The sequence below is a fragment of the Streptosporangium sp. NPDC000563 genome (genome assembly GCF_040299985.1).
Lineage (GTDB): Bacteria > Actinomycetota > Actinomycetes > Streptosporangiales > Streptosporangiaceae > Streptosporangium.
On the sequence record NZ_JBEPDA010000036.1, the window covers coordinates 1 to 55934 of the forward strand.

General features: G+C 70.9%; 14 protein-coding genes. 9 read left to right on the plus strand and 5 right to left on the minus strand.

Translation table 11 applies throughout. The features are described from left to right. Positions 1-18 precede the first annotated feature (18 nt). Genes ABT352_RS38335 through ABT352_RS38350 form a run of 4 tightly spaced genes read left to right on the plus strand, consistent with a single transcriptional unit; the run spans position 19 to position 25105 of the window. Positions 19-14361, plus strand: coding sequence for an SDR family NAD(P)-dependent oxidoreductase (locus ABT352_RS38335; RefSeq protein WP_350949959.1), 14343 nt, complete (start codon positions 19-21; stop codon positions 14359-14361). Between the two features lie 38 nt (positions 14362-14399). Next, complete coding sequence (locus tag ABT352_RS38340; RefSeq protein ID WP_350949960.1) at positions 14400-20009, plus strand: type I polyketide synthase; 5610 nt, start codon at positions 14400-14402, stop codon at positions 20007-20009. A gap of 38 nt (positions 20010-20047) precedes the next feature. Then, complete coding sequence (locus ABT352_RS38345) at positions 20048-24091, plus strand: type I polyketide synthase (protein WP_350949961.1); 4044 nt, start codon at positions 20048-20050, stop codon at positions 24089-24091. Between the two features lie 3 nt (positions 24092-24094). Continuing rightward, positions 24095-25105: an enoyl-CoA hydratase/isomerase family protein gene (locus ABT352_RS38350; RefSeq protein WP_350949962.1), complete on the plus strand. Its 1011-nt coding sequence runs from the start codon at positions 24095-24097 to the stop codon at positions 25103-25105. A gap of 126 nt (positions 25106-25231) precedes the next feature. Here ABT352_RS38350 and ABT352_RS38355 read toward each other — a convergent pair whose 3' ends face one another. Continuing rightward, positions 25232-27001 carry an ABC transporter ATP-binding protein gene (locus ABT352_RS38355; RefSeq protein ID WP_350949963.1) on the minus strand — a complete coding sequence of 590 codons (1770 nt, stop codon included), beginning with the start codon at positions 26999-27001 and terminating at the stop codon, positions 25232-25234. A 326-nt stretch (positions 27002-27327) separates the two neighbouring features. Here ABT352_RS38355 and ABT352_RS38360 point away from each other — a divergent pair, with 326 nt between their 5' ends. After that, complete coding sequence (locus tag ABT352_RS38360; RefSeq protein WP_350949965.1) at positions 27328-28080, plus strand: thioesterase II family protein; 753 nt, start codon at positions 27328-27330, stop codon at positions 28078-28080. A gap of 59 nt (positions 28081-28139) precedes the next feature. On the opposite strand, the gene ABT352_RS38365 is transcribed toward ABT352_RS38360, so the two are convergent. Next, positions 28140-29078 carry an NAD-dependent epimerase/dehydratase family protein gene (locus ABT352_RS38365; protein WP_350949966.1) on the minus strand — a complete coding sequence of 313 codons (939 nt, stop codon included), beginning with the start codon at positions 29076-29078 and terminating at the stop codon, positions 28140-28142. Between the two features lie 53 nt (positions 29079-29131). Then, positions 29132-30361, minus strand: a complete 1230-nt coding sequence (locus tag ABT352_RS38370) for a methyltransferase domain-containing protein (RefSeq protein WP_350949967.1) — start codon at positions 30359-30361, stop codon at positions 29132-29134. Between the two features lie 275 nt (positions 30362-30636). On the opposite strand from ABT352_RS38370, the gene rfbB reads away from it, so the two are divergent. Further along, on the plus strand, positions 30637-31602 hold the full coding sequence (rfbB, locus tag ABT352_RS38375; RefSeq protein WP_389779851.1) for a dTDP-glucose 4,6-dehydratase: 966 nt from the start codon (positions 30637-30639) through the stop codon (positions 31600-31602). A gap of 221 nt (positions 31603-31823) precedes the next feature. On the opposite strand, the gene ABT352_RS38380 is transcribed toward rfbB, so the two are convergent. Continuing rightward, positions 31824-33059: a glycosyltransferase gene (locus ABT352_RS38380; RefSeq protein WP_350949969.1), complete on the minus strand. Its 1236-nt coding sequence runs from the start codon at positions 33057-33059 to the stop codon at positions 31824-31826. 636 nt (positions 33060-33695) lie between these two features. Between ABT352_RS38380 and asnB the strand changes: the two genes are divergently transcribed. Both asnB and ABT352_RS38390 read left to right on the plus strand, forming a co-directional pair. Further along, positions 33696-35540, plus strand: coding sequence for an asparagine synthase (glutamine-hydrolyzing) (gene asnB, locus ABT352_RS38385; RefSeq protein WP_350949970.1), 1845 nt, complete (start codon positions 33696-33698; stop codon positions 35538-35540). A gap of 51 nt (positions 35541-35591) precedes the next feature. Continuing rightward, complete coding sequence (locus tag ABT352_RS38390; RefSeq protein WP_350949971.1) at positions 35592-37130, plus strand: ArnT family glycosyltransferase; 1539 nt, start codon at positions 35592-35594, stop codon at positions 37128-37130. 161 nt (positions 37131-37291) lie between these two features. Here ABT352_RS38390 and ABT352_RS38395 read toward each other — a convergent pair whose 3' ends face one another. Beyond that, entirely contained in the window at positions 37292-38317 is a 1026-nt protein-coding gene (locus tag ABT352_RS38395; protein ID WP_350949972.1) for a DegT/DnrJ/EryC1/StrS family aminotransferase, read from the minus strand. A 427-nt stretch (positions 38318-38744) separates the two neighbouring features. On the opposite strand from ABT352_RS38395, the gene ABT352_RS38400 reads away from it, so the two are divergent. Continuing rightward, positions 38745-55934 (plus strand): type I polyketide synthase (locus tag ABT352_RS38400; protein ID WP_502992941.1); only part of this gene is annotated, 17190 nt, incomplete at its 3' end.

The following is a 55934-nucleotide window of genomic DNA, read 5'->3' on the forward strand; positions in this document are numbered from 1 at the left end:
TCGGCGGCGGAGCTGTTCGTGCGTGGTGTGACGGTGGACTGGCAGCAGGTGCTGACCGGTGGCCGCCGGGTGGATCTGCCCACCTACGCCTTCCAACATCAGGGGTTCTGGCCCGAGGGAACGGGATCCGGGGCCGGAAACGTGGCCGCGGCGGGGCTGGCAGCGACGGATCATCCGCTGCTGGGCGCGGCGGTGGGCCTGGCCGACTCGGATGGGGTGCTGCTGACCGGACGGTTGTCGTTGCGTTCACATCCGTGGCTGCTCGATCACGCGGTGGCCGGAATGGTGTTCTTCCCCGGCACCGGTTTCCTTGAGCTGGCGGTGCGGGCCGGTGACCAGGTCGGGTGTGATCTGGTGGAGGAGCTCACCCTGGTCGCACCGTTGGTGCTGGGTGAGAACGACGCCGTCGCGGTGCAGGTGTGGGTGGGTGCGGCTCAGGAGTCGGGTCGCCGGAGTGTGAACGTGTACGCCCGTTCGGCGGACGCGGCCGAGGAGGTGCCGTGGGTGCGGCACGCGACCGGCACGCTCGCCACGGGTGGCCGGGCCGTCGTGCCGTTCGACACGGCGGTGTGGCCGCCGGCCGGTGCGACCGCGATCGGGCTGGACGGTTTCTATGACCGGCTGGCCGAGGGGTTGCTCGCGTACGGCCCGGTGTTCCAAGGGTTGCGGGCGGCCTGGTGGGGCGAGGGGGGCGAGGTGTTCGCCGAGGTCGCCCTGCCCGAGCAGGCGCTGTCGGGTGCGGATGCGTTCGGGGTGCACCCGGCGTTGCTGGACGCGGCGTTGCACGCCTCGACGTTCGCCGGACTGGACGACGAGGTGGGGACGCGGTTGCCGTTCTCCTGGGCAGAGGTGAGCTTGCACGCCACCGGGGCGGCGATGCTGCGCGTGCGGCTGAGCCGGACCGCTGCCGACTCGGTGTCGCTGGTCGCGGTGGACGTTGCCGGGGAGCCGGTGCTGTCGGCGCGCTCGCTGGTGCTGCGCCCGTTCTCGCCCGACCAACTCGCCGCCGCCGATGGCGGGCAGGCGACGGCGGGGAACGGGTTGTTCCGGTTGGACTGGGCTCCGCTGCCGGAGCTTTCCATGGTCCATGTGGTGCCGGTGGCAGTGGTCGGTTTTGCGGGGTGCGAGCCCGACCCGCTGGGCTTTGCCGAAGTACGGAAGTCGGCCGACCAGCCGGTCGCGGTTCACCGTGATCTGTCGGCACTGACCGAGGCGGGGCCGGTGCCCGAGGTGGTGCTGGCCGAGGTCTGGGTCGATCAGGCCGGGGACGAGGCGATCTCGGCGCATGCGGTGACGGCCGGGGTGCTGGGCCTGCTGCAGGGGTGGCTGGCCGATGAGCGGTGTGCCGATTCGCGACTGGTGCTCGTCACGCGGGGCGCCGTGGCCGTGAGCGAGAGCGAGGCGATCACCGACCTGGCGGCCGCGACGGTGTGGGGCCTGATGCGGTCGGCGCAGTCGGAGAATCCGGGCAGGTTCGTGCTGGTCGACCTGGATGATCAGGATTCCTCGCTCGCTGCTTTGCGCGACGTACTGCTCGCGATGCCGACACTGGATGAGCCGCAGGTGGCGGTGCGTGAGGGTGGGGTGCGGGTGCCGAGGTTGGCGTCGCTGACCTCTGGTGCGGGCCTGTTGCCTCCGGCCGGTACGGCGTGGCGGTTGGGCAGCCGGGCCAAGGGCAGCCTGGACGCGTTGGAGTTGCTTCCGTTCCCGCAGGCGAGCGAGCCGCTGGAGGCAGGGCAGGTTCGGATGGCGGTGCGCGCGGCGGGGGTGAACTTCCGTGACCTGCTGGACGGGTTGAACGCGCTGGGGTGGTTCCAGGACAAGGTCGGCCTGATGGGCAGTGAGGTCGCCGGGGTGGTCCTCGAGGTCGGTCCCGGCGTCGAGGACCTGCGTCCGGGGGATCGGGTGATGGGTCTGGCCGATGGCGGGTTCGGACCGGTGGTCGTCGCCGAAGCCGTGATCTTGGTGAAGATTCCCGATCACTGCTCGTTCGAGCAGGCCGCGACGATCCCGGTGGCGTTCCTCACCACCTACTACGGGCTGATGGAACTGGCCGGCCTGCGGGAAGGCGAGCGGCTGCTGGTGCACGCGGGCGCCGGTGGGACCGGGATGGCGGCGATCCAGCTGGCGCAGCGGCTCGGGGTCGAGGTATTCGCCACGGCCAGTCCGGCGAAGTGGGACGTGCTGCGGTCGATGGGCATCCCCGACGATCACATCGCCTCCTCGCGCACCCTGGAGTTCGAGGACCGCTTTCGGGAGGTGTGCGGTGAGCGGGGCGTCGACGTGGTGCTCAACTCGTTGACGGGTGAGTTCATCGACGCCTCGGCGCGACTGCTGCGCCCCGGGGGCCGGTTCATCGAATTGGGCAAACTCGACATCCGCGACCAGGAGAGCTTCCCGGGATTGAAATATCACTGGTTCGACGTGGCGGATGCCGGGCCGGAGCGGCTGCGGCAGATGCTGGGCGAGCTGGTGAAACTGTTCGCGGCGGGTGAGCTGCGGCCGTTGCCGGTGACGACCTGGGACGTGCGCCGGGGCCGGGAGGCGTTCCGGTTCATGAGCCAGGCCAGGCACACCGGCAAGATCGTGCTGACGATGCCCCGGGTCTGGGACCCGGAGGGCACGGTGTTGATCACTGGTGGGACGGGCGGTCTGGGTGCGGAGGTGGCCCGGCATCTGGTGGCCGAGCACGGGATGCGGCATCTGCTGCTGGTCAGCCGCCGGGGTCTGGAGGCTCCGGGTGCGGTGGAGTTGCAGGCGGAGTTGATCGCGCACGGGGTCGAGGTCACCGTCGCCGCGTGCGACATGGCCGACCGGGACGCGGTCGCGGCGCTGCTGGCCGGGGTTCCGGAGGAGCACCCGCTGACGGCGGTGATCCACACCGCCGGTGTGCTGGACGACGGGACGATCACCTCGTTGACATCGGAGCGGCTGGACACCGTGCTGCGGCCGAAGATCGACGCCGCCTGGCATCTGCACGAGCTCACTCAGGGCATGGATCTGGCAGGGTTCGTGGTGTTCTCCTCGTTCGCCGGGGTGATGGGCAACGCGGGTCAGGGTAACTACGCGGCGGCGAACGCCTGGCTGGACGCGTTGATGGCGCGGCGCCGGGCTCAGGGACTGCCGGGGCTCTCGCTGGCCTGGGGTTTGTGGGCGCAGGCCACCGGGATGACCGGGGCCATGTCGCAGGCCGACGTACAGCGAATCACCTCGGCCGGGCTGCCGCTGATCACCACCGAGCAGGGTATGGCGCTGTTGGACGCGGCCCTGGGGTCGGACGCACCGCTGGTGCTTCCGGTCCTGCTGAACCTGCCGGCGATGCCCGCTCAGCTGGTGCCGCCGCTGCTGCGCGGCCTGGTGCGCGGCACCCGCCGTACGGCGGCGGTGGCGCGTGCGGCCGATGAGGGAGCGTTGGTGCGGCAGTTGGCCGGGCTGACGCAGACCGACCGGACCCGGTTCATGACCGACCTGGTCCGCGGTCAGGCCGCTGCGGTCCTCGGACACTCCGACTCCACGGCGGTGGACGTCAGGCGGGAGTTCCGCGAGCTGGGCTTCGACTCGCTGACCGCGATCGAACTGCGCAACCGCCTCAACGTGGCCACCGGGTTGCGGCTGCCCTCCACCCTCGTCTTCGACTACCCCACCCCCGCCGTGCTCGGTGAGTATCTGCTGAGCGAGGTGCTCGGCGCGCACGGCGACGCCATCCTGCCGGTGGCCACGGTCTCGGTCGGGGACGACCCGATCGTCATCGTCTCGATGGCCTGCCGCTACCCCGGAGAGGTGAGCTCTCCGGAGGATCTGTGGCGGCTGGTCGTCGAGGGGCAGGACGTGATGACCCCGCTGCCGGCCGGTCGCGGATGGGAAGGGTTCAGCGCTCTGGGCCTGAAGGGCGGGTTCGTTTCCGACGCCCCCGGGTTCGACGCGGAGTTCTTCCGGATCTCACCGCGTGAGGCGCTCGCGATGGACCCGCAGCAGCGGCTGCTGCTGGAGACGGCCTGGGAGGTCCTCGAACGCGCGGGCATCGACCCGGACTCGTTGCGCGGCAGCGAGACCGGCGTCTTCATCGGCGCCTCCGGCTCGGGCTACACGCCCGGGGAGGAGTCTCTCGGTTACATCATGACCGGCCTGATGGGTAGCGTGGCCTCCGGCCGGATCTCCTACACCTTCGGGCTGGAGGGTCCGGCGGTGACGGTGGACACCGCGTGCTCGTCGTCGCTGGTGACCATCCACATGGCGGCACAGGCCCTGCGCAACGGGGAGTGCTCGCTGGCCCTCGCCGGCGGTGTGACGGTGATGACGACCCTCGCGGCGTTCGCGGAGTTCGGTGAGCAGGGCGGCCTGGCGCAGGATGCCCGCTGCAAGGCGTTCTCCGACTCGGCGGACGGCATCGGATGGTCCGAGGGCGTCGGCCTGGTGATGCTGGAGCGGCTGTCGGACGCCCAGCGCAACGGCCACGAGGTGCTGGCGGTGGTGCGGGGTTCGGCGATCAACCAGGACGGCGCGTCCAACGGTCTGACCGCGCCGAACGGCCCCTCGCAGCGGCGGGTGATCCGTCAGGCGCTTGCCGTCGCCGGGCTGTCTCCCTCCGAGGTGGACGTGGTCGAGGCGCACGGCACGGGGACGACGCTGGGTGACCCGATCGAGGCGCAGGCGCTGCTGGCGACGTACGGCCAGGACCGGCCGGAGGAGCGACCGATCCTGCTGGGGTCGATCAAGTCGAATCTCGGTCACGCGCAGTCGGCGGCGGGTGTGGCGAGCGTGATCAAGATGGTGATGGCTCTCCAGCACGGGGTGCTGCCCAAGACGTTGCACGTGGACGAGCCGTCGTCGCATGTGGACTGGGCCTCGGGTGCGGTGGAGCTGCTGACCGAGACGATGGACTGGCCGGACATGGGTCGTCCGCGTCGGGCGGGGGTGTCGTCGTTCGGGATCAGCGGCACCAACGCACACATGATTTTGGAGCAGGGGCCGCAGGTCGCGGAGCCGGAGGCCGGTGATACCGGTTCGGCCGTGGGTGTGGTGCCGTGGGTGGTGTCGGGCAAGAGCGAGGAGGCACTGCGGGCGCAGGCGGGTCGTCTGGTGTCGTTCGTGGACGCGCGCGACGAGCTGGGCCTGGTGGATACGGCGTTCTCGCTGGTGGGGTCGCGGTCGGTGTTCGAGCACCGCGCGGTGGTGGTCGGCGGGGAGCGTGTGGGGCTGCTGGCGGGGTTGGGTGCGCTGAGCGTGGGTGAGTCGGCGCCCGGGGTGGTGCGGGGTGTCGCCGATGTGGATGGCCGGATGGTGTGGGTGTTCCCGGGTCAGGGGGCGCAGTGGGTGGGGATGGGTGCGGCTCTGTTGGAGGAGTCGGGGGTGTTCGCGGCTCGGATGGCGGAGTGTGCGGCGGCGTTGGAGCCGTTCGTGGAGTGGTCGTTGCTGGATGTGGTGCGTCAGGTGGAGGGTGCTCCGTCGCTGGATCGGGTGGATGTGGTGCAGCCGGTGTCGTTCGCGGTGATGGTGTCGTTGGCGGCGGTGTGGGAGTCGCTGGGAGTGCGGCCGGACGCGGTGGTGGGGCATTCCCAAGGTGAGATCGCGGCGGCGGTGGTGGCCGGCGGGTTGTCGTTGCAGGATGGCGCCCGGGTGGTGGCGTTGCGGAGCCGGTTGATCGGTGAGCGGCTTGCTGGACGTGGGGCGATGGCGTCGGTGGCGCTGCCGGTGGAGCGGGTTGAGGCCGTTTTGGTGGAGGGGGTGTCGGTGGCGGCGGTCAACGGTCCGAGCTCGGTGGTGGTGGCCGGTGAGGTCGCGGCAGTCGAGGAGCTGGTGGAGCGGTTGTCGGCTGAGAATGTTCGGGTGCGGCGGATCGCGGTGGATTACGCCTCGCATTCGGCGCAGGTGGATCTGATCGCCGAGGAGCTGGCCGGGGTTCTGGCGGGGGTGGCGCCGCAGCCGGTGCGGGTGCCGATGCTGTCGACCGTGACCGGTCAGTGGCTGGAAGGGCCGGAGCTGGAGGCCGGGTATTGGTGTGAGAACCTGCGGCGCACGGTGGGCTTCGCTCCGGCGGTCGGGCAGTTGCTGGAGCAGCGGTATCGGGTGTTCGTCGAGGTGAGTCCGCATCCGGTGCTGACGGTCGGGGTTGGTGAGTGCGTGGACGCGGCCGAGGTGGAGGCCGTGATCGCCGGGACGCTGCGTCGTGACGAGGGTGGCCTGGAGCGGGTGCTGGTCTCGGCGGCGGAGCTGTTCGTGCGTGGCGTGACGGTTGACTGGCAGCAGGTGCTGACCGGTGGCCGCAGGGTGGATCTGCCCACCTACGCCTTCCAGCACCAGCGGTTCTGGCCGAACGCGCGGCAGAGCGGTGATGCCCGTGTTCTGGGCCTGGCCGCGACGGGTCATCCGCTGCTGGGCGCGGCGGTGGGCCTGGCCGATTCCGACGGTGTGTTGTTGACGGGCCGCTTGTCGCTCTCGTCGCATCCGTGGCTGGCCGATCATGTGGTGGCCGGGATGGTGTTCTTCCCGGGGACCGGGTTCGTGGAGCTGGCGGTGCGGGCTGGTGACCAGGTCGGCTGCGAGGTGGTCGAGGAGTTGATCCTGGACGCTCCGCTGGTGCTGGGCGAGGACGACGCGGTCGTGGTCCAGATCGCGGTGGGTGCGCCGGAGGAGACCGGTCGGCGGAGCGTGAGTGTCTACGCCCGTTCGGCGGATGCGGCCGAGGAGGTGCCGTGGGTACGGCACGCCACCGGCACGCTCGCCACAGGCGGGCGGGCCGCGGTGCCGTTCGACACGGCGGTGTGGCCGCCGGTCGGCGCGACCGCGATCGAGCTGGACGGCCTCTATGACCAGCTGGCCGAAGGGTTGCTCACCTACGGTCCGGTGTTCCAGGGATTGCGGGCGGCCTGGCGGGGTGCCGATGGCGCGGTGTTCGCCGAGGTGGCGCTGCCGGAGGAGGCACAGTCGGACGCGGGGTCGTTCGGGGTGCACCCGGCTCTGCTGGACGCGGCGTTGCACGCGGTGAGTTTCGCCGGGCTGGACGCCGCGGCGGGTACGCGCTTGCCGTTCTCCTGGGACGAGGTGTGCCTGCACGCGAGTGGGGCGACCCTGCTGAGGGTGCGACTGGCCAAGGTGGGCGAGGACGCGGTGTCGCTGAGCGCGGTGGACTTCGCCGGGGAGCCGGTGGTGTCGGCGCGTTCCCTGGTGCTGCGCCCGGTCTCGGCCGACCAGCTCGTCGCCGTCGGTAGCACCCCGGCGGTGGAGCGGGACGCGTTGTTCGGCCTGGAGTGGACGCCCTCGGCTCAGATGCCGGTATCCGACGCCGAACCGGACGTGGTCGAACTCGCCGGAGAGGCCCTTTCTGACCTGGCCCTGCTGGATTCGGTGCCGGATGTGGTCATGGTCTCGGTGGGGTCGGCCGATGCCGAGGACGTGGTGGGGTCGACGCACGCGGTGGTCGCGCAGGTCCTGGGGTTGTTGCAGGAGTGGTTGGCCGATGAGCGGTTCGTCGGTTCGCGGTTGGTGTTCGTGACCCGGGGTGCGGTCGAGGCGCGGGATGGTGATGTGGTCGTTGATCTGGCGGCTGCGGCGGTGTGGGGGTTGGTGCGGTCGGCGCAGTGGGAGAATCCGGGCCGGTTCGTGCTGGTCGATGTCGATGTCGATGTCGATGTCGATGGTGATGGTGGGTTGTCGTCGTCGGTGTTGGCGGGGGTGTTGATTTCGGGTGAGCCGCAGGTGGCGGTGCGTGAGGGTGGGGTGTTGGTGCCGCGTCTGGTGCGGGTGGCGCCTGCTGAGGAGGTGGGGCGGTCGTGGGATCCGGAGGGGACGGTGTTGATCACTGGTGGTACCGGTGGTCTGGGGGGGAGTTTGGCTCGGCATGTGGTGGCCGAGCGTGGGGTGCGGCATCTGGTGCTGACCAGCAGAAGAGGGCTGGAGGCTCCGGGTGCGGTGGAGTTGCAGGCGGAGTTGATCGCGCATGGGGTCGAGGTCACGGTCGCGGCCTGTGACATGGCCGACCGCGACCAGGTGGTGGCCCTGCTGGCGCAGGTGGACGACGAGCACCCGCTGACCGCGGTGATCCACACTGCCGGTGTGCTGGCCGACGGCACGATCCCGTCGCTCACGCCTGAGCGGCTGGAGACGGTCCTGCGGCCGAAGGTCGACGCCGTCTGGCATCTGCACGAACTCACCCGGGATCTGGATCTGGCGGCGTTCATCATCTACTCGTCCCTGTCGGGCGTGATGGGCTCCGCAGGGCAGGGCAACTACGCGGCCGCGAACACGTTCTTGGACGCCTTGGCGCAGGTGCGCAGGGCCGAGGGGCTGCCCGCGCTCTCGCTGGCCTGGGGGCCCTGGACCCAGGACACCGGATTGACCGGCACGCTGGGCGATATCGATATGCAGCGGATCACCCGTACGGGCATGCCGCCGCTGTCGGTGGAGCAGGGCATGGCGCTGTTCGAGGCCGCTACCGCGCTGAAGCACGCGGTGCTGGTTCCGGTTCGGCTGGATCTTCCTTCGATACGCACCTACGGCGAGGTGCCGGCGTTGTTGCGTGGTCTGGTGCGGGGTGGTCGGCGGTCGGCGGCGTCGGGTTCGGTGGTGGCCGCGACGTTGTTGCAGCGGTTGGCTCCGTTGGGGGCGGCCGAGCGGGCCGAGGTGCTGGTGGACCTGGTGCGTGTCGAGGCGGCGATGGTGCTGGGTCATGCCTCGTCCGACATGGTGGAGGTGCGTCGGGAGTTTCGTGAGCTGGGCTTCGACTCCCTGACCGCGGTCGAGTTGCGTAACCGGCTGAACGCGGCGACGGGGCTGCGGTTGCCGTCCACGCTGGTGTTCGACTACCCGACACCGACCGTACTGGCGGACTTCCTGCTGGCCGAACTGTTCGGTGAGGACGCCGATGTGCGGGTTCCCGCGATGCCGGTGCCGGTGACGAACGATCCGGTCGTGATCGTGGGCATGGCCTGCCGTTTCCCGGGTGAGGTCGCCTCTCCGGAGGATCTGTGGAGGCTGGTGGCCGAGGGCGGGGACGGGATCTCCGAGTTTCCGACCACGCGAGGCTGGGATCTGGGGGCCTCGTACAGTTCGGACTACGTGCGCGAGGGTGGTTTCCTGGAGAGTGCCACGCAGTTCGATCCGGGGTTCTTCGGGATCTCGCCGCGTGAGGCGCTGGCGATGGACCCGCAGCAGCGCCTGCTGCTGGAGACGTCGTGGGAGGCGATCGAGCGGACGGGTGTGGACCCGATCTCGTTGCGCGGCAGCCGCACCGGCGTGTTCGCCGGGGTGATGTATCACGACTACGGGATGAGCGCCGCACTCCCGCCGGAGGCGATGGGCTTCATCAGCACCGGTACGGCGGGCAGCGTCGCGACCGGTCGGATTTCGTACGCGCTGGGCCTGGAGGGTCCTGCGGTGACGGTGGACACGGCGTGTTCGTCGTCGCTGGTGGCGATGCACATGGCGGCGCAGGCACTGCGCTCGGGTGACTGCGACCTGGCACTGGCCGGTGGTGTGACGGTGATGGCCACCCCGGCGGTGTTCATCGGCTTCAGTGTGCAGGGTGGGCTGGCGGGAGATGGGCGGTGCAAGTCCTTCGCCGACGCGGCGGACGGCACCAACTACTCCGAGGGTGTGGGCATGCTGGTGCTGGAGCGGTTGTCGGACGCGCGCCGCAACGGCCACCAGGTGCTGGCGGTGGTGCGCGGGTCGGCGGTGAACCAGGACGGCGCCTCCAACGGTCTGACCGCGCCGAACGGTCCCTCCCAGCAGCGGGTGATCCGTCAGGCCCTGGCCGGGGCCGGGCTCTCGGTGTCCGAGGTGGACGCGGTCGAGGCGCACGGTACGGGGACGACGCTGGGTGACCCGATCGAGGCGCAGGCGCTGCTGGCGACCTATGGCCAGGATCGGGACGAGGACCGTCCGCTGCTGCTGGGGTCGATCAAGTCGAACCTCGGTCACACTCAGGCGGCGGCCGGTGTGGCGGGTGTGATCAAGATGGTGATGGCTCTGCGGCACGGTGTGCTGCCTCGGACGTTGCACGTGGATGAGCCGTCGTCGCACGTGGACTGGGCCTCGGGTGCGGTGGAGCTGCTGACCGAGCAGGTCGAGTGGCCTCAGACGGGTCGTCCGCGTCGGGCGGGTGTGTCGTCGTTCGGGATCAGCGGCACCAACGCGCACGTGATCTTGGAGCAGGGGCCGGAGGCTCCTGAGCGGGAGTCGCGTGACCAGGGCCAGGCGCCGGGTGCGGTGCCGTGGGTGGTGTCTGCGAAGACCGAGGAGGCACTGCGGGCACAGGCCGGGCGATTGCTGACGCACGTGCGGGCTGCCGGTGAGATTGACCCGCTGGATGTGGGGTCGTCGCTGGTGGTGTCGCGGTCGGTGTTCGAGCACCGTGCGGTGGTGGTCGGCGGGGATCGTGGGGGTTTGCTGGCGGGGTTGGGTGCGGTGGCTTCGGGTGAGCCCACGGCGAATGTGGTGTCCGGGGTGGCCGATGTGGTGGGCAAGTCGGTGTGGGTGTTCCCGGGTCAGGGGGCGCAGTGGGTGGGGATGGGTGCGGCTCTGTTGGAGGAGTCGGGGGTGTTCGCGGCGCGGATGGCCGAGTGTGCGGCGGCGTTGGAGCCGTTCGTGGACTGGTCGTTGCTGGAGGTGATCCGGCAGGTGGAGGGTGCGCCGGGGCTGGATCGGGTGGATGTGGTCCAGCCGGTGTCGTTCGCGGTGATGGTGTCGTTGGCGGCGGTGTGGGAGTCGCTGGGTGTTCGTGCGGACGCGGTGGTGGGGCATTCGCAGGGTGAGATCGCGGCGGCGGTGGTGGCCGGTGGCCTGTCGTTGCAGGACGGCGCCCGGGTGGTGGCGTTGCGCAGCCGCCTGATCGGTGAGCGGCTTGCTGGACATGGAGCGATGGCGTCGGTGGCGCTGCCGGTGGAGCAGGTCACCGAGCGGGTGGCGGCGTGGGACGGGCGGATTTCGGTGGCGGCGGTCAATGGTTCGAGCTCGGTGGTGGTGGCCGGTGAGGTCGCGGCGGTCGAGGAGCTGGTGGAGCGGTTGTCGGCTGAGAATGTTCGGGTGCGGCGGATCGCGGTGGATTACGCCTCGCATTCGGCGCAGGTGGATCTGATCGCCGAAGAGCTGGCAGCGGTGCTGGCGGAGGTGAGCCCGGGTTCGGTGCGGGTGCCGATGCTCTCGACCGTGACCGGCCAATGGCTGGAGGGCCCAGAGCTGGCAGCCGGGTATTGGTGTGAGAACCTGCGGCGCACGGTGGCTTTCGCTCCGGTGATCGGAGAGTTGCTGGAGCAGCGGTATCGGGTGTTCGTCGAGGTGAGTCCGCATCCGGTGCTGACGGTCGGCATCGGTGAGTGTGTGGACGCGGCCGAGGTGGAGGCTGTGATCGCCGGGACGCTGCGCCGCGATGAGGGCGGCCTGGAGCGGGTGCTGACGTCGGCCGCGGAGCTGTTCGTCCGTGGCGTGACGGTCGACTGGCAGCAGGTGCTGACTGGTGGCGGCAGGGTGGATCTGCCCACCTACGCCTTCCAGCACCAGCGGTTCTGGCCGAACGCCAAGCAGAGCGGTGACGCTCGCGTTCTGGGCCTGGCCGCGACGGATCACCCGTTGCTGGGTGCGGTGATGCCTCGGGCCGACTCCGATGGAGTGGTGCTGACCGGCCGGTTGTCGGTGAGTGCGCAGCAGTGGCTGGCCGACTACGTGGTGGCGGGCTCGGTGGTGGTACCGGCGTCGGCGTTCGTGGAGCTGGCGGTGCGTGCCGGTGACCAGGTCGGCTGCGAGGTGGTCGAGGAGCTGACCCTGGATGCTCCGCTGGTGCTGGGCGAGGACGACGCGGTGGCGGTGCAGGTGTGGGTGGGAGCTGCGGAGACGTCGGGCAGCCGGTCGGTGAGTGTGTACGCCCGTTCGGCGGACGCGGCCGAGGAGGTGCCGTGGGTACGGCACGCCACCGGCACGCTCGCCACGGATGCTTCGCCTGCCGAGCCGTTCGACATGGCGGTGTGGCCGCCGGCCGACGCGGCCGCGATCGAGCTGGCGGGGCTGTATGAAGAGCTGGCGGGGGAGGGCTTGGGCTATGGCCCGGTGTTCCAGGGACTGCGGGCGGCCTGGCGACGCGATGACGAGCTGTTCGCCGAGGTGAGGTTGCCCGAGCAGGCCGGTGACGCGGGTTCGTTCGGGTTGCATCCGGCGCTGCTGGACGCGGCGTTGCACATTGTGCCGTTCGCCGGGTTGGATGATGTCGCGGGTGGCCGCCTGCCGTTGTCATGGGGTGGGGTGTGCCTGCATGCGGCCGGGGCGTCGGTGCTGCGGGTGCGGCTGGCCAGGACTGGCGGCGGTGCGTTGTCGCTGAGCGCGGTGGATGCGGCCGGGGCGCCGGTGGTGTCGGCGAGGTCGGTGGCACTCCGGCCGATCTCCACCGAGCACGTGGCCGGCTCCGACCCTCGCGGGGCCAGGCAGGACGCGTTGTTCCGGGTGGAGTGGCCTGCTGCGAGTGGCCTGTCGCAGGCCGACGAGGTGCCGGTGTCGATACAGGTGGCGGTGCTCGGCTTGGACGTGCTGGGTCTTGCCCCCGCGTTGCGGGCGGTCGGGGACGTGGTGCCGGTGCATGCGGATCTGCCCGCGCTGGCCGGGGCGGGCCCGGTACCGGGTGTGGTGCTGATGGAGGTGGCCTCCGACCCGGTGGTCGGGGTGGTGGAGTCTGCGCATGCACTGACCGCCCATGTGCTGGACCTGCTGCAGCGGTGGCTGGCCGAGGAGCGGTACGCCGACTCGCGCCTGGTGTTCGTCACCAGGGGCGCGGTCGCGACCGACGATGGCGAAGTGGTGGCCGATCTCCCGGCCGCTGGGGTGTGGGGCCTGGTCCGCAGTGCTCAGTCGGAGAACCCGGGCCGGTTCGCGCTGGTCGACGTGGATGATCAGGAGTCCTCGCTGTCGGTCCTGCTCGACGCACTGGTTGGGGTGCTGGCCTCGGGTGAGCCGCAGGCGGCGGTGCGCGGGGGTGAGGTGCGGGTTCCGCGGATGGCGCGGGTGGTGTCCGGCTCTGACGTCGGCGACGAGGCGGGCCGGGTCTGGAATCCGGAGGGGACGGTGTTGATCACCGGTGGTACCGGTGGTCTGGGAGCTTTGTTCGCGCGGCACGTGGTGGCCGAGCGGGGAGTGCGGCACCTGCTGCTGACCAGCCGTCGAGGGGTGGACGCTCCGGGAGCACTGGAGTTGCGGGCGGAGTTGATCGCGCATGGGGTCGAGGTCACGATCGCGGCGTGCGACATGGCGGATCGGGATCAGGTCGCGGGTCTGCTGGCCGGGATCGACGCCGAGCACCCGCTGACCGCGGTGATTCACACCGCGGGTGTGCTGGCCGACGGCACGATTCCGTCGCTGACGGCGGAAGGGCTGGATGCGGTGCTGCGTCCCAAGGTCGACGCCGCCTGGCATCTGCACGAGCTCACCCAGGACCTGGACCTGGCCGGATTCGTGGTGTTCTCCTCGTTCGCCGGGGTGATGGGCAATGCCGGGCAGGGCAACTACGCGGCGGCGAACGCGTTCCTCGACACACTGGCCCGGCAGCGCCGGGCCGGGGGACTGCCGGGACTGTCGCTGGCGTGGGGCCTGTGGGAGCAGGAGACCGGGATGACCGGCACGCTGGGCGCGGTCGATCTGCGCAGGATGGCGCGGGCGGGGATGCCGGCGCTCTCGGCCGAGCAGGGGCTCGCGGCGTTCGAGGCGGCCACCGCGTCGGGTCGGGCGGCGGTGGTGGCGGCGCGGCTGGATCTCTCGGTGCTGCGCACGTTCCCCGAGGTGCCGCATCTGATGCGTGGCCTGGTTCGTGCGGGCCGTCGGTCGGCGGTTTCCGCCCTCGCGGGTGGGGATTCGGAGCTGGTGCGGCGGCTGGCGGGGTTGGGTGAGGCCGAGCAGGTTCGGCTGGTGGTGGAGATGGTGCGGGCGCAGGCGGCGGCGGTGCTGGGGCACGAGTCGGCGGAGACCGTCCAGGCGCGGCGGGAGTTCCGTGAGCTGGGCTTCGACTCCCTCACCGCGGTGGAGTTGCGTAACCGGCTCAATGCCGTCACCGGCCTGCGGCTGCCCGCCACCCTCATCTTCGACTGCCCCACCCCCGTGAGCCTCGCCGAACACCTTTTGGCGGAAATCGCGCCCGGAACGAACACCTCGGTGGAGCTGTCGTTGCTGGCCGATCTCGACCGGTTCGAGACCGCTCTTTCCGGCTACGCACTCGACGATCTCGCCCGGAACGGCATCTCGACCCGGTTGCGGCACCTGCTGGCGAGGGTGAGCGAGAGCGGCACGGAAACTAGTGAAATCGCTGTCGCCGGCATGCTCGAATCGGCGAGTACCGAGGAAATCCTCAGCTTCATCGACAACGAACTGGGCCGCTCGAAAGATCTGTGATTCGAGCCCGCGTCTGAACAATGTGAAGGGCCACTCTCATGTCCGAAGACCGGAAGCTCGTCGAGTACTTGAAATGGGTCACCGCCGATTTGCACGAGACCCGTCGGCGGCTCGAAGAGGTGGAGTCGGGCAGGCAGGAACCGATCGCGATCGTGTCGATGGCGTGCCGTTACCCGGGTGGGGTCGACTCTCCCGAGGATCTGTGGCGGTTGCTGGTCGAGGGCGAGGACGCGATCGCGCCGGTCCCGACCGATCGGGGCTGGGACCTGGAGTCGATGTCGGCGGTGGGTATCGGATCCGAGGGTGGGTTCCTGGGGGATGTGGCGGGGTTCGACGCGGGGTTCTTCGGGATCTCGCCGCGTGAGGCGCTCGCGATGGATCCGCAGCAGCGGTTGCTGCTGGAGACGACGTGGGAGGCGGTCGAGCGGGCCGGGATCGACCCGGCCTCGCTGAAGGGCAGTTCCACCGGGGTGTTCGTGGGCACCAACGGTCAGGACTACATGAGCCTGATCATGAGTTCTCCGGCGGACGCGCAGGGCAACGGCGTCACCGGTGTGGCGGCCAGCGTGCTGTCGGGCCGCCTGTCGTACACGCTGGGCCTGGAGGGGCCCGCGGTGTCGGTGGACACGGCGTGTTCGTCGTCGCTGGTGACATTGCACCTCGCGGCGCAGGCGCTGCGGCAGGGGGAGTGCTCGCTCGCGCTGGCCGGCGGTATCACGGTGATGACGTCGCCGATGGTGCTGGTCGGCTTCGGCATGCAGGGCAGCGGGGTGGCGCCCGATGGCCGGTGCAAGGCGTTCTCCGACAGCGCGGACGGCACCAGCTGGTCCGAGGGTGTGGGCATGCTGGTGCTGGAGCGGTTGTCGGACGCGCGCCGCAACGGCCACCAGGTGCTCGCGGTGATGCGTGGCTCCGCGGTGAACCAGGACGGCGCGTCCAACGGCCTGACCGCGCCGAACGGCCCCTCGCAGCGACGGGTGATCCGCCAGGCGCTGATCAGCGCCGGTCTGTCGGCGTCCGAGGTGGACGCGGTGGAGGCGCACGGCACCGGCACGGTCCTGGGTGACCCGATCGAGGCGCAGGCGCTGCTCGCGACGTACGGCCAGGACCGGGACGAGGACAGGCCGCTGCTGATAGGTGCGATCAAGTCGAACCTCGGTCACGCGCAGGCGGCGTCGGGTGTGGTCGGCGTGATCAAGATGGTGCTCGCGATGCGGCACGGTGTGCTTCCCAAGACGCTCCATGTCGATACTCCCTCCTCGCACGTGGACTGGTCGGCGGGCGCGGTGAAGCTGCTGACCGAGGCGGCCGAGTGGCCTCAGACGGGTCGTCCGCGTCGGGCGGGTGTGTCGTCGTTCGGGATCAGCGGCACCAACGCGCACGTGATCCTCGAACAGGGGCCGGAGGTACCGGAGTCCGGAGAGGTTTCGCAGGGCGAGGCGCCCGCGGGCGTGGTGCCGGTGCCGGTGTCGGCGAAGACGGGTCAGGCGTTGCGGGTGCAGGCCGGGCAACTGCTGTCCCTCCTGGAGGGTGAGCCCGGTCTCGGGTTGGCCGATGTGGCGTTCTCGCTGGCGACGACGCGGTCGGCGTTCGAGCATCGGGCGGTGGTGCTGGCCGATGGTCGTGAGGGTGTGCTGGCCGGGCTGGGGGCGTTGGCCGAGGGTCTGCCGGGTGCGGGTGTGGTGCGCGGGGTGGCCGCGGGTGAGCCGCAGCTGGCGGTGCTGTTCACCGGTCAGGGGTCGCAGCGGGCCGGGATGGGCCGGGAGTTGTATGGGCGGTTCCCGGTGTTCGCCGAGGCGCTGGACGCGGTGATCGCCGAGCTGGATCCGCTGCTTGAGGGGTCGTTGCGTGAGGTGCTGTTCGCCGAGCCGGGGTCGGCGCAGGCGGAGGCGCTGGACCAGACAGGGTGGGCGCAGCCGGCGTTGTTCGCGGTGGAGACGGCGCTGTTCCGGCTGGTGTCCTCGTGGGGAATCCGGCCGGACGTGCTGGCGGGCCACTCGGTCGGGGAGATCACCGCGGCGCACGTGGCCGGGGTGCTGTCCTTGAAGGACGCGTGCGCGCTGGTGGCGGGCCGGGCGCGGTTGATGCAGGCGCTTCCCGCCGGTGGGGCGATGGTGGCGGTGCAGGCCTCCGAGGAGCAGGTCGCCGAGCTGCTCGCCGGACGCGAGAAGGAGGTCTCGGTCGCGGCGGTGAACGGCCCGGCCTCGGTGGTGATCTCCGGGGCTGAGCAGCCGGTCCTCGACATCGCCGCAGCCCTGGAGGAACGAGGGGCACGGACGAAGCGGTTGCGGGTGTCGCACGCGTTCCATTCGCCGCTGATGGACCCGATGCTGGAGGACTTCCGCGCTCTGGCGAGCGGGCTCACCTACGGGGCGCCGAGGACCCCGATCGTGTCCACGCTGACCGGACAGGCGGCCACGGCCGAGCAGTTGTGCTCACCGGAGTACTGGGTGGAGCAGGTGCGTGGTGCGGTGCGCTTCGCCGACGCTGTTCGTGCCCTGCGTGCGCAGGGCGTGCGGGCGTATCTGGAGCTCGGTCCCGACGGGGCGCTGACCGCGATGGCCCAGGACGTCATCGCGACCGAACCGGAGACGCAGGCGCATGAGTTGCCCACGGTGCTGGTGCCGGTGCTGCGCAAGGGCCGCGATGAGCATGTGGCGGTGATGGGTGCGCTGGCCGAGCTGCATGTGCACGGGGTGCCGGTGGAGTGGCGTTCGGTGCTGCCGGGTGGTCGCCGGGTCGATCTGCCGACCTATCCCTTCGAGCACCAGCGGTTCTGGCCCGACAACCTCGGTTCCGACATCGGGAACGTGGCGGCGGCGGGTCTGGCCGCGACGGATCACCCGTTGCTGGGCGCGGCGATGCCGCTGGCCAACTCCGACGGGGTGGTGTTGACGGGTCGGTTGTCGGTGAGCACGCATCCGTGGCTGGCCGACCACGTGGTGGCGGGCTCGGTGGTGGTACCGGCGTCGGCGTTCGTGGAGCTGGCCGTGCGTGCCGGTGACCAGGTCGGCTGCGACCTGCTGGAGGAGCTGACCCTGGACGCGCCATTGGTGCTGGGCGAGCGGGACGCGGTCACGGTGCAGGTGTGGGTGGAGGCCAAGGAGGAGTCGGGTCGCCGGAGTGTGAGCGTGTACGCCCGTTCGGCGGGGGCGGCCGAGGAGGTGGCGTGGGCGCGGTACGCCACCGGCACGCTCGCGACCGGAGTGGCGGAGGTCGTGCCGTTCGAGGCGGCGGAGTGGCCGCCCGCGGGGGCGTCCGCGATCGAGCTGGAGGGACTGTACGAGGAACTGGCCGAGGACGGCTTCGCCTACGGTCCGGCGTTCCAGGGGTTGCGCGAGCTTTGGCGCGGTGCCGACGGTGAGGTGTTCGCCGAGGTCGCCCTGCCCGAGCAGGTGGCCCCGAGCGCGGGTTCGTTCGGGATGCACCCGGCGCTGCTGGACGCGGCGCTGCACGCGGTGGCCTTCGCCGATCTGGACGGTTCCGAGGGCGGCGCGCTGCCGTCTTCGTGGGAGCAGGTGTGCCTGCACGCGGCTGGGGCGTCGGTGTTGCGGGTGCGGTTGGTCAGGACGGGGCCGGACGCGGTGTCGTTGAGCGCGGTGGATGCCGCCGGTGGGCCGGTGGTGTCGGCGCGCAACGTGGTGTTGCGGCCGGTCGCGCTTGAGCAACTGAAGGTCTCCGATGGTGCCGGGGCGGGCTGGGAGTCGTTGTTCGGGGTGGAGTGGACGCCGGTGGCCGCTGTGCCGCAGGCGGAGCAGGCGTCGATGCCGGTGGCGGTGCTCGGCGTGGACGCGCTGGGCGTGGCGGCGGCGTTGCGCGGTGCCGGGGACGCGGTGCCGGTGCATGCGGATCTGTCCGCGCTGGCCGAGGCGGGGCCGGTCCCGGCCGTGGTGATGGTGGAGGCGCTCTCGGATCCGGCGGTCGGGACGGTGGAGTCGGCGCATGCGCTGACGACTCACGTGCTGCACCTGTTGCAGCAGTGGCTGGCCGATGACCGGTTCGCCGATTCGCGCCTGGTGTTCCTCACCCGGGGCGCGGTCGCGACCGACGGTGAGGTGGTGACCGATCTTCCGGCTGCTGGGACGTGGGGTCTGGTCCGCAGCGCGCAGTCCGAGGAACCGGGCCGGTTCGCGCTGGTCGACGTCGATGACCGGGAATCCTCGCTGTCCGGACTGCCGGCGGTGCTGGCCGAGGCGTTTTCCTCGGGTGAATCGCAGGCGGTGGTGCGCGACGGCGAGGTGTGGGCACCGCGCCTGGCGCGGGTGGTGCCCGGCTCTGACACGGAGGGAACGGCGAGCCGGGTCTGGGACCCGGAGGGGACGGTGTTGATCACCGGCGGTACCGGTGGTCTGGGTGCGTTGTTCGCGTGGCATGCGGTGGCCGAGCGTGGGGTGCGGCGTCTGCTGCTGACCAGCCGCCGGGGCCTTGACGCTCCGGGTGCGGCGGAGTTGCGGGCCGGGCTGATCGCGCACGGCGTCGAGGTCACGGTCGCCGCCTGCGACATGGCCGATCGCGACCAGGTGGCGGCGCTGCTGGCCGGGATCGATGCCGCGCATCCGCTGACCGCGGTGATCCACACCGCGGGTGTGCTGGCCGACGGCACGATTCCGTCGCTGACGGCGGAGGGCCTGAGCGCGGTGCTGCGGCCGAAGGTCGACGCGGCCTGGCACCTGCACGAACTCACGCGGAACACGGACCTCGCGGCGTTCGTCATGTTCTCCTCCTTCGCCGGTGTCATGGGAGCGCCTGGTCAGGGCAACTACGCGGCGGGCAACGTGTTCCTGGACGCGCTGGCTCAGGTGCGCCGGGCCGAAGGACTGGCGGGGGTGTCGCTGGCGTGGGGGGCGTGGGCTCAGGACGCGGGAATGACCGGCACGTTGAGCGCGGTCGAGATGCGGCGGATCAACCGGCCGGGGATGCCTGCGTTGTCGGCCGAGCAGGGCCTCACGGCGTTCGAGGCCGCCACCGCGTCGGGCCGGGCGACGGTGGCGCCGGTGCGGCTGGAGCTGTCGGTGCTGCGGGCGGTGGGCGAGGTGCCGCATCTGATGCGGGGCCTGGTCCGCGCTGGGCGTCGCTCGGCGGTCTCGGCTGTGGCGGGCGGGGAAGCGGAGCTGGTGAAGCGGCTCGCCGGCCTGGAGCACACCGAGCAGGTCCGGCTCATGATGGACCTGGTCCGGACGCAGGCGGCGGTGGTGCTGGGACACGAGTCGCTGGACGCCATCCAGCCCGGACGAGAGTTCCGTGAGCTGGGCTTCGACTCCCTCACCACCATGGAACTGCGCAACCGGCTCAACGTGGCCACCGGACTGCGGCTGACCGCGACCCTCATCTTCGACTACCCGACCCCGGCCAGCCTCGCCGAATACCTCCTGGAGGAGATCGCGCCCGGAGCGAACGCCGCGGTGGAGCTGTCGTTGCTGGCCGACCTCGACCGGTTCGAGACCTCTCTTTCCGGTCTTCCCGGCAACGCGCTCGACGATCGCACCCGGAACGGCATCTCGACCCGGTTGCGGCACCTGCTGGCGAGGGTGAGCGAGAGCGGCACGGAGAACGGCGAAGTCGCCGTCGCCGACATGCTCGAATCGGCGAGTACCGAGGAAATCCTCAGCTTCATCGACAACGAACTGGGGCGCTCGAAAGATCTGTGATTCGAGCCCTTGTCTGAACACTGTGAAGGGCCACTCTCATGTCCGAAGACCGGAAGCTCGTCGAGTACCTGAAGTGGGTCACCGCCGATTTGCACGAGACCCGCCGGCGGCTCGAAGAGGTGGAGTCGGGCAGGCACGAGCCGATAGCGGTCGTGTCGATGGCGTGCCGCTTTCCAGGTGGGGTCGCCTCTCCTGAGGATCTGTGGCGGCTGCTGTCCGAGGGACAGGACGCGATCTCCACACACCCGGTCGATCGGGGCTGGGATGTGGAGACGATATCGATGCTGGGCGCGGAGTGTCAGGGCGGGTTCCTGTCGGATGTGACGGAGTTCGATCCTGGATTCTTCAGGATCACGCCGCGTGAGGCGCTCGCGATGGATCCGCAGCAGCGGTTGCTGCTGGAGACGACGTGGGAGGCGGTCGAGCGGGCCGGGATCGACCCGGTCTCGCTCAAGGGCAGCTCCACCGGCGTCTTCGTGGGCACCAACGGCCAGGACTACGGGAACCTGTGCCTGGAAGCCGGGGAAGAGGTGCGGAACTACGTCCTCACCGGTACGGCGGCCAGTGTGCTGTCGGGCCGCCTGTCCTACGTCCTGGGCCTGGAGGGCCCGACGATGACGATCGACACCGCGTGCTCGTCGTCCCTGGTCGCCATACACCTGGCGGCGCAGGCGTTGCGCTCGGGCGAGTGCGGCCTGGCGCTGGCGGGCGGTGTCAAGGTGATAGCCACCCCGCTCGGGTTCCTTGGCTTCGGCGTGGACGGCGGAATGGCGCCCGACGGGCGGTGCAAGGCGTTCTCCGACAGCGCGGACGGCACCGGCTGGTCCGAGGGTGTCGGTGTGCTGGTGCTGGAGCGGTTGTCGGACGCCCGCCGCAACGGTCATCAGGTGCTCGCGGTGGTGCGCGGGTCGGCGATCAACCAGGACGGCGCCTCCAACGGTCTGACCGCGCCGAACGGCCCTTCGCAGCAGCGGGTGATCCGCCAGGCACTGGCGGGTGCCGGGCTGACCGCCGCAGAGGTGGACGCGGTGGAGGCGCACGGGACCGGTACCAGGCTGGGCGACCCGATCGAGGCGCAGGCGCTGCTCGCCACCTACGGCCAGAACCGTGAAGCCGGTCGGCCGTTGCTGCTGGGATCGATCAAGTCGAACATCGGTCACACGCAGGGCGCGGCGGGCGTGGCCGGTGTGATCAAGATGGTGCTCGCGATGCGGCACGGAGTGCTGCCCAGGACGCTGCACGTGGACGCGCCGTCCTCGCACGTGGACTGGTCGACGGGCGCGGTGAGGCTGCTGACCGAGCAGGTCGAGTGGCCGAAGACGGGTCGTCCGCGCCGGGCGGGCGTGTCGTCGTTCGGGATCAGCGGCACCAACGTTCACCTGATCATCGAGCAGGAGCCGGAGGTGCCGCAGACGGAGCCGGGGGTGCGGGACCGGACGCCGACGGGTGTGGTGCCCTGGGTGGTGTCGGCCAGAAGTGCCGAGGCGCTGCGTGAGCAGGCGCGACGACTGGCGGCGCAGGTGAGTGCACACCGCGAGCTGGACCAGGTGGACATGGGGTTCTCGCTGGTGGCGACGCGGTCGGCGTTCGAGCATCGGGCGGTGGTGGTGGCCGCCGATCGTGAGGGTGCGCTGGCCGGACTGGGCGCGGTGGCCGAGGATCTGCCGGGCGCCGGTGTGGTGCGCGGGGTGGCGGGGGTGGAGCCGAGGCTGGCGGCGTTGTTCACCGGTCAGGGGAGTCAGCGGGCGGGGATGGGCCGGGAGCTGTACGACCGTTTCCCGGTGTTCGCGACCGCGTTGGACGAGGTGTTCGCCGAGCTGGAGCCGCTGCTGGCGAGGTTCGACCGGGAGCAGGCTGGGCGGGCGGGGCACCACCGGGATCGTTCGTTGCGTGAGGTGCTGTTCGCCGAGCCGGGGTCGGCCGAGGCGGAGTCGCTGGATCGGACGGGATGGGCGCAGCCCGCGTTGTTCGCGGTGGAGACGGCGCTGTTCCGGCTGGTGGAGTCCTGGGGGCTGCGGCCGGGTGTGCTGGCGGGGCATTCGATCGGGGAGATCGCGGCGGCGCATGCGGCCGGGGTGTTGTCGCTGGCCGACGCGTGTGCGCTGGTGGCGGGCCGGGCGCGGTTGATGCAGGCGCTTCCCGCCGGCGGGGCGATGGTGTCGGTGCGGACCTCCGAGGAGCAGGTCGCCGCTCTGCTGGCCGGGCGGGAGAAGGAGATGTCGATCGCGGCGGTGAACGGTCCCGCCTCGGTGGTGATCTCCGGCGTGGAGGAGCCGGTTCTCGGGATCGCCGCGATGCTGGAGGAGCGGGGGGTGCGCACGAAGCGGTTGCGGGTGTCGCACGCGTTCCATTCACCGTTGCTGGATCCGATGCTGGAGGACTTCCGTGCCCTGGCCCGCACGCTGACCTACGGCGCGCCGCGCATCCCGGTCGTCTCGAACGTGACCGGCGAGGTGGCCACGGCCGAGCAGCTCTGCTCGCCCGACTACTGGGTCGACCAGGTCCGCGGCGCGGTCCGTTTCGCCGACGGTGTGCGAACCCTGCACCACCAGGGTGTGCGGGCGTATCTGGAACTGGGCCCCGACGGGGTGCTGGCCTCGATGGCCGGTGAGACCCTCGCCGCGCTCGCCGGCTCGTCCGCCGACCGGCATCGGCCGGACGCGGTGCTGGTGCCGGTGCTGCGTAAGGACCGGGACGAGCATACGGCGGCCACGGTCGCGCTGGCCGAGCTGTACGTGCGCGGGGTTCCCGTCGACTGGCGGCGGGTGCTGCCACCTGGCGGGCGCCGGATCGACCTGCCCACCTATGCCTTCCAGCGACGGCGTTACTGGCTCGGCGGAACCGGTTCGCCGACCGGGAACCCGGCGGAGACCGGGCTGGCCGCGGTGATGGGGCCGGTCGATTCCGAGTCGACACCCGAGGCGGACACCGCTCGGGAGCGGTTGCGGGGGCTTGGGGAAGCGCGGCAGCACGAGGTGCTGCGGGAACTGGTGGAGCGCCACGCGGCAGCCGTTCTCGGCCACGGCGACTCCTCGGCCGTCGATCTCGAACGTGATTTCTTCGAGCTGGGTTTCGACTCGTTCAGCGCGACCGAACTGCGTAACTCCCTGGTCAGGGCGATCGGCTGGGAATTCCCTTTGATGGCGGTGTTCGAGAACAAGAACTCCGCCGGTCTCGCCCACTGGCTGCGGCATGAGCTCTTCAACCGGCCGAACGACGGCGCGGCGGCCGCCACCTCGACGGCGGGCCAGCTGAACGACACCTTGGCGGAGTTGTTCCGTGGTGCTTTCCGTTCCGGGAAGACACAGGAGGCGTTCGGACTGCTGTATGCCGTGGCGAGGGCCCGGCCCATGTACGACGCACCTGTCGACCCGAAGGAGACACCCCGGCCGGTGACGCTGGCCGGTGGTTCGGCGCCGCCTCGCTTGATCTGCGTGAGTTCGTCCACGGTGACCGGTGGCGTTCACCAGTACGCGCGGTTCGCCGCGCACTTCCGAGGGGAAAGGCACGTCTCGGCGCTTCCCCTGCTCGGCTACGCCCTCGGTGAGGGTCTTCCCGCCACGATCGACGTCGCCCTCGGGAGTATCGCGGAAGGCGTCGCGCAGGCCAGTGAGGGGGAACCGTTCGTGCTCGTCGGTCATTCGGCCGGCGGCATCCTCGCCTACGGCGCGGCCGGTGTGCTGGAGAAGTCGGGGATCTCCCCGGAGGCGGTGGTGATGATGGACTCCTTCCACCCCCGCGCGGGCGGCGATTCGCAGACGCTGTCCGAGCAGGTGCTGCAGTACATCATGCGGATGGAGACGGTTTTCGGTGAGTTCAACACCGCGCGACTGTCCGCGATGGGGCACTGGTCCGCCATGACGCACGGTATCGAACTGGCCGAGGTGGGGGCGCCCGTGCTGTTCGTGCAGTGCACGGAGCCGTTCTCCGAGGTCGAACCCGAATCGGATTACTGGCGGGCGACGCCGTTCGACCCGTCGCACACCGTACGGACGATCGAGGCGAACCACTTTTCGATGCTCGCCGAGAAGGCGGAGGACACGGCCCGCCTGGTCGACGACTGGCTCCGACGGGCAGGTTGAGAGATGTCCGGTGCAGAACAGACGGATCGGGGGCCGGTGGAAGGCGCGGTAGGTCTCGAACTGTCCACGTTGCGGCTTGAGCAGTCGGGCCGGGTGCTGACGGCGCGGGTGGACGCTCCGCCGTTCAACTACATGACCTTGGCGATGCAACGGGACTTCATCCGGCTCGTCGAGGCGGTGGAGCAGGACGCCTCGGTCGGCGCGGTCGTCGTCACCGGCGCGCGCCCCGGCCGGTTCATCACCCACTTCGACATCGCCGACCTCTCTTCGCAGGCGGACGGCACGCCGGAGATCTCCCGCGCGGTCGCTCAGAACCTGTACCGGACTGTGCGGACCATGACAGGCCGGGCGGGCGAACGTCTGATCGCCCGTTCCTCGCTCAAAGGGCTGCTCGCGGTGACCCGGTTCCATGACATGGCGCTGCGGCTGATGCACTCCCCGGCGGTGTGGATCGCCGCGGTGAACGGGCCGTGCGGCGGCGGTGGCCTGGAGATGTCGGTCTTCTTCGACATGCGGGTGTCCGCCGACCGTGATGCCGGTTTCAGCCTGCCCGAACTGTCGCTGGGGCTGAACACCTCCCTGGGCGGGCAGCGGCTCGTCCAGCTCGTCGGGCCGTCCCGGGCCCTGGAGATGATGCTCGAAGCGCGTTCCTACACGCCGCAGGAGGCTCTGCAGCTGGGCCTGGTGAACCGGGTGGTGCCGGCCGAGGACCTGCTGGACACGGTGCGGCGGATGGCGGAACGCTATGCCAGGCGACCGCGGAAGGCCGTGGCCCTGCAGAAGCGGATCTTCAATGACGCCCCTTCGCTCTCGGCCAGGGCCAGCCTCAACCAGGAGGCCGTCGCCGCGCTGATGAGCATGTCGTCACCGGTCACCCAGGCCGCCATGCGGCGGTGGGTGCGGATGCAGGAGGGCACCGACGGCGACTCGGTGTTCCTGACCCGGCCGGAACCCTGGACCGAGGGCACCGCGCTCGACATGAACGTTCCCGCGCACGGACCGACACCGTCATGACCGGTGCTCTCCCCGTCGCGACGGGGAGAGCACCGGCCGGCGGATCTCGCGGCCGAAGGTTCGAGCGCCCCACCGGAGCGGCCTCGCGGCTGTCGCCCACGAATGCCGCACCGGCTTCCTGAAGCGTCAGGACGTGACGAGGAACTGGGTCGCGGCGAGCTCGCGGTAGAGGTCGTCGGCGTCGACCAACTCGTCATGGGTGCCGTAGGCGCGGACCCGGCCCGCCTCCATGAGGATGATCCGGTTGGCGCCGGTGACGGTGGAGAGCCGGTGGGCGATGACCAGGACCGTGGTCTCCCGCGCCACCTCGGCCACCACCTCGCGCAGGCGCAGCTCGTTCACGGCGTCGAGCTGCGAGGTGGCCTCGTCGAGCAGCAGCAGACGGGGTTTGCGAAGCAGTGCCCTCGCGATGGCCACCCGCTGGCGTTCCCCGCCGGAGAGCAGGACGCCGCGGTGGCCGACAGGTGTGTCGAGGCCTTCGGGCAGGCGGGCGATCAGATCGTCCAGGCGGGTGCGGGCCACGGCGTGGGCGATCTCCTCCTCGGTGGCGCCGGGCGCGCCGAAGACGAGGTTCTCCCGGAACGTACCGGCGAGGACGGGGGCGTCCTGCTCCACGTAGCCGAGCGAGGCGCGCAGCTCGCTCAGCGGCCATTCGCGGATGTCCCGGCCGTCGATGAGGATTCGCCCGGCCTGTGGTTCGTAGAACCGTTCGATGAGCCCGAAGACCGTGGACTTGCCGGCTCCCGAAGGGCCGACCAGGGCGGTCATGCCGCCCGCGGGCACCTCGAAGTCCACCCGGTCGTGGACGATCGACCGGTTCTCGCCGTACCGGAAGACCACGCCGCTGAAGACGAGGCCGACGGGGTCGGTGCTCTCCGGCTCCCGCGTCCCAGGGGTGGGCGGCTCGGACGGAAGCTCGGAGATCTCCTGGATACGGGTTATCGCGGCCAGGCCGTTCTGCATCTGGGTGAGGTTGTCGATCAGCGTCCCGATCGGGGAGACCAGGTAGAACATGTAGAGAAGGAACGCGACCAGCGACGAGATCTCCAACGCCCCGCCGGCGACGCGCGCGCCGCCCACTCCGAGCACGGCGAGGAACGCCAGCTGGGTGGCCATCCAGGTGCCGACGCTCGTGACCGAGGTCCACGCGGCGGCGGCCACGCCGCGGTCACGTGCCTCGGAGGCCGCGACGCCCACCACCGCGATCTCGCGTGCCTCGGCCCCGCTGGCCTTGACCGTGCGGAACGCCTGGAGCGCGCGGTCGAGTATGGAGCTCATCTCGCCGAGGGCGACCTGGGCCTGGAGCGACGCCCGGCCGATGCGCGGCACGATCGACGCCGCTATCAGGCCGATCAGGGCGACCACCGCGAGCGTGACCAGGAGGAGCAGGCCGTCGATGACGGCCATCAGCACCACCGCGCCCAGGAACATGAAGATCGCGTTCACCGAGCTGGCCAGCGCGTCCGTGCAGACGGCGCGCAGCAGCGTGGTGTCGGAGTTGACCCGGGAGAGCAGGTCTCCCGGCTTGAGCCGGTCCACGTCGGCCACCCTGAGCCGCAGGATGCGGTCGACGAGGCTCATGCGCGAGGTCAGCACGATTCCCTCGCCCATCCGCTCCAGCAGGAAGCGACCCGCCCCCAGCAGCAGGGCCGCCAGCAGGACCGCCACCGACAGCCAGAGGATCGGGCCGGCGAGGTCGCCACCGTTTCCGAAGGCGTCGATCACGCTCTTGGCGAGGATCGGCATCGCCAGCCCGGCGGAGCTCCCCACCAGGGTGAACACGCCACCCAGCAGCAGCACGCGTTTGTGCGGCCGGACCAGGTCGAACAGCGGCCGCCACGAGTTCCACCTGCCCAGGCCGCCGAGGCGCACCCGCCCGCGCGGAACCTTCTCCATCCGAGGCGCTGGTATGCCGCCTGCCTGCTGACCCCGAGGGTCTCCGCTGTCTGCGTCCATGACATCCTCTGTACGGCGCGTACCCGGCGCACCTGGACGGTGGCCGGCCGATCGACCTGGCGGCGCGACTCGGTGGCGGCGCGCAGTGACGGCCAGTGGTGACAGTAAACGGCGAAAGACCAGGAAATCACCGGAGTTCGTGGCCTGAGGACAGGTCGGCGGCCTCGGGGCGGAACCCACCGGCCCGGCTTCTAGTGTTTTTGTGAGTCGCGATGGGTTTCACTGGTCCCGAGTGCTATTCGGCGAGATGAAGGGGTCAACGGATCGTGAGTATCGCGGACGACGTCAGCACCGCATGGGTCCGTCGCTACCATCCGGCGGCGGGGGCGGGTAAGCGCCTGGTGTTCTTCCCGCACGCGGGCGGATCGGCCAGCTTCTTCCGTCCGGCCTCGGCCAGGTTCTCGCCGGGCGCCGATGTGGTGGCCATCCAGTACCCCGGTCGGCAGGATCGGTTGCGGGAGCCGTGCATCACCGAGATCGGCACCCTGGCGGATCGGATCGTCGACGAGCTGATCACGCTGTCGGAGAAGCCGACGGTCTTCTTCGGCCACAGCATGGGGTCGGTGATCGGCTTCGAGGTGGCCTGCCGGCTGGAGCGCAAGGGCGTCAACGCGCCCCACACGCTGATCGCCTCGGGACGCCGTGGGCCGTCCACCCAGCGGGACGAGTCGGTGCACCGGCGCGACGACGACGGCATCATCGCCGAGCTCAAGCTGCTGAACGGCACGGACGCCGGGCTGCTCGGCGACGAGGAGATCCTGCGGATGGCGTTGCCCGCGCTGCGCGGCGACTACCGCGCGATCGAGACCTACACCGGAGATCCCGAGCAGCGGATGAGTGGTTCGATCACCGTGCTGACCGGGGACGCCGACCCGAGGACGACGATCGAGGAGGCGGAGTCCTGGAGCCGGCACACCTCGGGGCGTTTCCGTATCAAGGTGTTCTCCGGCGGTCACTTCTTCCTCACCCGGCACCAGCAGGCGGTGAACGAGGAGATCGCCAGGGAACTCGGGGCGTAGCCGCGTCGGCCCGTCGCGGACGGCGGGCCGACGGCGGGCTTCGCCCGCGCGGCCGATCGTCAGGTGTTCCAGGCGTTCCATGCCTCGGTGATCATCTCGGTGAGGTCCGACCGTTCGGGAAGCCAGCCGAGCTCTTTCACGGCGCGGCCGTTGTCGGCCGTGAGGATCTGCGGTTCCGGCTTGGGCGGCGCCTTCCTGACCGGTACCGGGAGCCCGGTCACGGCTTCCGCCGTCGCCACGACCTGCGCCATGCTGGACGCGGTGCCGCTCCCGATGTTGTAGACGCGGTGCTCGCCCACCCGCACGGCGGCGAGGGAGAGCCGTATCGCCGCCGCCACGTCGAGGATGTGGACGAAGTCGCGGACCGCGGACCCGTCGCCGTTGAGGGTGACGTACGGCGACTCGCCGGTGAGCGCGCGGAAGATGTTCGGGATGATGCGCGCGGTGTCGGTGTCGGCGCGCCCGCCGGCCGCTCCGGCGATGTTGAAGCACCGCAGCGTGACCGCGCCGATCGCCCCGGTGGCGGCGTACGCGGCGACGAGTTGCTCCGCACCGACCTTCGACGCCGCGTAGGGACTCTCCGGATGGGGCTCCACGTCCTCGCCCAGGGCGCCGACGTGCCGCGAACCGTAGACCTTGTCGGTCGACGCGAACACGAATCGAACCGGCGGCACCGATTCGCGGATGTCGTCGAGCGCCATGAGGAGGTTGAGGGTACCGGCCACGTTCACGTCGTAGTACGTCAGCGGGTCGGCGAACGAGTCCCGCCCCCGCGACACCGCGGCGAGGTGGCACACCGCGTCGAAGCGTCCGGCGGCGACGATCTCCCGGATGCGGCCGCGGTCGCGGACATCGCCTTCCACCAGGCCGACGTCGGCGGGCCGCTCCGCGTCCGGGTGGCCCCGGGTCAGGACGGTGACCCGGTGACCGGCGGCGAGAAGCCCGGGGGTGAGCGCACGGCCGAGATAACCCAGACCTCCGGTGACCAGGACGTGCACGTCAACTCCTCCAGACGATCGTCACGCGATGTGCCGGGCCGACAGGATCGGCCTCACCGGATGGACAGCTCGGGGAACGGCACGACGAACGAGCCGCCGGCCGCGGAGAACGCCGTCGACCGTGCGCGGATACTGGCCTCGAAGTTCCAGGCGAACAGTACGCAGTAGTCGGTCGAGTCCGCGACGAGCCGCTCGGAGCCCACGATGGGGATACCGTCGCCCGGCGTGAACTTGCCCACCTTGCGCGGGTTGTCGTCGACGATCCAGTCGATCTCGCCGCCCACTCCCGCCTGGGAGAGGAGGGTGACGGCTCGTGCCGACGCGCCGTACCCGCTGATCCGCCGGCCGGTTTTCGACAGGCCGCCCAGCACGTCGTTGAGGGTCGTGCAGACCCGGTCGACGCGGTTGGCGAAGCCGTCGAGGAAACCGCCGTCGGGCACCCCCGCGTCCACCTCGGCCCACAGGATCCGGTCGAACTCGGCGCTCGGGGAGCGGCCGTCGTCGTCGCGGCCTATCCAGCAGCGCAGCGAGCCTCCCTGGGTCGAGATGAGCTCGGCGTCGAACACCGCGAGGCCGTTCGCCTCGGCCGCCCGGGCCAGCACGTGCAGGGAGAAGTAGGAAAGGTGCTCGTGGTAGACGAACTCGAAGATACCGTGCTGGACCATCGGCAGGACGTGCGCGACCTCGATGACGGCGCTGCCCCCCGGCTTGAGGAGCATGCGGATCGCGCGGAGGACTCCGTTCACGTCGTTGACGTGGGCGAGCACGTTACTGCCCAGCACCGCGTCGACGGGTCCGATGTCGCCCAGGATCCTCTCGACCGTCTTCACACCGAAATGTGTGGTCAGCGTGGGAACCCCGTGCTCCCGCGCGTAGGTTCCCACCTCTACCGCCGGGTCGACGCCGAGCACCCGCATGCCGCGCTCACCGAAGAAGCTCAGCTGCGTGCCGTCGTTCGAGCCGATCTCCAGCACCTTCGCCCCGGCGGCGAGCCCCAGCCGATCCGTGACCAGGGTGGCCAGCGCACGGCAGTGGTCGACGAGGGCGGGAGCGGCACCCGTGGCGTACCGGTAGTCGGCGAACAGCACCGACCGGGGAATGACGTCCACCAGCTGGACTAGGCCGCATCCGGCGCAGCGCACGAGGTCCAGCGGGTATCGGTCCTGGGCTCTGGCCAGCTCCGCGGTGGGCGCGATGTCGTTGGCGGGCGGAGTCGGGGTGAGCGAGACCACCTCCTCCAGGCGGTCGGCCCCGCACACCAGGCACCGGCTGGTGGTGTCCATCAGCGTTCTCTCCCTCCAGCTGTCGGGTCGCCCGGCCGCCGTGGCCACCGCGCTCGATCTGCCGGAAGGCGTTTCGACAGCTCACGACCAGTCCTCGATCGGCCGGCGGTCGGAGCCTACGTCCGACAACACTAGGGGAATTACCTGATCGGCTGAGGCACAATCGCCTGAACGAAACCCCTTGATCTGGGGGAATCACATGATCGCCGACACCGTGTTTCCGTCCGAGTTGTCCGCCAGAGGCGAGGCAGGTAACGCGGATGAAGGAGTATCAGATGCGAATCCTGGTCACTGGCGGAGCTGGGTTCATCGGATCCCATTTCGTTCGGTCAATGCTGGAAGGCCGATATCCCGGCCACGAGGACACCCGAATCACCGTTCTGGACAAGCTGACCTACGCCGGCAGGAGGGAGAACCTGCCCGAGGAACATCCAAGGCTGACCTTCGTACGCGGTGACATCTGCGATCGGGAACTGCTCGCCGACCTCGTGCCGGGGCACGACGCGGTCGTGCATTTCGCCGCCGAGTCGCACGTCGACAGGGCGGTGGACGACGCGGAGCCGTTCGTCTGGGCCAACGTGATGGGCACCCACCGGCTTCTCGAACAGTGCGGGATGAACGGGATCCAGCGGGTCGTGCACGTGTCCACCGACGAGGTGTACGGGTCGATCGAGCAGGGGTCGTGGACGGAACGGTTCCGGCTTGAGCCCAACAACCCGTACTCGGCGTCGAAGGCGGCCAGTGACTGCCTCGCCCGATCGCACTGGCGCACCTACGGCCTGGACCTCTCGATCACCCGATGCTCCAACAACTACGGACCCCGGCAGTACCCGGAGAAGATCATCCCTCGCTTCGTCACCCGCCTGCTCCAGGGGCGTGACCTCACCCTGCACGGCGACGGCAGCGCCGTCCGCGAGTGGCTGCACGTCGACGACCACTGCCGGGGCATCTCCATGGTCCTCGACAAGGGCCGCGCCGGTGAGATCTACAACATCGGCGGCGGGATAGAGCTCACCAACCGTGAGCTGACCGGTCTTCTGCTCGAACTGGCCGGTGCCGACTGGGACCGGGTTCGTTACGTGCCGGACCGGCGCGTCCAGGACTACCGGTACTCGCTGGACCACGGGAAGATCACCGAGGAGATCGGCTACGAACCCGTGATCGATTTCAAGGAGGGCCTCGCGGACGCCGTCACCTGGTATCAGGAGAACCGATCCTGGTGGGAGTCCCTTGACGCGTAGGGATCGCGACCGGAAGTCCCGGTGCCGCTTCGCGGGTTGGTGTGAGGGGCAACCCGCGCGGTGACGCGATCTCCGACGGCCCGCCGTACGGACCCTCTCGACGACTTCGATCGCCGCACCCCGACAGCACCTTGAGGGCACCCCGGCGGTACGGCCGCGCCCGGGTCATGCGCCTCGCCGCGCGGGTTTCGGGTGCGATGCGACTGCCGCCGCGGCCGTGCTCACCTGGCCGCGAACGCCTTCTCGATCGCGCGGACCGCCATACCGGTTCCGTCCTCCGCGCGGATCGCGGTGCCCAGCATCCGGGCACGGGCCGCCATGTCGCCGTTGTCGAGCAGGCTGTCGAGCGCGCCCCGCAACCAGCCGGCCTTGAGGGCGTGCTGGGAACGAGGAGACGGCCCGACACCGAGTTGCGCGATCCTTCTTCCCCAGTGGAGCTGATCGCCCTGGAGCCACACGACCGCCTGCGGGATACCGGCGCGGAACGCCGCCGCGGTCGTGCCCGCGCCCCCGTGATGGATGACGCACGCGGCGCGGGCGTAGAGCCACCCGTGCGGGACGAAGCCCGCCAGGAAGACGTGGGGCGGGAGCTCCTGGTCTCCGAGCCCCGCCCAGCCGGACAGCAGGACGACGCGCCGGCCCAGGCCGCTGACCGCGTCGAGCAGCTGCTCGGTGACCGCGTTGGCGTCGAACCCGTTGTTCGAGCCGAAGCCGATCACGACCGGCGGCTCGTCGGCCACGAACGCCGCGAGGTCGTCCGGGGGCACGTAGTCCGGCTCGTCGAGAAACCAGTATCCCGTGTTGAGGTAGGCAGGACCGAAGAGCGGATCGTGCTCAAGGGTGTGCGGGCTGATGGCGATGAGGTTGAGCAGGCGCGAATGGCTCGCGTCGAAGAGGATGTCGCGCCAGGGGGGAAGGCCGGCCGCGGCGACGACCTGGTTGAGGAGCTTGTCGGTCGCGAGCCTGACTCCCGCGCCGGTGACCGCCCAGGCAAGGGCGTTGCCGACGGGGCCGAGGTCGACATTGGTCGGGCCGTGCCCGCGTGCTCGGCGCAGCGGCCAGGTGTGGTGCACGCTCACGTGGGGCGTGCCGACCGCGCGTGCCGCGGCGACCGCGCCGATGGCCAGCGGTGAGTGGATGACGACATCGGCCTCACCGGCCAGCGCCATCAGCTGAGGTAGCGCGGCACGCTGCTCCTGCGCCAGGAATTCGATCACCACGGTCAGTTGCCGCAGCTTGTTCCTCTCGCTGATGATGCGGAGGTAGTTCGCCTGGAATTCCGTCTCGTTCCAGGTCGGCCTGCCGACGAAGGGAACGCCGACGGCGCCGGCGCGTGCGGTGTAGCTGTCGGAGGCCGAGAACACGACGTCGTGACCCTCGGCGATCAGGCGTTTTCCGAGGGCGAGAAAAGGCTGGACGTCCCCCTCGGAGCCGACGGTCGCTATGAGAGCGCGCATCGCGTCACGGTCGGACGTTCAAGGGCCGGGCCGGTGGTGGTCGAAGTCGGGTTCACCCTTGGTTGCCTCCCTGGATCGGCTGCCGAGGTGACATGTGTGACGGATCCGAGCAGCGATCTTGAGTTTCCTGTCCGGCACATCCTGGTGTGACCGATTCCCGGAAATCATTAGATTCGCGGCGTCGATGCGGGTGATGGGCGGGCGCTCGCGGCCCGGCGCGCGGACGGCTGTTAACGGCCCGCCTGATTCTTTGAAAAACGGTGTCCGTTTTATGGGTGCCGCACTTTCGTGGACACAGAATTCCCTTGTTGTCCCAGGTCAGAGGCATGATCGCAGGTGGCGTCGAATTCTCGGATTAAGTAGGCGTTTTCCTAGCCGAGCGTTCATAGCATCAGGTCTCAGTAGGGTGCCGGGGCCGGTGTCTGCGTTACCGGGGCGGGGTGGACGATGACATCTCCCCGATGTCGTCCAAGCCTCCAGCCGACAGGCAAGTGCCGGGTACGGGCCGCCCCCGGTGAAAGGCCAGGTCCGCGGCAGACCTCTCGACCCTCATCGGTGGTCTGCCGGGATACGACCGGGCAGGCCGCTCATGAGAGCCGCGGTCGATTTCTTTGACGGACAAGGAGAGAACCCTTTATGTGCGGGATCACCGGCTGGGTGTCCTATGACGCGGATCTGACCGAACGGCAGGCCACGATCGACGCGATGACCGCCACCATGGCGCTGCGCGGGCCCGACGCCTCCGGAACATGGCTTCAACGACACGTCGCGCTCGGTCATCGAAGATTGGCGGTCATCGACCTGGACGGCGGCGTGCAGCCGATGGAGTTCGCCACGCCGAACGGTCCGGTGGTCCTGGTGTACAGCGGCGAGGCCTACAACTTCATCGAGCTGCGCAAGGAACTGCAGGCCAAAGGGCACCGGTTCCTCACCGCGAGCGACACCGAGGTCGTGTTGCACGGTTATCTCGAATGGGGGGAAGGCGTCGCCGACCACCTCAACGGGATGTTCGCGTTCGCCGTCTGGGATTCCCGTGACCAGAAGCTCGTCATGATCCGTGACCGCCTGGGAGTGAAGCCGCTCTACTACTACCCGACTCGCGACGGTGTGCTGTTCGGATCGGAACCGAAGGCGATTCTGGCCAACCCCCTCGCCCGCAAGGCCATCGACCTCGACGGGATCCGCACCGCGGTGACCGGAATCGGACAGGGCCAGGCGATCTGGAAGGGGATGCACGAGGTCGAGCCGGGCACGATCGTCACCGTCCAGGCGAGCGGAATCCGCGACAGGACGTACTGGAGACTCCAGACGGCGCCGCACACCGACGACCAGAAGAAGACGGTCGAACGAGTGCGGCAGCTGCTCGGCGACACCGTCGGCCGACAGTTGATCTCCGACGTGCCCCAGTGCGTCCTGCTCTCCGGTGGGCTGGATTCCAGCGCGATCACCGCTCTCGCGTCGCCCAGGCTGGCCGCGAGCGGTGAACGGGTACGTACGTTCTCGGTCGACTTCGTCGATCACGTCGACCGCTTCAAGGCGGACGTGTTCCGGAGCACCCCGGACGCGCCGTTCGTCAAGGACATGGTCGACCTGATCAAGCCGGTGCACCGGCAGGTGGTGCTGAGCGCGGATGATCTGGCCGATCCGACCATTCGCCGCTCCGTGATCACTGCACGGGACACGCCGAACGCGTTCGGTGAATCGGACATCTCGATGTACAGGCTGTTTCGAGAAATACGCAATGAATCGACGGTGGCCCTGTCCGGCGAGGCGGCGGACGAGAACTTCGGCGGCTACCGGTGGTTCCACGACGACATGCGCGCGCTTCCCATCTTTCCCTGGATGGCGACGGTGCTCAACTCGCAGCCCAGCGCCTCCGCCGTCATGCCTTTCACGGGGGAGGCACTGCAGGCGATGGGACTGGAAGGCTATCTCGGGGATCAGTACGCGACGGCGGTGGCGGCCGTCGATCACCTCGACAGCGCGTCGCGGGTCGAGCGCCAGATGCGCGTCATGTTCCACATGCACCTGACCCGGTTCCTGCGGATGCTGCTCGACCGTAAGGACCGGCTGTCCATGGCGGTCGGCCTTGAGGTGCGGGTTCCGTACTGTGACCACCGTCTCGTCGAGTACCTCTACAACACCCCCTGGAAGCTCAAGTCGTTCGACGGCAGGGAGAAGAGCCTGCTGAGGCACGCCGTGAAGGATCTGCTTCCGCCGTCGGTGGCCAATCGGGTGAAGAGTGGTTACCCGACGATGATGCATGACGTCCGCTATTCGAGCACCCTGCAGATTCAGGCCAAAGAGGTGCTGACCGACGCGCACAGCCCGCTGTTCACGCTGTTCAACCGAGAATGGCTGAAGTCCATTGTCGAAATGGACTCGGCGAAGATATCGCACGGAGACAAGCTGCTGCTCGACAAGATAATCGACATGCACTGCTGGCTTGACATCTACTCGCCCGAGTTCGCCATTTCCTGACCGTTTCCCGGTGGGACGTCGCGGTTCGAGGAACAACAGGACGGGTGAGGGATGGGCGAGCCGGTGACGAAGGCGCGGACGGCGACCGGTGCGTCGGAGGACACGATCGCACCTCTCGCCCGGGGGCCGGTGTCGGTCATCGCCGGAGCGGTCGCGGTGCTGCTGCTGGTGACGAGTGGCCGATACGGCTACTTCGCCGACGAACTGTACTTCGTGGCGGCCGGCGAGCGCCTGAGCTGGGGGTACGCCGACCAGCCGCCAATGCTCCCGTTGATCGCGCATGCGATGGACACGTTGTTTCCCGGATCCCTGGTCGCGCTGCGGCTTCCGGCGACGCTCGTCACGGCGCTGGGGGTCGTCGTCGCAGCCCAGATCGCGAGGGAGCTGGGCGGCCGGCGCCGGGCGCAGGTGATGACCGCGGCGGTGTCGGCGATCGGCATGGTCGTCAACGGCCACCTCCTCGCGACGAACGCCTTCGACGGCTTCCTGTGGGCGGTGGTCTCATGGCTGGTGATCCGCTGGGTCCGGCTGCGTGAGGAGGGGCGGTCCGACGACCGCCCGCTGCTGTGGGCGGGTCTCGCCACGGCCGTCGCCCTGCAGGTCAAGTTCCTCATCCCGGTGCTGTGGCTCGCGCTGGCGGTGGCCGCGCTCGCGGTGGGGCCACGGGACCTGCCGCGCAGGCCGCTGCTGTGGGCCGGTGCCGCGATCACCCTGCTCACCACGCTTCCCGGACTGGCGTGGCAGGCCGGCAACGGATGGCCGCAGTTCGAGATGGTCCGGACGGTGTCGGAGGAGGTGGGCCTGAACGGTGGCCGCGCGCTGTTCCTCCCGCTCGTGCTCGCCCAGCCCGGCCTGCTGGCCGGGGCCGTGCTCGCCTGGTACGGCCTGTGGCGGCTGCTGCGTTCCCCGCTGCTCAGGCCCTACCGGTTCTACGGCGTGACCGCCGTCACGGTGATCCTGGTCTTCTGGCTGGCCGGTGGCCGGTGGTACTACGTGATCGGGCTCTTCCCCGTGCTGTGGTCCGCGGCCGCGGTCGAACTGCAGCGGCGCCGGGCGGCGCGCTGGTGGCGTTGGGTGCCCACCTGGCCGGTCGTCGCGCTGTCGGTGCTGCCGTCCCTCTACTGGCTACCGGTGCTGCCGGCGGAGTGGGTGCGGCAGCCCAGGGCCGGTGAGAACCTCGGGGTCGAGCTCATCACGATCGGTCAGTTCGGCTGGCCGGAGTTCGCCGACACGGTCAGCCGGGCGTACCGGACACTGCCGCCGGACGAGCGGCGGGACGCCGTGGTGATCACCAGGGTCTACTGGCAGGCCGCCGCCCTCGAGTTCTACGGCGGTGAGCGTGGGCTGCCGAAGACGTACAGCGGCAGCCGTGGGTACTGGTACTTCGGCATGCCCCCCGAGGGGACCCGCACGGTGCTGTACGTCGGCGACGAGGGCGAGCGGCTGCGCACGTACTTCGGCGACGTGCGGCAGGTGGCCACCGTGGACACCGGACTCGGCCTGGAGGTCGGCACGCCCGTCTGGCGGTGCGACGATCCGCGGGCCCCGTGGCCGCAGCTGTGGCCGGAGTTCCGGCGAACGGCCATCTGAGGCGACGCGCCGGCGGTGACGCACGAGCCGGACGGGCGAGCGGTGACGTGTACGGACGGACGAGCGACGTGTACGCAGGGACGGACGGGCGGTGACGCACGGACGGACGACCGTCCGGAGCGACCGGCGGACAACGGCCCGGAGACGTACCGGCCGACGGGTCACATACGCGTGTGCCGACCCTCCAGATGGAACTCCCGCACCTTCTCGATCACGAAGTCCTGGTCGGACTCGGACAGCCCGGGGTCGGTGGGCAGGTAGAGCCCGTCGGCCGCGAAGCGGGCGGCGTTCAGCGCCGGCCAGTCGGGGTTGAAGTACATCGGCTGACGGCTCATGGGCTGGAAGAACGGCCGGGTCTCGATCCCCGCGTCGGTGAGGAACTCCCGCAGCTCCTCCCGGCGCTCCGCCCGGATGTCGTACATCCACAGGACGTCGCGGGGCGGCATGAGGGTGAGCCCTTCGATGCCGTCGAGCCCGCTGTCGTAGTGGTTCTCGATCCGCTTGCGGATGGCGAGGATCTCGTCGATCTGCTCCAGCTGGGCGAGGGCGACCGCGGCCTGCATGTTCGTCATGCGGAAGTTGTAGGCCAGCTTCTTGTGGATGAAGTCGTGTTCCTTGCTGAAGGCCATGCTGCGCAGGTGGGCCATCTGCTGGGCGAGATGCTCGCTGTTGGTGACGCAGACACCTCCCTCGCCGGCGCTGATGATCTTGTTGGCGAACAGTGAGAAGCACGCGATGTCACCCACGGGACGCACGCCGTGCGCCTCCGCCGAATCCTCCACCACCCTCAGGTTGTACTCGTGCGCCAGCTTCATGATCGCGTCCATGTCGCACCGCCGGCCGTAGACGTGCACCGGCATGATGACCTTGGTACGGGGGGTGATCCGGGACTCGATCAGCGAGACGTCGATGTTGAGGTCGTCGCCACAGTCCACGAACACCGGCACCGCGCCGGTGTAGGTGACCGCCCACGCGGTGGCCACCATGGTGAACTCGGGCACCAGGACCTCGTCGCCGGGGCCGATCCCGAGCGCCCGCAGCGCGAGGGTGAGGGCGGTCGTTCCCGAGGAGCACGCGACGCCGTACGAGACGCCGTTGTACTGGGCGAACTCCTCCTCGAAGCGCCTGACGAAGGGGCCCTGCGAGGATATCCAGCCGGAGCCGACGGCCTCGGTGAGGTACTCCATCTCCCGTCCTGCGAGGTACGGTTTCGAAACCTGATATCTGAACGCCATGGGGTTCCTCACTCATCAGCCGGCCGGGCTCGTTGGCACGGGACGATAGGAGGCGCTCAGAAAATCCCGCCTTCCCCGCCGCGACGCGGGACTCTCCGGGCACGTGCCGGGCCAACCAAAGAAGAACCCGGACGGCACTCGTGAAAACACTAGGATCCGCGCCGGTCCGTCCCGCACCGGCTTCTCGCGCCGCCTGACCTGCGGTGGTCGCACAACTAGTGAAACGCGCAGCCCGTGCTCGGCATAGTTCGTGCTGGCCGTGAGGCCACGAGCCGAACGCGGTGATCCGAGCGCCCACCCTCGCCGGGCGGCGAATCGAGTCTCCGCGTATCGGCATGACGACGTGTATGGGGAGCGGTGCGTGAATCGACCCGAGTTCATGCCTGACCATGACTCCGGCACGGACGACGATCGCATCGCGATCGTCGGAGTGTCCTGCCGGTTGCCCTCCGCGCCAGGTCCGGCGGAGTTCTGGCGGCTGCTGCGCGACGGAGTGAGCGCCGTGTCCACGGTGCCACCCGGTCGCTGGAGCGCGAACACCGAGCCGGGGCCCGGCGAGCACGGCGCCTTCCTGGACGCGGTCGACCGGTTCGACGCCGGCTTCTTCGGGATCTCGCCCCGCGAGGCCCGTGCGATGGACCCCCAGCAGCGGCTGATGCTGGAACTCGGCTGGGAGGCGCTGGAGAACGCGCGTGTCGCGCCCGCGCTCCTGCGCGGTACCGACGTCGGCGTGTTCATCGGCGTGATGGCCGACGACTACGCGTTGCTGAGCCGCCAGAGCGGCGCGGCGGGAATCGGCCACCACTCGCTCACGGGCGTCAACCGCAGCATCCTCGCCAACCGGGTGTCGCACTTCCTCGCCCTGACGGGCCCGAGCATGGCCGTGGACACCGGCCAGTCGTCGTCGCTGGTCGCGGTGCACCTCGCCTGCGAGAGCATCCGCAGCGGTGAGTCGGACATGGCCCTCGCGGGCGGTGTCCAGCTCAACCTCGCCGCGGAGAGCGCCCTGGCGGCCGCGGAACTCGGCGCACTGTCCCCCGACGGCAGGTGTTTCACCTTCGACGAGCGGGCGAACGGTTACGTCCGCGGCGAGGGCGGCGCCGTCGTCCTCCTCAAGCCGCTGGCGCGCGCCGTCGCGGACGGCGACCACGTGTACTGCGTCATCTCGGGCAGCGCGGTGAACAACGACGGTTCCGGCGAGACGCTCACCACCCCGAGCCCCCGGGCGCAGGAGCGGGTGCTGCGCTCCGCGTACCGGCGTGCCGGCGTGGACCCGGCGAGCGTCGGCTACGTCGAGCTGCACGGCACCGGCACCAGGGTGGGCGACCCCGTCGAGGCCGCGGCGCTCGGCGCGGTGCACGGCAGTGGCCGCGCGGACGCGCCGCTGTGGGTGGGATCGGCCAAGACCAACGTCGGCCACCTGGAGGGCGCCGCCGGCATCGTCGGGCTGCTCAAGACCGTACTGGCCATCGAGCACCGGCTGCTGCCGCCGAGCCTGAACTTCGAGCGGCCGAACCCCGCGATCCGCTTCGACGAGTGGAACCTGCGGGTGGTGGGCTCCGCGACGCCGTGGCCGGTGAACGACGGTGATGCCGACGGTGACGGTGACGGGCGGATCATCGCGGGCGTCTCCTCGTTCGGTATCGGCGGCACCAACTGCCACGTCGTGCTCACCTCCGCCCCCGAACGCACCTCGCCGGCCCCGGTGACCGCCGCCGGGATCGCCGCACCCGAGGGCGTCGAAGAGGCGCCGGCCCCGGTGACCTGGCCGCTGTCCGGCCACACCGAGGGCGCGCTGCGGGCGCAGGCGGCGCGGCTCGCCCGCCACGTCAGGGAACGGGAGGACCTCTCGACCGGCGACGTGGCCTTCTCGCTGGCGACGACGCGGGCCGGTCTGCGCCATCGAGCGGTCGTCGTCGGCGACGGACGCGAGCAACTGCTCCACGCGCTGGACGCACTGTCGGAGGGGCGCTCCGCGCCGGGAGTGGTGCGCGGCAGGACCGAGGTCGAGTCCGCTTCCGGTGGTGTGCTGTCCGACCGGGTGGAGCGCCTCGATCAGATGCGCCTCGTCCTCGGGCTCGGTCAGCACACCGCGCCCCTGGCCGGCGTGTGGCAACGCCCCGGCCAGCACGTCTTCGTCTTCCCCGGTCAGGGATCGCAGTGGGCCGGGATGGGGGCGGAGCTGCTCGACTCCTCCCCGGCGTTCGCCGCCGCCATGGCGGAGTGCGAGGCGGCACTGGCGCCGTTCGTCGACTGGTCGCTCACGAGCGTCGTACGAGGAGAGCCCGGCGGCCCGCCCAGGGAGCGCGCCGACGTGATCCAGCCCGTGCTGTGGGCGATCATGGTCTCCCTCGCGGCACTGTGGCGGTCGTACGGTGTGGAACCGGCCGCGGTGGTCGGCCACTCGCAGGGGGAGGTCGCCGCCGCGTGCGTCGCGGGCGCACTGTCACTGGAGGACGGCGCCTACCTCGTCACCGCCAGATCGAAGCTGATCACCGAGGTCCTCTCCGGCAGAAGCGGCATGGTCTCGGTGGGACTTCCCCTGGAGGTCGTGCAGGAGCGGCTGACCCGCTGGGCGGGCCGCCTGTCCATCGGCGCCGTGAACAGCCCGTCCTCCGTGGTGGTGTCCGGGGACAACGAGGCGCTGGCCGAGATGACGGCCGAGTGGGCCGACACGGTGCGGATGGGCCGGGTCAACATCGACTACGCCTCGCACTCCTCCGTCGTCGAGCAGATCGAGGAGCGCCTGGCACCGCTGCTGGCGCCGATCCGGCCGCGCGGCTCGGAGATCGCCTTCTACTCGACGGTGACCGGCGCCCCCCTGGACACCGCCGAACTCGACGGCGACTACTGGTACCGCAACCTGCGCAGGCCGGTCGACTTCCAGGGCGCGGTCGAGCGGCTGCTCGCCGACGGGTTCGGTCTCTTCGTCGAGGTGAGCCCGAACCCCGTGCTGGTCGGCAGCATCCACGAGAGCGCACGGGCCGCCGGCCGTCCGGCGGTGGCCGTCTGCACCCTCCAGAGGCACAACGCGGGGATCTCCCGCGTGCTGACCTCGATCGCCGAGCTCTACGCGAACGGGGTGGAGGTCGAGTGGGAGAGGTTCCTGCCCGCCGCCTCCCGGGTCGAGCTGCCGACGTACGCCTTCCAGCGGGACCGCCACTGGCTGGAGGAGTCCGGCAGGGAACGGGAGCGGACGGCACCGCGGACGGGAGCGGCGGCGACGGACGCCGCGAGGCCGGACGAACCGGGCGGGTCAAACAGGTCCGACGGGCCGAACGAGTCGGACACCGTTCGGCGGCCCGGCTCCGGCGACCCGCTGGGCCTGGTCCGCGACGCCTGCGCGGCGGTCCTCGGCACCTACGACCCCGACGGGATCGACCTCGGCCTGCCGTTCAAGGAGCTCGGCTTCGACTCCGCGATGCTCGTCGAGCTCACGACCCGGCTCGACACGGACGGCGGGCCGGCGCTGACCGCCACCGCCCTCTTCGACCACCCCACGCCGGCGAGACTCGCCGCGTTCCTGGGGTCCACAGCCGCCACCGGTTCCGAACCTCCGCCTCCGGAACCGGTGGCTTCAACTCCCGCGGCCGGCGAGCCCATCGCGATCATCGGGATGGCCTGCCGCTACCCGGGCGGTATCGACTCCCCGGAAAGCCTGTGGCGGCTCGTCGACACCGGCGAGGACGCGGTGTCCGCGCTGCCCGCCGACCGCGGCTGGCGGATGGGAACCCTCGCCGCGGACCATCCCGGAGGCTTCCTCCACAACGCGGGAGACTTCGACGCCGGCTTCTTCGGCATCTCGCCGCGCGAGGCGCTCGCGATGGACCCGCAGCAGCGGCTCGCGCTGGAGGTGACCTGGGAGGCGGTGGAGCGGGCCGGGATCTCGCCCGCCTCGCTGGACGGCACCCGCACCGGCGTGTATCTCGGCGCGATGGCGCAGGACTACGGCGCCCGGATGCACGAGGCGTCCGGAGACGCCGAAGGCTACACGCTGACGGGCACCTCGCCCAGCGTCCTGTCCGGCCGGGTCGCCTACACCCTCGGGCTGGAGGGCCCCGCGATCACGGTGGACACCGCGTGCTCGTCGTCGCTGGTCGGCCTGCACCTGGCCGCGCAGGGGCTGCGGTCGGGGGAGTGCTCGCTCGCGCTGGCGGGCGGGGTCACCGTGATGTCGACGCCCGGCATCTTCCTGGAGTTCGCCAAGCAGGGCGGACTCTCCCCGGACGGGCGGTGCAAGGCGTTCGCCGACGCGGCCGACGGCACGGGCTGGGCCGAGGGCGCCGGCGTGCTGGTGCTGGAACGCCTGTCGGACGCCCGCCGCAACGGCCACCGGGTGCTCGCCGTACTCCGCGGATCCGCGGTCAACTCCGACGGCGCCTCCAACGGCCTGACCGCCCCCAGCGGCGTCTCCCAGCAGCGGGTGATCCGCCAGGCCCTCACCGGCGCCGGGCTCGCCCCCTCGGACGTGGACGTGGTGGAGGCGCACGGCACGGGCACCAGGCTGGGCGACCCGATCGAGCTGCAGGCACTGCTGGCGACGTACGGGCAGAACAGGGAACGGCCGCTGCTGCTCGGGTCGATCAAGTCGAACATCGGTCACACCCAGGCGGCCGCGGGGGTCGCGGGCGTGATCAAGATGGTGATGGCCATGCGGCGGGGGATCGTGCCGCGGACGCTGCACGTCGACGCCCCCACCTCGCGGGTGGACTGGTCGGCAGGCGAGGTCGGGCTGGTGACCGAACGCGCCGGATGGCCGGAGGCCGGGCGGCCCCGCCGGGCCGGGGTGTCGTCGTTCGGTATCAGCGGCACCAACGCGCACGTGATCGTCGAGCAGGTGCCGGACTCCTCCGTCGAGTGGCCGTCCGGGCAGGCCGATCCCTCCGAGCCCGCCGCTACACAGAGCACGACCCCGAGCACGACCCCGAGCACGACCCCGAGCACGACCCCGAGCACGACCCCGAGCACGACCCCGAGTACGACACAGAGTGCGACGACGGAGGCACCCGCGCCGGTGCCCTGGGTGGTCTCCGGCAAGACCGAGGCCGCGCTCGGCGCCCAGATCGACCGGCTGGCGTCCTTCGCCGCCGAGAGCGGAGCCGATCCGGCCGACATCGGGTACTCGCTGGTGACGGGCCGTTCGGAGTTCGCCCACCGGGCGGTGCTGCTGGCCGGAGCCGACGGTGTGACCGAGATGGCCCGCGGTGTCGCGGGCGCGCCCGGCTCGCTCGCGATGCTGTTCGCGGGACAGGGCGCGCAGCGGATCGGGATGGGCCGCGAACTCGCCGCCCGCTTCCCGGTCTTCGCCCGCGCGCTCAACGAGGTGTTCGCACGACTCGCCGGCAGGCTGGAGAGACCGCCTGTCGAGGTGATGTTCGGCGCGGACGCCGGGCCGCTGAACCGCACCGAGTACGCCCAACCGGCGCTCTTCGCGATCGAGGTGGCGCTCTTCCGCCTGGTCGAGTCCTGGGGCGTGACCCCCGACCTTCTGGTCGGGCACTCGATCGGCGAGATCGCCGCGGCCCACGTGGCGGGCGTGCTGTCGCTGGACGACGCCTGCACGCTGGTCGCCGCCAGGGGCCGGCTGATGCAGCGCCTGCCCGAGGGCGGGGCGATGGTGTCCGTCCAGGCCGGCGAGGCGCAGGTCGAGGCGGCGCTGGAGGACGGTGCCGTCATCGGCGCGGTGAACGGCCCCTCCTCCGTCGTGATCGCCGGAGCCGAGGAGGCCGTCCTGCGCGTCGCCGCGCGCTTCGACGGGGCCAGGCGCCTGCGGGTGAGCCACGCCTTCCACTCGCCGCTGATGGAGCCCATGCTGGCGGAGTTCAGGGAGGTCGCCGAGGGGCTGACCTTCCACCGGCCGAAGACGGCCATCGTCTCCACCGTGACCGGCGCTCCCGTCGACGCCGCGTACCTGTGCTCGCCGCAGTACTGGGTGGACCACGTCACGCGTCCGGTGCGCTTCGCCGACGCGATCCGCGCCGCCGCGGCGGCGGGGGCCACGGTCTTCCTGGAGCTCGGCCCCGACGGCGGGCTGTCGGCGCTCGTCCACCAGAACCTCGCCCCGGAGGCCGGCCGTGACCTCGCCCCGGCCACCGGCCGGAACCCGTCCCCGGAGACCGGCCGGAACCCCGCGGGGACGCCGGAACCGCAGGCGTTCCCCATCCTGCGCAGGGACCGCGGCGAGGAGGCCGCCGCCCTGACGGCGGCCGCCCGGCTGTACGTGCGCGGGACGCCGGTGCGCTGGCCGGAGCTGTTCTCCGGTACCGAGGCTCGCCGGGTGGACCTGCCGACGTACGCGTTCCAGCGGGAACGGTACTGGCCGGACCCCTCGGCGACCGTGGGCGACGTCACCTCGGCGGGACTGGACCGGCCGCGACACCCGCTGCTCGGCGCGGCGGTGGAACTGCCCGACACCGGCGGGTTCCTGTTCACCGGCCTGGTCTCGACGGCCGCGCACCCGTGGCTGTCCGACCACGTGGTGGCGGGGCGGGTGCTGTTCCCCGGCACGGCCTTCGTCGAGCTGGCCACGCGGGCGGCCGCCGAGGTCGGATGCGGCCTGGTGGAGGAACTCACCCTCACCGCGCCACTCGCGCTGCCCGAACGGGGCGGCGTGCGGCTGCAGGTCGCGATCGGCGCCGCCGACGGCGACGGAGCCCGGACCATCGGCGTGTACTCCCAGGCGGCGGACGAGCCGGAGGCGCCCTGGACCCGGCACGCCACCGGCGTGCTCACTCCCGGCGTGCCGGGTGTCCCCGACCCCGGTATGGGTGAATGGCCCCCCGCCGACGCCGTCCCGATGGACCTCGACGGTTTCTACCAGCGGCGGGCGGAGGCGGGCTTCTCCTACGGCCCCGCGTTCCAGGGGGTGCGCGCCGTCTGGCGTACCGGCCGGGACGTGTTCGCCGAGGTCGTCCTGCCGGACGGCCCCGCCGCCGACGCGGGTTCCTACGGGCTGCACCCGGCCCTGCTCGACGCCGCGCTGCACGTGGCGTCCCTCACCGGGATCGACGAGGCGAACGGTGGGCTGCTCCCGTTCGCCTGGGCCGGGGTGTCCCTGCACGCGTCCGGCGCCTCGACGCTCCGCGTCCGGATGAGCGGGACCGGCACGGACGCCATCACGCTGGCCGTGGCCGACGCCGAGGGCGGCCTGGTCGCCTCGGTACGCTCCCTCGCGCTCCGGCCGAACGACGTACGGCCCGCGACGCGCACCGGCGGGCCTCTGCTGCGGCTGGACTGGCCGCTCGCACCGGAGTCCGGGAGCGAGGACCGTCCGGCGAGGCGATGGTCGGTGCTCGGCTCCGACGAACGCGGTCTCGTCGCCGCCCTGCGCGCGGCCGGGCAGACGGCGGATCTCGTACACGAGCCCGACCCGGCCGCGGACGTGACGCTGGTCGAGGTCTCCACACCGGCCGGGGACGACGTGCCGGCCGCCGTACGGTCGGTGACCTCGGCGGTCCTGGCCCGGCTGCGGGAGAGCGGACGCGACGAGCACCCCGACACTCCCGTGATCTTCGTGACGCGTGGGGCGGTCGCCGCCGACGCCGACGCCGAACCGGATCCCGTCGCCGCGGCGGCCTGGGGTCTGGTGCGCTCGGCGCAGGCGGAGAACCCGGGGCGGTTCCTCCTGCTCGACCTCGACGTCGAGCGGGTGACCGGTGAGACGCTGGTCGCGGCGCTCGACTCCGCCGAGCCGCAGATCGCGGTACGCGACGGTCTGCTCCGGGCGCCGAGACTCGTCGAGGCCGGCGACGCCGCCTCTCTCACGTCGAACACCCTGCGGAGCACCGACGGCGACGCCGCCTCGTCCACCCCGGACACCTTCCGTGCCGGGTCCGCATCGAGCACTCTTCGTGCCGGGTCGGCACCGAGCACTCTTCGTGCCGGGTCCGCACCGAGCACCTTCCGTACCGGGGGCACCGTCCTCGTCACCGGTGGCCTGAGCGGGCTGGGCGCGCTCGTCGCCCGCCACCTGGTGACCGAGCACGGCGTACGGCACCTGACCCTGGCCGGCCGTCGCGGCATGGACACCGAGGGCGCCGCGGAACTGACCTCGGAGCTGACCGCCCTGGGCGCCGAGGTCACGGCCGTCGCCTGTGACGTGTCCGACCGCGAGGCCCTCGCCGAACTGATCGCCGAGATCTCCCCGGAGCACCCGCTCACCGGGGTGGTCCACGCCGCGGGCGTGCTCGACGACGGGCTGGTCGAGTCGCTGACACCCGAGCGGATCGACACCGTGCTGCGGCCGAAGGCGGACGGCGCCTGGCACCTGCACGAACTCACCCGCGATCTCGACCTGACCGCCTTCGTGCTGTTCTCCTCGGTGTTCGGGACGCTCGGCAACGGAGGCCAGGCGAGCTACACCGCGGCGAACGCCTTCCTCGACGCCCTCGTGCGGCAGCGCACCGCCCGAGGACTGGCGGGTCTGTCGATCGGGTGGGGGCCGTGGCGGCAGGACACCGGCATGACCGCCGGCCTCACCGAGACGGACATGCGGCGCATGGCACGGGTCGGGCTGCGCCCCCTCTCCGGAGAGCAGGGGCTCGCCTTCCTCGACGCCGCGCTGGCGAGCCCCGAGCCGACACCGGTGGCGGCGCGGCTGGACCGGGCCGCACTACGGGCGCGGAGCCACGTGCCGGAGGTCTTCCGCGCCCTGGTACCCGCTCCCATCCGGCGGGCCGCCCGTCGGATGGGGGTCTCCACCGGCTCCGACGCCCTCGGCGCCCTGTCGGGAGAGGAACTCGGCGAGGCCGTCTCCACGCTGGTGCTCGGGCAGGTGGCCGCCGTGCTGGGGCACGCCTCGGCGGACGCGATCTCGCCGCACCTCACCTTCCAGGACCTCGGCCTGGACTCCCTCACCTCGGTGGAACTGCGCAACCGGTTGACCGAGGCGACCGGTATCCGGCTGCCCGCCACCCTGGTGTTCGACCAGCCCACCCCGACGGCGGTGACCGGCTTCATCCGCGAGCGCCTCGACGGCGTCGAGGCGACCCACACGCCCCCCGCGCAGGTCACGGCCCCTCTCGCCGGGGATCCGATCGTCATCGTCGGCATGGCCTGCCGCTATCCGGGCGGCGTCACCTCTCCGGAACAGCTCTGGGAACTGGTCGCAGAGGGCAGGGACGTCATCTCCGACTTCCCCGCCGACCGAGGCTGGGAGGTTCCCGACGCGTCCTTCGCCCGCGCGGGCGGATTCCTGTACGACGCGGCCGAGTTCGACGCCCCGTTCTTCGGGATCTCGCCGCGCGAGGCGCTGGCGATCGACGCCCAGCAACGACTGCTGCTCGAAACCTCCTGGGAGGCCGTCGAACGGGCGGGCATCGACCCGCTCACCCTGAAGGGCAGTCGGGCCGGTGTCTTCGCCGGGATGATGTACCACGACTATCCGTCGACGGGAGACGGCGCACCGGAGGAACTGCGCGGGATCGTGGTCAACGGGACCACGGGAAGCGTGACCTCCGGGCGGGTGTCGTACACGCTGGGCCTGGAGGGTCCGGCGGTCACGGTGGACACCGCGTGCTCGTCGTCGCTGGTGGCGCTGCACCTGGCGGCGCAGGCGCTGCGTTCGGGTGAGTGCTCGCTGGCGCTGGCCGGTGGGGTGACGGTGATGGCGACCCCGGACACCTTCGTCGACTTCTCCCGCCAGGGCGGTCTGAGCTCTGACGGGCGGTGCCGGTCGTTCGCCGACTCGGCCGACGGGGTCGGCTGGTCGGAGGGCGTCGGGGTGCTGGTGCTGGAGCGGCTCTCGGACGCGCGCCGCAACGGCCACGAGGTGCTCGCGGTGGTGCGCGGTTCCGCGATCAACCAGGACGGTGCGTCGAACGGGCTGACCGCGCCGAACGGTCCCTCGCAGCAGCGGGTGATCCGCCAGGCCCTGGCCGGAGCGGGGCTCTCGGCGTCGGATGTCGACGCGGTGGAGGGGCACGGGACCGGTACGACGCTGGGTGACCCGATCGAGGCCCAGGCCCTGCTGGAGACCTACGGCCAGGACCGGCCGCAGGACCGGCCGGCACTGCTGGGTTCGATCAAGTCGAACATCGGTCACACGCAGGCGGCGGCGGGTGTGGCGGGTGTGATGAAGATGGTGCTCGCGATGCGGCACGGGGTGCTGCCTCGGACGCTGCACGTGGACGAGCCGTCCTCGCACGTGGACTGGGCCTCGGGCGCGGTGGAGCTGCTGACTGAGCCGGTGGAATGGCCGCGGACAGGCCGTCCGCGCCGGGCCGCGGTGTCGTCGTTCGGGATCAGTGGCACCAACGCGCATGTGATCATCGAGCAGTTCCCCGAGGTCGGTGCCGACGAGGCGCGGCGGGAGCCGGAGGCTCCGCACGGTGAGGTCGAGCCGGACGTGGTGCCGGTGCTGGTGTCGGGAAGATCTGCGGGGGCGTTGCGGGCGCAGGCCGGGCGGTTGGTGTCGTTCCTGGAGGGTGAGCCTGATCTCGGGTTGGCCGATGTGGCGTTCTCGCTGGCGACGACGCGGTCGGCGTTCGAGCATCGGGCGGTGGTGGTCGGTGATCGTGAGGGTGTGCTGGCCGGGCTGGGTGCGCTGGCCGGGGACCTGCCGGGTGCGGGTGTGGTGCGCGGGGTGGCAGCGAGTGAGCTGAAGCCGGCGTTCCTGTTCACCGGTCAGGGGTCGCAGCGGGCCGGGATGGGCCGGGAGTTGTACGACCGTTTCCCGGTGTTCGCCGAAGCCTTGGACGAGGTGATCGCGGAGCTGGATCCGTTGCTTGAGGGGGTGGAGCGGGGATCGGCCGGAGGGTTGGGTGGCCGGTCGTTGCGTGAGGTGTTGTTCGCCGAGCCGGGGTCGGTGGAGGCGGGGTTGCTGGATCGGACCGGCTGGGCGCAGCCTGCGTTGTTCGCGGTGGAGACCGCGTTGTTCCGGCTGGTGTCCTCGTGGGGGGTGCGGCCGAACGTGCTGGCCGGGCATTCGGTCGGGGAGATCACAGCGGCGCATGTGGCCGGTGTGCTGTCGTTGCAGGACGCGTGTGCGTTGGTGGCGGGTCGGGCGCGGTTGATGCAGGCGTTGCCTGCGGGTGGGGCGATGGTGTCGGTGCGGGCCTCCGAGGAGCAGGTTGCCGGGCTGCTGGCCGGGCGTGAGGGTGAGGTGTCGGTCGCGGCGGTGAACGGCCCGTCCTCGGTGGTGATCTCCGGCGTCGAGGAGGCGGTGCTTGAGGTGGCCGCCGCCCTGGAGGAGCGGGGAGCGCGGACGAGGCGGTTGCGGGTGTCGCACGCCTTCCATTCGCCGTTGATGGACCCGATGCTGGAGGACTTCCGGGCGGTGGCCGGGTCGCTGACCTACGACCCGCCGCGAATCCCGATCGTGTCGACATTGACGGGGGAACAGGCCACGGCCGAGCGGTTGTGCTCGCCGGACTACTGGGTGGAGCAGGTCCGTGGCGCGGTCCGTTTCTCCGACGCCGTCCGCACCCTGCACGGCCAGGGTGTGCGGGCGTATCTGGAGCTGGGCCCCGATGGTGTGCTCACCGCGATGGCGTCCGACACCCTCGCAGCGCTCGCCGACGTGGCGGCCGGAACCGCTTCAGGTCCGGACGCGCTGCTGGCGCCGGTACTGCGCGGAGGCCAGGACGAGCAGAAGACGATCGTGACGGCGCTGGCCGGGTTGTACGTACGCGGCATACCGGTGAGCTGGCCGGCCGTGCTCCCCGACGCCCGCCGGGTGCAGTTGCCCACCTACGCCTTCCAGAAGGAGCGGTTCTGGCCGAGCGGCAGGCGAGGCGGGGACGCGCGGGGTCTGGGGCTTGAGACGGCGCTCCACCCGCTGCTGGGTGCGGTGATGGTGTCACCGGAGTCGGACGGGGTGGTCCTGACCGGGCGGCTGTCGGCGTCGACCCACCCGTGGATTCGCGACCACGAGGTTCTGGGCCGGGTGCTGCTGCCGGGAACGGGATTCGTGGAACTGGTGGTCCGCGCGGGCGACGAGGTCGGCTGCGCGGTGCTGGAGGAACTGGCGCTGCAGGCGCCGCTGGTGCTTCCGGAGACCGGTGGAGTGCGGGTCCAGGTGGTGGTCGACGGCCCCGGTGAGGCCGGCAGGCGCGCGGTCCGGGTGTATTCCCGGGCCGACGGTCGAGAGGGCGGCGACTGGACGCTGCACGCCCAGGGAGTGCTCGCCGAGCGAGCGGAGGAGCCGGGGTTCGATCTGGTGCAGTGGCCGCCGGCGGGTGCGGCCGAGGTGGACGTGACGGGAGCCTACGAACGGCTGGCCGAGGTCGGCTACGGCTACGGTCCGGCGTTCCAGGCGTTGCGCGCGGCGTGGCGGCGAGGGGAGGAGCTGTTCGCCGAGGTCGTGCTGGGTGAGCGGATGGCCACGGAGGCGGGGCGGTTCGGAGTGCATCCGGCCCTGCTGGACGCGGCGATGCACGTGTCACTCATCGATCCCTCGGGCGTGGCGAGCGGTGGGCGGGCGGTGTTGCCGTTCGTGTGGCGGCAGGTGGTGCTGCACGCGGCGGGCGCCTCGACGCTGCGGGTGCGGGTGCGGCATTCGGGCGAGCACACGCTGGTCCTGGACGTGGCCGACGAGAACGGCCGGCCGGTGCTGTCGGCGGGCTCGATGGTGGGGCGTCCGGTGTCGGCGGAGCAGCTGGGCGCAGCAGGGGAGCGGTCCCTGTTCCTGGTGGAGTGGAACCCGATCGAGATGCCCACGGCCGGTTCGGCGCGGGTGACGGAGTGGTCCGCGCTCGCCGCCGACCATGCCTCCGACGTGTCCGGCCCGGCTGTCGGCGCCGATGACTCGATCGCGGTGGTGGACTGCGCGGCGCCGCCGACCGGCGAGACGCCGGACGTGGTGCGCTCGGTGACCGGAGACGTGCTCGAGGCGCTGCAGGCGTGGCTGGAGCGGGAGAGCCGGGGATCGGCACCTCTGGTGGTGGTGACCAGGGGAGCGGTGGCGGTGGGTGAGAGCGCGGACGTGGATGTGAAGGTCGCGCCGGTATGGGGACTGGTGCGGGCGGCCCAGGCCGAGCACCCCGGGCGCTTCGTGCTGCTGGACCTTCAGGAGGACCAGGAACGGGACGCGGCGGTGCGGGCGGCGGTGGCCTCCGGCGAGCCGGAACTCGCGGTGCGGTCGGAGACGTTCCTGGTGCCCCGGCTGGTCAGGATGGCCCGGCCCGAACGGCCCGCCGACGGCTCGGGCCCGGACTCCGTCGAGCCGGCCGACGGCTCCGCCGGGTTGGCTGCGGGGACGGTGCTGGTGACGGGAGGTACGAGCGGACTGGGGGCGTTGCTGGCCCGTCGTCTGGTGACCGATCACGGCGTGCGTTCCCTGCTGCTGGTGAGCCGGCGGGGACCGTCGGCGGAGGGCGTCGAGACGCTGGTGCGGGAGCTGACGGCGCTGGGCGCCGAGGTCCGCGTGATGGCGTGTGACGTCGGGGATCGGGAGTCGCTGGCACGGGTCGTGGAGTCGGTTCCCGACTCGGCTCCGCTGGTGGGTGTGGTGCACGCGGCGGGAGCGGCGGACAACGGCGTGCTGGAGGCGCTGTCACGAGACCGGCTGGAGACGGTGCTCCGGCCGAAGGCGGACGCCGCGTGGCATCTGCACGAGCTGACCAGGGATCTGCCGCTGGAGATGTTCGCGCTGGTGTCCTCGGCCGGCGGGCTGGTCCTGGCGGCGGGGCAGGGCAACTACGCGGCGGCGAACGTGTTCCTGAACGCGCTGGCGGCCCATCGACGGTCGCGAGGGCTGGCGGCGACGTCGCTGGCGTACGGGCTGTGGGATGTGGCCACCGGCATGAGCTCCGAGCTGTCCGACGCCGACCGGGACCGGCTGGCCAGGCTCGGGCTGCCCGTGCTGTCCGCGGCCGAGGGAGTGCGGCTGTTCGACGTGAGCGTGCGGACGGACGCGGCGTTGACGGTACCGCTGCGGGTGGACACGGAGGTGATGCGGGGCCGTGGCGGCGAGGTGCCGGCGTTGCTGCGCGGGCTGGTACCGGCGAGGCGGCCGATCCGGGTGGCCGCGGGTGGCGGCGGAGAGGACGGCTTGCGGCGGCGCCTGGACGGGTTGGACACGGCCGAGCGCCGGCGGGTGCTGGAGGAGCTGGTACGACGGCACGTGGCGGTGGTGCTGGGGCACGCGTCGGGGGATGCGGTGGAGCCCGGTCAGGCGTTCAGCGCGATGGGGCTGGATTCGCTCGCCGCGGTGGAACTGCGCAACCAGCTGGCCACGGCGACGGGGCTCTCGCTGCCCGCGACACTCGTCTTCGACTACCCGACCTCGTACGGCGTGGCGGAGTTCCTGCACGGGGAGCTGTTCGGCTCGGTGGACGCCGAGCGGGCCGAGGTGGGTGTGCTCTCGCCGGTGGTGCGGTCGGTGGCCGACGATCCGGTGGTGATCGTGGGGATGGCGTGTCGTTATCCGGGTGGGGTGTCTTCTCCGGAGGATTTGTGGCGTCTGGTGGTGGAGGAGACCGACGCGATCACCGGGTTCCCGACGAATCGGGGGTGGGATCTGGAGGGGATCTATGATCCGGATCCTGGTCGGGTGGGGACGTCGTACACGCGTCATGGTGGGTTTTTGCATGACGCGGATGAGTTCGACCCTGGGTTTTTCGGGATGTCGCCGCGTGAGGCGTTGGCGGTTGATCCGCAGCAGCGGTTGCTGTTGGAAGTGTCGTGGGAGGCGGTGGAGCGGGCGGGCATCGAGCCGGGGGCGTTGCGGGGGAGCCGGACCGGGGTGTTCACCGGTTTGATGTACAACGATTACGGTCTGGCGTTGGGTAACGCGGCCGGCCGGGTGCACCAGGCGGCCGTCGGTGAGGTGGTCGAAGGTCTCGGCCAGCGTGATGCCGTCGAGGGTTACGAGGGCACCGGGACGGCGCCGAGTGTGGCGTCGGGTCGGGTGTCGTACACGCTGGGCCTGGAGGGTCCGGCGGTGACCGTGGACACCGCGTGTTCGTCGTCGCTGGTGGCGGTGCACCTGGCGGCGCAGGCGTTGCGGTCGGGGGATTGTTCGCTGGCGTTGGCCGGTGGGGCGACGGTGATGTCGACGCCGAACACGTTCATCGGGTTCGCTCGGCAGCGGGGTTTGTCGGTGGATGGGCGGTGTCGGTCGTTCGCGGAGTCGGCCGATGGGGTGGGCTGGGCCGAGGGCGTGGGCATCCTGGTGCTGGAGCGGTTGTCGGATGCTCGGCGCAACGGTCACCAGGTGCTCGCGGTGGTGCGCGGGTCGGCGGTGAATCAGGATGGTGCGTCGAACGGGTTGACGGCGCCGAACGGTCCGTCTCAGCAGCGGGTGATTCGTCAGGCGCTGGCGAGTGCGGGGCTGTCGGCGTCCGAGGTGGACGTGGTCGAGGCGCACGGCACCGGGACGCGGTTGGGCGATCCCATCGAGGCGCGGGCGCTGATGTCCACCTACGGACAGGGCCGTGACACCGGAGAGCCGTTGCTGCTGGGGTCGATCAAGTCGAACATCGGTCACACCCAGACGGCGGCCGGTGTGGCGGGAATCATCAAGATGGTCATGGCGATGCGCGAGGGCATGGTGCCGCGCACGTTGCACGCGGACGAGCCGTCCTCGCATGTGGACTGGAGCGAGGGCGCGGTCGAGTTGGTGACCGAGGCACGGGCGTGGCCTCGGGTGGAGCGGTCGCGTCGGGCCGCGGTGTCGTCGTTCGGAATCAGCGGTACCAACGCGCACGTGATCTTGGAACAGTCTCCGGTGCCGGTGGAGGAACCGGTGGACGCCGGTGGTGAGGAGGTCGACGGCGGGACTGTCGCGTGGGTGGTGTCGGGGCGTAGTGAGGTGGCGTTGCGGGCTCAGGCAGAGCGGTTGTTGTCGCACGTGGAGGGCTTGTCCGGGTCGAGGTTGGCTGGGGTGGGGGTGTCGCTGGCGACGGTTCGGTCGGCGTTCGAGCATCGGGCGGTGGTGGTCGGTGCCAGGCGTGCGGAGTTGGTGGGGGGCCTGGCGGCGCTGGCCCGGGGGGCGGCGGATCCGGGGGTGGTGACCGGTTCGGTGCGGAGCGGCGGCAAGGTCGCGTTCCTGTTCACCGGTCAGGGCAGTCAGCGGGCCGGGATGGGTCGGGAGTTGTATGACCGGTTCCCGGTGTTCGCCGAGGCGTTGGATGAGGTGTTCGCCGAGTTCGAGCCGCTGCTTGAGGGGTCGTTGCGTGAGGTGGTGTTCGCCGAGCCGGGGTCGGCGCAGGCGGAGGCGCTGGATCGGACCGGGTGGGCGCAGCCGGCGCTGTTCGCGGTGGAGACGGCGTTGTTCCGGCTGGTGTCCTCGTGGGGGGTGCGGCCGGATGTGTTGGCCGGGCATTCGGTCGGGGAGATCGCCGCGGCTCATGTGGCGGGGGTGTTGTCGCTGGCGGATGCGTGTGCGTTGGTGGCGGGTCGGGCGCGGTTGATGCAGGCGCTGCCTGCCTGTGGGGCGATGGTGGCGGTGGCGGCTTCCGAGGAGGAGGTCGTCGAGCTGCTGGCCGGGCGTGAGGGTGAGGTGTCGGTCGCGGCGGTGAACGGTCCGTCCTCGGTGGTGGTCTCCGGGGTGGAGGAGGCGGTGCTTGAGGTGGCCGCCGCCTTGGAGGAGCGGGGGGTGCGGACGAGGCGGTTGCGGGTGTCGCACGCGTTCCATTCGCCGTTGATGGATCCGATGCTGGAGGAGTTCCGGGCGGTGGCCGGGAGGCTGACCTACGGTGCGCCGGAGATCCCGATCGTGTCCACGCTCACCGGGGAGCAGGCGACGGCCGAGCGGCTGTGTTCGCCGGAGTACTGGGTGGAGCAGGTGCGTGGCGCGGTCCGCTTCTCCGACGCCGTCCGCACTCTGCACGGCCAGGGTGTGCGGGCGTATCTGGAGCTGGGCCCCGACGGTGTGCTCACCGCGATGGCCGACGACACCCTCGCAGCGCTCGCCGACGCGAACATCGATGGGATGACGCGCGGGGCTGCGTCAGCGGGATCGGCGGCGGATCCGGACGTGCTGCTGGTACCGGCCCTGCGCAGGGGCCAGGACGAGCAAAAATCGATCATGATGGCGCTCGCCGCCCTGCACGTGCGCAAGGTGCCGGTGAACTGGTCGGCGGCACTTCCTCGGGCCGCCCGAGTGGATCTGCCGACGTACGCCTTCCAGCGCGAACGGTTCTGGCCCGATGGCGTCGGCTCGCAGGTGGGAGACGTGACGGCGGCGGGACTCGCGGCCGCGAGCCATCCGCTGCTGGGAGCCGCTGTGGGAGTGGCCGGTTCGGACGGGGTGTTGCTGACCGGCCGTGTCTCGCTGACGTCGCATCCGTGGCTGGCCGATCACATGGTGGGCGGGACGGTGATCTTCCCAGGCACGGGGTTCCTGGAGCTGGCGGTGCGGGCGGGTGATGAGGTCGGCTGTGACCTGGTCGAAGAACTCACCCTGACCGCTCCGCTGGTGCTCGGCGAACGAGACGCGGTGGCGGTGCAGGTATGGGTGAGGACACCGGATGAGTCAGGCCGGTGTGAGGTGAGCATTCACGCCCGCCCTGCGGAGGCCGGGGACGAGGAACCCTGGGTAAGGCACGCGATCGGTGTGCTGGCGTCCGACGGCCAGGCCGGGGAGCGGTTCGATGTCGAGGTGTGGCCGCCGAGGGGTGCGTCGGTG

Bases quoted from the DNA above. Each gene is read 5' to 3' on its own strand.
- ABT352_RS38340 (WP_350949960.1), top strand. From the start codon at position 14,400: ATGTCCGAAGACCGGAAGCTCGTCGAGTACTTGAAATGGGTCACCGCC.
- ABT352_RS38345 (WP_350949961.1), top strand. From the start codon at position 20,048: ATGTCCGAAGACCGGAAGCTCGTCGAGTACCTGAAGTGGGTCACCGCC.
- ABT352_RS38350 (WP_350949962.1), top strand. From the start codon at position 24,095: ATGTCCGGTGCAGAACAGACGGATCGGGGGCCGGTGGAAGGCGCGGTA.
- ABT352_RS38355 (WP_350949963.1), bottom strand. From the start codon at position 27,001: ATGGAGAAGGTTCCGCGCGGGCGGGTGCGCCTCGGCGGCCTGGGCAGG.
- ABT352_RS38370 (WP_350949967.1), bottom strand. From the start codon at position 30,361: ATGGACACCACCAGCCGGTGCCTGGTGTGCGGGGCCGACCGCCTGGAG.
- rfbB (WP_389779851.1), top strand. From the start codon at position 30,637: ATGCGAATCCTGGTCACTGGCGGAGCTGGGTTCATCGGATCCCATTTC.
- ABT352_RS38380 (WP_350949969.1), bottom strand. From the start codon at position 33,059: ATGCGCGCTCTCATAGCGACCGTCGGCTCCGAGGGGGACGTCCAGCCT.
- asnB (WP_350949970.1), top strand. From the start codon at position 33,696: ATGTGCGGGATCACCGGCTGGGTGTCCTATGACGCGGATCTGACCGAA.
- ABT352_RS38390 (WP_350949971.1), top strand. From the start codon at position 35,592: ATGGGCGAGCCGGTGACGAAGGCGCGGACGGCGACCGGTGCGTCGGAG.
- ABT352_RS38395 (WP_350949972.1), bottom strand. From the start codon at position 38,317: ATGGAGTACCTCACCGAGGCCGTCGGCTCCGGCTGGATATCCTCGCAG.